Source organism: Kitasatospora sp. NPDC057223 (genome assembly GCF_042669755.1).
In the GTDB taxonomy this organism is placed as follows: Bacteria; Actinomycetota; Actinomycetes; order Streptomycetales; family Streptomycetaceae; genus Kitasatospora.
Map to the genome: position 1 here is coordinate 1 of NZ_JBHUWW010000007.1, position 56,149 is coordinate 56,149.

The window sequence follows — 56,149 nt, forward strand, 5'->3', positions numbered from 1 at the left end:
ACCGCCTTCGACAACACCATCCCCGCCTTCACCGGCACCGGAGCCGAAGCCGAAGAAGCCGACACCCGCGAAACCGTCGTCGTCGAGGTCGGCGGGCGTCGACTGGAAGTCACCCTGCCGGCCTCGCTCGGCGTCTCCACCGCCCCCACCGGCACCACCGCCGCAGGCAGCAGACCGAAGCGGCAGGGCGGCCGCAAGGCAGGCCCGGCAGCCTCCGGTGACAGTCTGGCCTCGCCGATGCAGGGCACCATCGTCAAGGTCGCCGTCGAGGAGGGCCAGGTCGTCGCCGAGGGCGAACTCATCGTCGTCCTCGAAGCGATGAAGATGGAACAGCCCCTCAACGCCCACAAGGCCGGCACCGTCGTCGGCCTCAAGGCCGAGGTCGGCGGCAGCGTCAGCTCCGGCGCCGCACTCTGCGAGATCAAGGACTGAGCAGGACGGGCGTCCTGCTCGTCGCGTGAAGTCTCCTTCGCCTGCCTACGGGTGACCGGCTCGGGAAGACTTCACAGCGACCGTACCGATCAACCTGTTGGGGGCTTGTCCAGTGACATCCAAGAGCTATGACGACGCGGTGAGCGAGGCGCTCGACCGGCTGCGGAACGTGGGCTACGAGCACGGCAGGTCCTTCGTGAACCACGCTCCGATGGCGGCGGAGGCGCTGGCCTGCATGGGCCACGCCGATGCCGTACCGGCCTGGGTCGAGGAGAACCTGCGGACCAGGAGCTACCACGACGTACCGCAGACCCGTTGGGTCCTGTCGGCAGAGAACGAGGACGACTGGACGTCGGCGCTGGGTGACTTCAGCCGGGTGGCCGACTGGTCGGCCATGTTCGAGCGGGAGTTGGCCCTGGCGCCGTGGACCGAGGTGCTGGCACGCTGGTGGCCCCGGCTGCTGCCGGGCATGTCGGGCGCCCTGACGCACGGGGTGATCCGCACCGCGCACGCCGTCCGGGCGCTGGCGCCGGCCGCCGAGGACCCGCTGAAGCAGGCCGAGCTCGCGCACGGCCTCGGCTACTGGGCCGCCCGCTACTCGGCCCCCCGTCCCGGCGGCCCGGCTGCCGGCGGGCGTGCCGGTGACGAGCCGGCCGGGGGAGCGGGATCGTTGGTCGCGCTGGACGAACTCGTCGCCGAGAGTGCCGGGTTCTTCGCCCGGACGCGGCCGGACTTCCCGATCCCGCTGATCCACGCGGTCACCGCCCCGGCGGCCGTCCGGCTGGCCTGCGAGCACCTGCCGCAGGAGCTGCACCGGCAGTCGTACCTGACCGCGGCGGAGACCAGCGCCACCATCCAGTCGTGGTTCGGGAACAAGCAGGGTGCCCCGGCAACCCCCGGTGAGGCACTGGCCGGGCCGCGGACGGAGGCCGAACTCATCGCCACCGCCATCGAGCTCGGCGACGAGCACGCGATCAAGCTGGTCGAGGTCGCGGTACGGCACAACGCGATCGCGCCGGACGCCCGGTACGCCGCCGCGGCCGACGTGGCGCTCGGCCGGCTCACCCGCTTCCTCTCCTGACCACCAGGTGCGCGAGGCCGCCGACCCCTCGGGGCGGCGAGCCCCCCGCGCACCGTGTCGAACGCGCCGCCCGCCCGGCCACCGCTCTGCCCCCGTGGGGCGGTGGGCCGGGCGGGTGTGCCCGAGCGGCGTGCCCGGACCCCCTGCCGGGCGCGCCGGGGGGCCCCCGGATCCGCGATCCGGGGGCCCCGTCACCGTCCCGATCCGCCGGACTCGTCCGGCCCTGAAACTGACTGTCCGTCAAATCCCTTGTACTACAAGGGTGTTGAGATGAGGCGCTGCTCGGCGCTCGCGCGCACGGCTTCGCAGCCAGCTCCAATCCAGTGAAGGAACTTCCACGATGAGCAAGGAGAGGTACATGGACGCTGCAGTGATAGTCGTGGGCGCCGGGCCGGCCGGAATGATGCTCGCAGGCGAACTACGGCTTGCGGGCGTCGACGTGATCGTCCTGGAGCGCCTCGCGGCGCGGACCGGTGAGTCGCGCGGCCTGGGGTTCACCGCCCGCACCATGGAGATCTTCGACCAGCGCGGGCTGCTGTCCCGCTTCGGGGACGTCGAGACCAGCAACGTGGGCCACTTCGGCGGCCTGCCGGTCGACTTCGGCCTGCTCGACGGCGCCCACCAGGCTGCCAAGACCATCCCGCAGTCGCACACCGAGACCGTCCTGGAGGACTGGGCCACCGCGCTGGGCGCGGACATCCGCCGCAGCCACGAGGCGCTCTCGATCACCGACCGGGGCGACGGCGTCGAGGTCGAGGTACGCGGGCCGGACGGCGTCCACACGCTGAGCGCCGCCTACCTGGTCGGCTGTGACGGCGGCCGGAGCATGGTCCGCAAGGCCCTGGGCTTCGACTTCCCCGGCACCGCCTCCACGCTGGAGATGTTCCTCGCCGACGTGAAGGGGCTCGACCTGGAGCCGCGCATGATCGGCGAGACCCTGCCCGGCGGCATGGTGATGATCGGCCCGCTGCCCGGCGGCGTCACCCGCCTGATCGTCTGCGAGCGCGGCACCCCGCCGCAGCGCCGCGAGACACCCCCGACGTACCAGGAGGTGGCCGACGCCTGGAAGCGGCTGACCGGCAACGACATCTCGCACGGCGAGCCGGTCTGGGTCAGCTCCTTCGGCAACGCCACCCGCCTGGTCACCGAGTACCGCAAGGGCCGGGTCTTCCTGGCCGGCGACTCGGCGCACATCCACCTGCCGGCCGGCGGGCAGGGCATGAACACCAGCATCCAGGACGCGGTCAACCTCGCCTGGAAGCTGGCCTCGGTCGTCCGCGGCAAGGCCCCCGAGGCCCTGCTGGACACCTACCACAGCGAGCGGCACCCGGTCGGCAAGCGTCTGCTGATGAACACCCAGGCCCAGGGCCTGCTGTTCCTCAGCGGCGCCGAGGTCCAGCCGCTGCGCGACGTCCTCACCGAGCTGATCGGGTACGAGGAGGTCGGCCGCCACTTCGCGGGCATGGTCAGCGGTCTGGAGATCCGCTACGACGTCGGCGGCGGCAGCCACCCGCTGCTGGGGCGGCGGATGCCGTTCCTGGAGCTGGTCGGCGACGACCTGAAGACCAGCAGCACCCAGGCCCTGCGCGCCGGCCGCGGCGTGCTGCTGGACCTGGAGGACAACAGCGCACTGCGCCGCCGGGCCGCCGACTGGCGCGACCGGGTGGACATCATCACCGCCGCCCCGCACGGCCTCCCCGAGGGCAGTGCGCTGCGCGGCACCTCGGCCGTCCTGGTGCGCCCCGACGGCTACGTCGCCTGGGCCGCCCCGGGCAGCCACAGCGACCTGCCGATGGCCCTGGAGCGCTGGTTCGGCCCCGCCTTCTAGGCCCTGTTCGACAGGGCCCGGGCCGGCCGAGCCCGCCACACCCGTGACACACCCGGACCAAAGCTCCGAAGGAGAGAGAAGACCATGCACAGCACCTTGATCGTTGCCCGGCTGAACCCCGACGCACGCCACGACGTGGCACGGCTGTTCGCGGAGTTCGACCAGACCGACATGCCGCACCGGATGGGTACCCGCCGGCGCCAGCTGTTCACGTACCAGGGCCTCTACTTCCACCTGCAGGACTTCGACACCGACAACGGCGGCGAGCTCATCGAGGCGGCCAAGACGGACCCGCGCTTCATGAAGATAAGCGACGACCTGAAGCCCTTCATCGAGGCCTACGACCCGGCGACCTGGCGCTCCCCGGCCGACGCCGTCGCCCCGCGTTTCTACACCTGGGAGGCGTCCGCATGAGCGGCCGGCGAGTGGTCATCACCGGGGTCGGGGTCACCGCCCCCGGCGGCATCGGTGCCAAGAACTTCTGGGGTCTGCTGAGCGAGGGGCGCACCGCCACGCGGGGCATCACCTTCTTCGACCCGTCCTCGTTCCGGTCCCGGATCGCGGCGGAGATCGACTTCGACCCCGAGGCCAACGGCCTCAGCCCGCAGGAGATCCGCCGGATGGACCGGGCGGCGCAGCTCGCGGTCGTCACCACCCGTGAGGCGGTGGCGGACAGCGGCCTGGAGCTGGGCGGCCTCGACCCGTACCGGATCGGCGTCACGATCGGCAGCGCCGTCGGCGCGACCATGGGCCTCGACGAGGAGTACCGGGTCGTCAGCGACGGCGGCCGGCACAACCTGGTCAACCACGAGTACGCCGTGCCGCACCTGTACGACTACCTGGTGCCCAGCTCCTTCGCGGCCGAGGTCGCCTGGCAGGTCGGCGCCGAGGGGCCGTCCACCGTGGTGTCCACCGGCTGCACCTCGGGCATCGACTCGGTCGGGCACGCGGCGGCGCTGATCCGCGAGGGGTCCGCCGACATCATGATCACGGGTGCGACGGACGCGCCGATCTCGCCGATCACGCTCGCCTGCTTCGACGCGATCAAGGCGACCACCCCCCGCAACGACGACGCCGAGCACGCCTCGCGGCCGTTCGACAACACCCGCAACGGGTTCGTCCTCGGTGAGGGCTCCGCGGTGTTCGTGCTGGAGGAGCTGGAGAGCGCGGTGCGGCGCGGCGCGCACATCTACGCGGAGATCGCGGGCTACGCCTCGCGCTGCAACGCGTTCCACATGACCGGCCTGCGCCCGGACGGGCAGGAGATGTCCGAGGCCATCCGGGTCGCCCTGGACGAGGGCCGGATGAACCCGCAGGACATCGACTACATCAACGCGCACGGTTCCGGCACCAAGCAGAACGACCGGCACGAGACCGCCGCGTTCAAGAAGAGCCTCGGCGACCACGCCTACCGGATCCCGGTCAGCTCCATCAAGTCGATGGTCGGCCACTCGCTCGGCGCGATCGGCTCGATCGAGATCGCCGCGTCCGTGCTGGCCATGAAGAACAACGTGGTGCCGCCCACCGCGAACCTGCACACCCCGGACCCGGAGTGCGACCTCGACTACACGCCGCTGACCGCGCGCGAGTGGAAGACGGACGCCGTCCTGACCGTCGGCAGCGGTTTCGGCGGGTTCCAGAGCGCGATGGTGCTGGCCCGTCCCGAGAGGAGCGTCGCATGACCAGGTCGGTGGTAGTCACGGGGCTGGGCGTCGCCTCCCCCAACGGGCTCGGTACGGAGGACTTCTGGGAGGCGACCCGCAGCGGCAAGAGCGGCATCGGCCGGATCACCCGGTTCGACCCCTCCCAGTACCCGAGCAGACTGGCCGGAGAGGTCCCCGGCTTCGTCGCCAAGGACCACCTGCCGAGCCGGCTGATCGTCCAGACCGACCACATGACCCGGCTCGCCCTGGTGGCGACCGACTGGGCGCTGGCCGACGCGGGCGTGCAGCCGGAGGAGCTGCCCGAGTACGACGCGGGTGTGGTCACCGCCAGCTCGTCCGGCGGCTTCGAGTTCGGCCAGGGCGAGCTGCAGAAGCTGTGGAGCCAGGGCAGCCAGCACGTCAGCGCGTACCAGTCGTTCGCCTGGTTCTACGCCGTGAACAGCGGCCAGATCTCCATCCGCAACGGGCTCAAGGGCCCCAGCGGCGTGGTCGTCAGCGACCAGGCCGGCGGCCTGGACGCGCTGGCGCAGGCCCGCCGGCAGATCCGCAACGGCACCCGCCTGATCGTCTCCGGCGGCGTCGACGCCTCGATCTGCCCCTGGGGCTGGGTCGCGCAGCTGGCGAGCGGCCGGCTCAGCACCGGCGACGAGCCGGACCGCGCGTACCTGCCGTTCGACGCCGACGCGGCCGGCCACGTGCCCGGCGAGGGCGGCGTGATCCTCGTCCTGGAGGACGCCGAGTCCGCCCGCGAGCGCGGCGCGCGGAGCTACGGCGAGATCGCCGGCTACGGGGCGACCTTCGACCCGAAGCCGGGCAGCGACCGCGCACCCGGTCTGCGCAAGGCCATCGAGGTGGCTCTCGCGGACGCCGGGATCGAGCCCGGTGACGTCGACGTGGTCTTCGCGGACGCGGCGGCGATCCCGGAGCTGGACCGGATCGAGGCCGAGGCGATCACCGCGGTCTTCGGCCCGCGCGGCGTCCCGGTCACCGCGCCGAAGACGATGACGGGCCGGCTGAACTCCGGCGCCGCCCCGCTCGACGTCGCGGCCGCCCTGCTGTCCATCGGCGACGGCCTGATCCCGCCCACCACCAACGTCGAACTGGCCCCCGGCTACGACATCGACCTGGTCACCGGGCAGGCCCGCCCCGCCGCCGTCCGCACCGCCCTGGTCCTGGCCCGCGGCCACGCCGGATTCAACTCCGCCGTCGTCGTCCGCGCCACCGACTAGGCGCCCCCGAACCGGCGCCCGCCGGCGGCACCTCCTCCGCTCCCCCTCGGGGAGGACCGCCGCCGGCGGGCGCCTGCCCTGCCCTCACAGGGCCGCACGTACGCAGCACAGCACCGCAGCTCCACACCCATCGCCGGCACCCGGCACCTCTGGAAGGGAACCACCATGACTGCACAGCTCTTCACGCTCGACGACCTCAAGCGGATCCTGCTCGAAGGCGCCGGCGCCGACGAGGGCGTCGACCTCGACGGCGAGATCCTCGACTCGGAGTTCGAGACGCTCGGCTACGAGTCGCTCGCCCTGCTGGAGACCTACGGCCGCATCGAGCGCGAGTACGGCATCACGCTGGAGGACTCCGAGCTGGCCGGCGCCGACACCCCGCGCGCCCTGATCGCCGTCGTCAACGGCCAGTTGGTGCCCGTCGCGGCCTGACGCCGGACCGCCGCCGCCCCGGCACCAGCGGTACCGCAGTCCCGGCCGCGGCCCCACGCCGGACCGGCACCGTCGGCACCGCACCCGCCCCAGCACAACACCGCAGCACCGCAGTACCACCCGCCGGAGTCGCCGCCGGGGCCGGACCCTCCGGCCCCGGCGCCCCCACCTTCGCCGGCACCGCAGTCGCAGTCGCCAGGTATCCGGCCGTTCGGCGACCCAGTCATTCGGCCACCCAGCCATCGGGCTCTCATGGGAGAAGACATGTCAGTGCAGGACAAGCGGGTCGCCCTCGTCTCCGGGGCCACCAGCGGAATCGGCCTCGCCGTCGCGCGGCTGCTGGCCGGCCAGGGCCACCGGGTGTTCATCGGCGCCCGCGACGCCGAGAACGTCGCCGCCACCGTCAAGGCGCTCCGCGAGGAGGGCCTGGAGGTCGACGGCACCACCCTCGACGTGCGCTCCAACGAGGACGTCGCCGCGTTCGTGCAGGCCGCCGTCGACCGGTTCGGCACCGTCGACGTCCTGGTCAACAACGCCGGCCGCAGCGGTGGCGGCGTCACCGCCGACATCGACGACGAGCTGTGGAACGACGTCATCGAGACCAACCTCAACAGCGTGTTCCGGCTGACCCGCGAGGTGCTCAACACCGGCGGCATGCGGCACAAGGAGCGCGGCCGGATCATCAACATCGCCTCCACCGCGGGCAAGCAGGGCGTCGTGCTCGGCGCGCCCTACTCGGCCTCCAAGCACGGCGTCGTCGGCTTCACCAAGGCGCTCGGCAACGAGCTGGCCCCGACCGGCATCACCGTCAACGCGGTCTGCCCCGGTTACGTCGAGACGCCGATGGCGCAGCGCGTGCGGCAGGGCTACGCGGCCGCGTACGAGACCTCCGAGGCGGCGATCCAGACGAAGTTCGAGTCGAAGATCCCGCTCGGCCGCTACTCCACCCCCGAGGAGGTGGCCGGCCTGGTCGGCTACCTGGCCTCCGACACCGCGGCCTCGATCACCTCGCAGGCCCTCAACGTCTGCGGCGGCCTCGGCAACTTCTGAGCCGGCCCGACCGACCCGACCCGATTACCCAAGGAGTGACGAGCATGTCTGAGCACGGTCTGCGCGAGGTGGAGCACGAGGTCACGGTCTCGGCCCCGGCCGCCGACGTCTACCGGCTGATAGCCGACGTGGCGAACTGGCCGCGGATCTTCCCGCCCACCATCTATGTCGACCACGTCGAGCGCGGTGAGCGCGAGGAGCGCATCCGCATCTGGGCCACCGCCAACGGCGAGGCCAAGAACTGGACCTCGCGCCGCACGCTGGACCCGCAGGCGCTGCGCATCGAGTTCCGCCAGGAGGTCTCCACCGCGCCGGTGGCGACCATGGGCGGCACCTGGATCATCGAGCCGCTCTCGGAGACCGAGTCGCGGATCCGCCTGCTGCACGACTACACGGCGGTGGACGACGACCCGAAGAGCATCGCGTGGATCGACGAGGCCGTCGACCGCAACTCCCGCTCGGAGCTCGCCGCGCTGAAGACGAACGTCGAACTGGCCACCGCGTCCGAGGAGCTGACCTTCTCGTTCGAGGACACCGTGCAGATCAACGGCTCCGCGAAGGACGTCTTCGACTTCATCAACGAGGCGCACCTGTGGTCCGAGCGGCTGCCGCACGTGGCGACCGTCCGCCTCGACGAGGACTCCCCGGGCCTGCAGACGCTGGAGATGGACACCCGCGCCAAGGACGGCTCCGTCCACACCACCAGGTCGTACCGGGTGTGCTTCCCGCACGACAAGATCGCCTACAAGCAGACCACGCTGCCGGCCCTGATGAACCTGCACACCGGCTACTGGACGTTCCGGGAGACCGAGACCGGCGTCGCCGCGTCCTCGCAGCACACCGTCGTGCTGCGGGCCGAGAACATCACGAAGATCCTCGGGCCGGAGGCCGGCGTCGCGGAGGCCACCGAGTACGTCCGGACGGCGCTGAGCACCAACAGCCGGGCGACCCTGGGCCACGCCAAGGACTACGCCGAAGCCAAGCGCTGATCCGATGGACGACACCCTGGACACCCTGGACAAGCTGGACACCCAGGTCATCGTGGTCGGTGCCGGGCCGGTCGGCCTCATGCTCGCGGGTGAACTGCGGCTCGGCGGCGCCGAGGTGATCGTCCTGGAGCAACGGGCCGCCCCCACCACCGAATCCCGGGCCTCGACCCTGCACGCCCGCACCATGGAGATCCTCGACCAGCGCGGCCTGCTCGCCGAGCTGGGGACTCCGCCGAACGACGTGACCGGCCACTTCGGCGGCGTGCCGCTCGACCTCGCCCTGGACAGCCCCTACCCGGGCCAGTGGAAGGTCCCGCAGGTCCGCACCGAGGAGCTGCTCGGCGCCTGGGCGCACGGCCTCGGCGCGGACGTCCGCCGCCGGCACACCGTCCGCGCCCTCACCGACGGCCCGCAGCACGTCGAGGTCGAGGCCCTCGGGCCGGACGGCCCGGTGCTGCTGCGGGCCCGGTACGTGGTCGGCTGCGACGGCGAGCACAGCACCGTACGGCGCCTGGGCGGCTTCGGCTTCCCGGGCGCCGACGCGCGGCGCGAGCTGATCCGGGCCGACGTGGACGGCATCGACGTACCCAACCGGCGCTTCCAGCGCCTGGAGAACGGCCTCGCCATCGCCGCGCGCCGGGGCGACGGAGTCACCCGTGTGATGGTGCACGAGTTCGGCCGCGAGGCCCGGCCGCGCACCGGTGAGCCGCAGTTCGCGGAGATCGCCGAGGTCTGGCAGCGCGTCACCGGCGAGGACGTCCACGGCGGCACGCCGCTCTGGGTCAACGCCTTCGGCGACGCGTCCCGGCAGGCCGAGCGGTACCGCCGCGGCCGGCTGCTGCTGGCCGGGGACGCCGCCCACCAGCAGATGCCGATCGGCGGGCAGGCCCTCAACCTCGGCCTGCAGGACGCCGTCAACCTCGGCTGGAAACTCGCCGCGCACCTGCGCGGCGGCGCGCCCGAGGGCCTGCTCGACAGCTACCACGACGAGCGGCACGCCGTCGGCCTGCGGGTCCTGTCCAACATCAGGGCGCAGGCCCTGCTGCTGCTCGGCGGCCCCGAGGTGGAGGCCGCGCGCCCTCTCATGGGGGAGCTGATCGCACACGACCGGGTGCGCCGGCACCTGGCCGGCATGATCAGCGGCCTCGACGTCCGCTACGAGGTCGGCGCCGCCGGCCACCCGCTCGCCGGCGCCCGGCTGCCGCACGCCGTCCTCGACACCCCGGACGGGCCGGGCAGCACCCTCGCGATGCTGCGGGCCGGCCGGGGCGTCCTGCTGCTGCTCACCGGCGGCCCGGCGGCGGCGTCGCAGGAGGCGCGGCAGCAGGCCGTGCGCTCGGCGGCGGCGCCCTGGGAGCACCTGGTCGACACCGTCACCGCGCCCGCGCCGGCGACCGGCCCGCTCGCGGACACGGCCGCCGTACTCGTACGCCCCGACGGCCACATCGTCTGGGCCGAGCCTTCCCCCAGCCCTTCGGCCGACCCCTCGGCCGACCTTTCGGCCGCGCTGCGCCGCTGGTTCGGCGCCGCGACGGCACAGGACAAGAACAGGAGCAGGACCATGGGCAACTTTGCCGGCAAGACGGCGCTGGTCACCGGCGCGAGCCGCGGAATGGGCCGGGCCACGGCCGTGCGCCTCGCCCGCGAGGGCGTACTCGTCGCGGTGCACTACTCGACCAACAAGGACGCGGCCGACGAGGTCGTCGCCACCATCGAGAAGGACGGCGGCCGGGCCTTCACCGTGCAGGCCGAACTGGGCGTCCCCGGAGACGTCCACCAGCTGTTCCTCGGCCTGGAGGAGGGGCTCAAGGAGCGCACCGGCTCGACCACGCTCAACATCCTGGTCAACAACGCCGGGGTGATGGGCGGCGTCTCGCCCGAGGAGACCACGCCGGAGCAGTTCGACCGGCTGGTCGCGGTCAACGCCAAGGCGCCGTTCTTCATCATCCAGCGCGCGCTGCAGAACATCCCGAGCGGCGGCCGCATCATCAACATCTCCTCCGGGCTCACCAAGTTCGCCAACCCGCAGGAGATCGCCTACGCGATGACCAAGGGCGCGGTCGAGATGCTCGCCCTGCACTACGCCAAGCACCTGGGCCCGCGCAACATCACCATCAACAGCGTGGCGCCCGGCATCACCCGCAACGGCAACCCGGTCTTCGACATCCCCGAGGTGGTGGAGCAGATGGCGCAGCTGTCGACCTTCAACCGGGTCGGCGAGCCGGAGGACGTCGCCGACGTGGTCGCCTTCCTCGCCTCCGACGAGGCCCGCTGGATCACCGGATCGTTCGTCGACGCCAGCGGCGGCACCCTGCTCGGCTGACGGACGCACCGCGTGCCGCTCCACGCACGGACGGGGCCGGCCGCGCACGGTGCGGCCGGACCGTCCACCCACCGGGAGCCCGGCCACCGCCGGGCTCCCGGGCGACCACTGCTGGAGCAGGACCATGAAGCTCTCGTCCCTCGCACCACCGGCCCCCGCCCCCACCGCCACCGGGCGGTGGAGCCTCGCCCTGTGGGGCCTGCTGACCGTGCTGGCCGGCAACATGCTCATCGACGCGCTCGAGGTGTCCGTCGCGGTCGTGGCACTGCCCTCGATCGGCGCCGACCTCGGCCTCGCCCCGACCACCCTGCAGTGGGCGATGAGCGGCTTCGCCGTCGGCTTCGGCGGCCTGATGCTGTTCGGCGCCCGGGTGGTGGCCCTGCTGGGCCGCCGCCGGGTCTACCTCGTCGCGCTGCTGGTCTTCGCCGCCGCCTCGGTGCTGAGCGGGCTGACCAGCGACCCAGGGGTGCTGATCGCCACCCGTTTCGTGAAGGGCTTCTGCGCCGCCCTCACCGCCCCGACCGGGCTGGCCATCATCAGCACCACCTTTCCCGAGGGGCCGGCCCGCAACCGGGCCCTGTCGGTGTACACCCTCTTCGGCGCCAGCGGCTTCACCGCCGGCCTGCTGCTCTCCGGCCTGCTGACGCAGGTGAGCTGGCGGCTGACCTTCCTCTTCCCGGCGCCGGTCGTGCTGGTGCTGTTCGCCCTCGGACTGCGGCTGATCCCCGAGGCCCCCGCGGCCGGGCCCGCGCCCGCCGGGCCGGCGCCGCGCCGCTTCGGCGTCGCCGGCGCCGTCACCTTCAGCGGCGCCCTGCTCGCCCTGGTGTACGGCATCGTGTCCGTGCCCGGGCACGGCTGGGCCGATCCGCGCTCGGCCGGCGCCTTCGCGCTCGGCGCGCTGCTGCTGGCCGCCTTCGCGGTCACCGAACGCACCTCGGCGCAGCCGCTGCTCGGCTTCCGCGCCCTCGCGAACGGCGCGATGGTGCGCTCGGCGCTCGGCGCGGCGGCCCTCAACGGCTCGTACCTCGGCCTGCTGCTCACCGCCACCTACGAGTTGCAGACGCTGGCCGGCTGGACGCCGCTGCAGACCGCGCTCGCCTTCGTCCCCGCGAGCGCGCCGCTGGCGGTGGCCGCCCTGTCGGCCGGGCGGATCGTGACCCGCTTCGGCGCGGCCCGGCTGATCGCCCTCGGCGCGGTCTTCCCCTGCCTCGGCTACGCGCTGTTCCTGCGGCTGTCCTGGCCGTTCGGCTACGCGGCCGCCGTCCTGCCGACGATGCTGCTGGTCGGGGCCGGTTTCGTGCTCTCCTTCGCGGCCCTCAACCTGCAGGCCACCTCGGGACTCCCGGCGGAGCGGCGCGGCGCGGGCAGCGGGCTCTACCAGACCGCCGTCCAGGTCGGCGCCGCGCTGATGCTGGCCCTGGTCGCGGCCCTGATCGAGGCCGCCCGCCCGGCGGCCGGCGCCCCGGTGGCCGAGGCCGTCGCGGCGCTGCGCCCGGCCCTGTGGCTGGTGACCGCCGTCGGCCTGCTGGGCCTGCTCACCGGGCTGTCCGGTGTCCTCAAGCGTCGCCGCTGACCCGCCGCCGGTTCGGCGGCCGCACCACGGCGACTGCACAACTCCCCCTTCCCTGCTGCCTCCTGGAAAGCCATGACCATGGACCAGATCCAACACGATTGGGAACTGAGCGACTTCGAGAACCTCGACGACTTCGACGACTTCGACGAGCTCGACGACTTCGAGCGCGACGACCGGCCGGTGATCGAGGTGACCCCGCCGAGCCTGGCCGAACTCGCCACCGCCGGCCTGGCGGAGCGGACCAGGATCATCGAGAAGTACGTCCGGGAGGAGCTGGCCCGGGTGCTGGGGGTCGATCCGTACAGCATCGACACCACCGGCCGTCCGATGAACAGCCTGGGCGTCGGCTCGATCCACGGCCTGGAGATCCAGCGCCGGATGGAGGCCGTCCTGCGGATCGACGTGAACCTCCAGCGGCTGCTGCGGGCCAACAGCGCGTTCGAACTGATCGAGTGCCTGGCGGGCCAGCTCGGCCCCGAGGACAGCCCGCACAAGCGCTCGGCCGGGCACACCCACGCCGTTCCTGCCGTGGTGGGCGCGGCGTGACCGGCTCCGGGGCGGTCGGCGGTGCCTTCGCGCCGCGCGCCCCCACAGCCCTGGCCGGCGCCCCGTTCGCGCCCCTGCTGGACGGGGACCGCCTGGACGTCTGGCTGATCCGCCGCCCGAAGCTCGACGTGGCGCAGGCCGCCCTCGACCTCTCGGAGCTCGACGACGCGGAGCGCCGGCGGGCGGCCTCCTTCATCCGCCCGTCGGACGGGATCACCTACGCGGCGGCGCACATCGGCCTGCGGCGGCTGCTCGGCGGCTACCTCGGCGTCCCGCCGGAGGAGGTGCCCTTCGTCCGCGAGCCGTGCCCCGGCTGCGGTGACCCGCACGGACGCCCGGCCGTCGCGTACCCCTCGCCGCCGCTGCACTTCTCGCTCGCGCACAGCCAGGGGATGGCGGCCGTGGGCGTGGCCGCGACCCCGCTCGGCATCGACGTGGAGCGGCTGCCGCACGAGGAGACCGTCGAGGTCTGCACCCCGGCCCTGCATCCGGACGAGCGCGCCGAACTGGCCGCCGTCGACCCGGCCGGGCTGCGGTTGCTGTTCGGCCAGTTGTGGACCCGCAAGGAGGCCTATCTCAAGGGCATCGGAACCGGGCTGAGCCGCCTTCCGGCGCAGGACTACCTCGGCGCCGAACCGGCCGGCCGGCCACCGGGCTGGACGATCCTCGACCTCCCGGCCGGCCCGCGCCACCAGGCCGCCGTGGCGGTGCACCGGGAGGACCCGGTGGCGCCGGTCCTGCGCTGGCTGCCCTTCGAGGCGCTCTGCGCCGGCGGCACGGTGGACGTGTCCCGCCGCGCGCCGGCCCGTCCGGTCGCCGCCTAGTGCCCCAGGAGCCGCCCGCCGCGGACCAGGTGTCCGCGCCACCAGCACGGCCCGCCGGACCGACGGACCGACCGCCCCACGTACCCCTCGGGAGTGACCCAGCTATGTCGACACCTGAAAAGACCAAGTCCGGCCGCCCAGACCAGCAGCGGGTGCACTGGACGTCCAAGGAACGCCTGGAGGAGCTGGGCCTGATCAAGGACGCCGCCCTCCAGGGGCCGGATCCGTCCGCCACCGAGCGCCAGCACTCCAGAGGCAAGCTCACCGCCCGCGAGCGGATCGAACTCCTGCTGGACGAGGACTCGTTCACCGAGGTCGAGCAGCTCCGCCGGCACCGTGCCACCGGCTTCGGCCTGGAGCACAAGCGCCCCTACACCGACGGTGTGATCACCGGCTGGGGCACGGTCGACGGCCGCACCGTCTTCGTCTACGCGCACGACTTCCGGATCTTCGGCGGTGCGCTGGGGGAGGCCCACGCCACCAAGATCCACAAGATCATGGACATGGCCCTGTCCGCGGGCGCCCCGCTGGTCTCGCTCAACGACGGCGCCGGCGCGCGGATCCAGGAGGGCGTCTCGGCGCTGGCCGGATACGGCGGCATCTTCCAGCGCAACACCAAGGCCTCGGGTGTCATCCCGCAGATCAGCGTGATGCTCGGCCCCTGCGCGGGCGGTGCGGCCTACTCGCCGGCGCTGACCGACTTCGTGTTCATGGTGCGCGAGACCTCGCAGATGTTCATCACCGGCCCGGACGTCGTCCGCGCGGTGACCGGCGAGGAGATCACCCAGAACGGACTCGGCGGCGCGGACGTCCACTCCGGCACCTCGGGCGTCTCGCACTTCGCGTACGACGACGAGCAGAGCTGCCTGGAGGACGTCCGGTTCCTGCTGTCGCTGCTGCCGTCCAACAACCGGGAACTCGCCCCCACCTCCCGCAGCGGCGACCCGGCCGACCGCCGTACCGACGCGCTGCTCGACCTCGTCCCGGACGACCCGAGCCGGGTCTACGACATCCGCGGCGTGATCGAGGAGATCGTCGACGACGGCGACTACTTCGAGATCCACCCGGCCTGGGCGACGAACATCGTCTGCGCGCTCGCCCGGCTCGACGGCGAGGTGATCGGCATCGTCGCGAACCAGCCGGCCTCCTACGCGGGCGTTCTCGACATCGAGGCGAGCGAGAAGGCTGCCCGGTTCGTGCAGTTCTGCGACGCGTTCAACATCCCGCTGGTCACCCTCGTCGACGTCCCCGGCTTCCTGCCCGGCGTCGACCAGGAGCACAACGGCATCATCCGGCGCGGCGCCAAGCTGCTCTACGCGTACTGCAACGCGACCGTGCCGCGGATCTCGCTGGTGCTGCGCAAGGCCTACGGCGGCGCGTACATCGTGATGGACTCCCGCTCCATCGGGACGGACCTCGCGCTGGCCTGGCCGGGCAACGAGATCGCCGTGATGGGCGCCGAGGGCGCGGCCAACGTCATCTTCCGCCGGGAGATCAACGCCGCCGCCGAGCCCGAGGCCGTCCGGCAGCAGAAGATCAAGGAGTACCAGGCCGAGCTGATGCACCCCTACTACGCCGCCGAGCGCGGCCTGGTGGACGACGTCATCGACCCGGGCGCCACCCGGCAGATCCTGGCCAGGTCGCTGGCCATGCTGCGGACCAAGCACGCCGACATGCCGTGCCGCAAGCACGGCAACCCGCCGCAGTGACGGCGGCAGGCGCGGATCCGGCCGCCATCCGGATCGAGCGGGGCAACCCCGACGCCGAGGAGCTGGCCGCGATCACCGTGATCCTGCTGGCGCGGGCCGCGGCGGCCGCCGCGGCTCCCGCCCCGGCCCACCGGCGGGCGACCGCCGGCTGGCGCCGGCTGGAGCGCGCCCTGCGCCCGCGCGACCCGCGCGGCTGGCGCGCCCCGCAGGCCGTCACCACCACGAGGACCGCAGAGCCGGCGCGAACCTGAGGACCGCCCGCCCACCGGACGGTCACCGCCCCCCACAGGCAGGACCACACGATGACCCTGACAGACGAAGAGCTCCTCGCGATGCGCGACGGGCTGCGGGTACTGACCGACCGGGCCGAGATCAGTGATCTCATCGACCGCTACGTCATCGCCCTCGACACCCAGGACGACTACGGCTACGACGACTACTGGCCGGTGCCGATCTTCAGCGAGGACGCCGTGCTGGAGTTCCCGATCGGCAACTTCGCCGGCCTGGACGGACTGGCCCGGTTCCACTTCGAGGCCAAGGCCAAGTTCGACCGGACGCTCCACCTGAGCAGCAACTACGCGATCAGCCTGAACGGTGACCGCGCGATCATCCGGGTGCACCTGGTCGCCGCGCACGTGCACCGGGCCGACGGCCCGGACCCGGGCGGCCGCTTCGACATCGGCGGGTACTGCGAGGGCGAGGCGGCGCGCACCGAGGAGGGCTGGCGGCTGCGCCGCTGGAAGTTCAACCTGATGTGGTCCGAGGGGACGGGGCCGGCCCGCCGGCCGGCCCGGGACCGCACGCTCGCGCTGAGCTGACGCGGGCGGCCCGTCACACGGCGACGGCCCGCCGGGGAACCGGCGGACCGTCGCGGTGGCGGGGGCAGGAGCCCGGATCAGGCCCGGAACGTCTCGGACGCCTGGGCGTCGGGGCCGGGTGCGGCCAGTGCGAACAACTCGTCCAGGTCGTACTCCGCACGCTGCGGTCCGCCATATCTGTTGATCTTCCCGCGGCTGGCCCACTTCCTGATCGTCGCCTCGGAGACCCCCATCGCCAGCGCGGCCAGTTCGGTCGGCACCGTCCGCCGCTTCGTCCCGGGGTTCACCGCTCCACCGCCCCGGGGTAGCGGTCCGCCGAGGCCGTGCCCGCCGCGTCCGGAGCGCAGTGCTGCAACCGGCCGGCGATCAGCAGCCACTGCTGCGGGGGCAGGAAGTGCCCGGCCTCGCAGGCGACATGGCCGGGCGGCGACTCGTGGTCGTCGGCCCGGCGCAGGACCGCGTGCAGGGTGCTCGCGCACCCGGGCTGCGGACAGGTGCCGACCGGCCGCCGCTGCGCCGGGCCGGGCCCGAACATCCGGGTGGCGGAGTCCAGCAGGCGGGCCACCTCCTCGTCGAACTCGGCCGCCGCCGGGTGCGCCGCCAGCCACTCCAGGTGGCGGACCAGGAAGCGCACCAGCGCGGGTACGTCCCGTTCGACGCCCGGCCCGCCCCGGCCCGGGGCCCGCTGCTCCTCGACGACCAGGCCGGCCCAGCACGCGAGCACCTCGGTCAGCTCGGTCCGGACCGCCATGACCTTCTCGTCGAGCACGATGCCGGTCGCCGCCCGGCTGCCGCTGACCCGCTCCCGGAGGTTCACCGGCGCGCCGGCCGCCATCGTCTGCTCGCTCTCCCGGTAGGCGTCGCGCAGCCCGCGCAGGTCGGTCCGCAGCCGGTCCAGGGCGGCGGCGCACAGGCGCAGCCCGTCGACGGCTCCGTGTCCGCGCGGCCGGCCGGTGCTCCGTCCGTGTCCGCAGCGCGGGGCGGCGCAGTCCCGCCGGGCGGGGGCCGGGCGCCGGCTCTCCTGCCGGGGGCCGACCTGTTCGCCGGGGTGGGTGGCGCGCCGCCGGATCGAGGCGACCGCCGCGACGGACAGGCCGGTGGTCGAGGCGACGGCGCGGTCCGCCCACCGGGGGTGGGAGCGCACTATGCGTTCGGCGGCGGTGATCCGGTCCGCCGGGGTCAGCGGGAGGCCGTGTCTCGCGTTGACCTCGACGGCGAGTACGAAGGCGTCCTGCACCGTGCCCCGGAAGAAGCGGACGGGTACCTGTTTGCGTCCGCGCAGGACGCTCGCCCTGATCCGGTGCGTCCCGTCGATCACCCGCATCGTCGCGCGGTGGACGATGACCGGCGGGAACACCGCGTCCGAGGCGGCGAGTGAGCGGACGTGCTCGGGGTTCTCCCTGGCCCGGGGCGAGTCGGCCGGCAGCAGCAGGCTGACCGGGACGACCTCGACGGGGGAGAGGAGCCGGCTGAGCTGCTCCCAGACGGAGTCCGCGGCCGGCGCGAGAACGGAGCCGCCGGGTGGGGAGGCGGGTGCGGGTGCGGTATCGACGCTTCCTGTCACTGGTCTGCTCCTTCGGGCGCTCGGCGGGTCTGCGTTCCGTGCGTGTGCAACCGTGGCGTGGGCACGGGCTGACACAAGATCACGTCATCCTCCATGCTGACTGGTGCTGTCTCGGCGGCGCGCGACGAGGAGGGCCCCCGTCCGGTTCGGTGGTTCCGGCAGGGCCGTTGGGCGGTGCCGCAGAACTGTGGTGCCGGGTGGGGCGGTCGGTCACGGCGCTCTCCGTTGAAGGTCTCCGTCCGTGGTGTCAGAATACCTTCCCGAAGGTATTTTGTGAACCCGAAACCGGTGCGCGGAGGGTCCCGCCGAAGGCGGTGCAGCGGTAATGTCGCAGGATCTGCCTCTTTGGAAGCATGCGAAGCGGTTCAAAAAAATCCTGCATGAAGGTATCTTTAGGCTGGGGCGAAGCCCCTGCCCGACCCACTCAACGGTGCCCCCAAGGACGCCAACCCCTAGAAAAGGGACGAACCATGACGCGAAAGCAGGCGCGGTCCATCCAGACGTACGAACGGGTTCTGGACGCCGCTGCCGCCGAGTTCGCACAGCACGGGTACCCGAGCACCAACCTGCAGAACGTGGTCGCGCGGACCGGGCTCACCAAAGGTGCGCTGTACGGCCACTTCTCCTCGAAGGAACAGCTGGCCGCCGTGCTGATCAGCCAGTTCGACGAGGCGGTGCAGGCACTGGTGAGCGCCGTCGAGACCTCGGGGGCCCCGGCCCTCGGGCAGCTGCGCACCCTCACCTGCTCGCTCGCCGAGGAGCTCCAGTCGGACATCCGGATCAGTGCCGCACTGCGTCTCGTGGTGGACGAGGCGCAGGCCACCGTCCAGCCGCCGGCTGCCCTGGCAGAGCTCCGCCAGCACGTGCTGAGCCTGGTGCACCAGGCTCAGAAGGAGAAGGACATAGAACCGGAACTGCCCGCCGAGCCGGTGGCCGACCTGGTGATCGCCGTGCTCTTCGGCGCCCACTACATGGCGCCGGCCGCCGACGGGAAGGACCTGCCCAGCCGGGTCCGCGACATGTGGACCATCCTGGAACCGACCCTGCGGGGCCGCTGAGTACCGGCGCTCGGGGGCGCGCTCGGTACCCCGGCCGCGGGGCATGCGGACGAGGCCGGTGACCTGAGGTCACCGGCCTCACGCACGTGCGCCGCCGGGCCCGTCAGCCCGCCGGGACGGTCGCCGACCGGGGCGGCACCGGCGCGCTCAGCACGGGCCAGCCGCGCAGCCCGGCCTCGTCCGCCAGGCCGGAGTGCCCGCCGACCACCACCGGGTGGCCGACCTCCAGCAGCATCGGCAGGTCGCTGAGGTCGTCGCCGTAGGCGAAGCAGTCGGCCGGCCCCACCGACCGGGCCGCCATCACGGCCGCGGCCGCCTCGGCCTTGGCCGGGCCGATCAGCGGCCGCTCCACCTCCCCGCTGAGCACCCCGCCGCCGCCCAGCTTCAGACTGGTGCACACGACCATCCCGGCGCCCAGGTCCCGGAGCAGCGGATCCAGCAGTGCGTGGCAGGACCCGGAGACCAGGACGACGGTGTCGCCGGCCGCCCGGTGCCCCTCCAGCGCGTCGACGCCCGCCCGGACGAAGGCGCCGGGGCGGCCCCGGAAGCCCGCGTACCAGTCCAGGCCGGCCCGGCGGAGCAGCTCCGGCCGGACCCCGGCGAACAACCGGAAGTAGGCACGGTTGAGTTCGGCCCGCGGCAGGCCGCTGCGGAGCAGGCGCTCCACGCTCCCCGGATCGCGCCGCGTCGCCCGGCCGGCGGCGGGGCCCGAGATCCAGTACTGCCAGAAGTCCACCATCGTCTTGCAGCCGACCAGGGTCTCGTCGACGTCGAAGAAGGCGATCCGCCCGGACGGCGCCGTCATGCCCGGCCTCCGCCCGCCCCGGCGGCGGCGGCGAACACCGCCGGGGCGTAGACCGCGGCCGCCGCCTCCAGGTCGAGTGCCATGTGCCCCGCCGCCGCGCTGACGTCCCGCCATCGGCGCTGTAAGGGGTGCTCCTCGGACTGGCAGCGGGCGCCGGCCGTCTGGAACAGCCGGGCGACCGCGCTCGTGCAGAGCCCGGCGGCCACCGCCAGGTCGCGCTGGTTCTCCCCGGCGGCGGGCAGCGGCGCGGCGCCGCCCTGCCCGCTCCGGTACACGGCGGTGTCGGCGCGGTCGGCCGCGTGGCACAGCAGCAGCGCCGCCGCGTGGATCTGGGCCGAGGCCTCGGCCAGCACCTGCTGCACGGCGGCCGACTCGCGGGCCGGGCGGCCGTCCGGGCGGCACTTGGCCGCCATCACCCTCGTCCAGTCCCGCAGCGCGCCCCGGGCCGCTCCCAGCACCGGCGCCGCGAACTGCAGCGGAGCCGTCAGCTGGAAGGGCACCGCGTGGCAGTGCGCGTCGCCGGGTCTGACCCGGCCCAGCTCGGCGATCGTGAACGTCCGGTGCTCCGGCACGAAGACGCCGCCGAGGGCCACCGTGTTGCTGCCGGTGCCGCGCAGCCCGGAGTTGCGCCAGGTGTCCAGCACGTCCACGGCCGCCACGGGCACCGCGAACAGCCGCTGGTCCGGCCCCCGGTCCCCGGCGCCCGGCCCGGCCAGCAGCACCCAGTCGGCCTGCTCCACGCCACTGACGAAGGACCAGGTGCCTTCCAGGCGCCAGCCGTTGTCGCCGTCGCTGCTGTCGGGCACCGCTTCGGCGGCCGGCGGGGCGAGCGCGGCGGCGATCCGGACGTCCGGGGAGCCGCCCCACAGCTCCTGCTGCCCCCGCTCGGGGAGGTAGGCCGCCAGCCGGCCGTGTGCCGCGTAGAGCGAGGCGCACCACGCCGTCGAGGCGCAGGCCTCGGCGAGGGTCGCCACCGCGTCGGCGAGCGGGTGGAAGAGCCCGGCCGTCCCGCCCCACCGCCGCGGCACGAAGTGCCGGGCGAATCCGGCCGCCGAGATCCTGGCCGCGAGGGCGGGCGTCAGCCCGCGCCGGTGGTCGAGCAGCGCCGTGCTGCGCTCGGCGAGGTGCAGCAGGCCGTCCAGTACCGGAGCCGGGCGTTCAGAGAGTTGATGTCTCGTCAGCATGTCGCGTTCTCCGGCTGCTTGGCGGCTGCCTGCGGCCGGCCGCGGTGGGCCGGCGGCATCGCGAGCAGCCGTGCGGAGGCGAGGACCCGGCCGTCCTGGACCGCCGTGGCGAGCACGCTGTGCTCGGCGCCCGCCGGCTCCAGGGCGGTCTCGATCGACACCGGGAGGTCGAGTTCGCCGAAGGAGCTGAACCTGATGGCGACGAGGGACGGCGACCAGCCGTCCGGACTGGTCGAACACCCCCCGCCGGCCGTCGTGGTCAGCCGGGCCGCCTGCCGGAACGCCTCCAGCAGCACCATGCCGGGGATGTGGTCCGAGTCGTGGTCGAACAGCACGGGGTGGCTGCGGTCCATCCGCAGCTGCCAGCGCTGCGGCGCGGCCGGCCGGCCGGCCGCGAGCAGGACGTCCTGGGCGGTGCGGTAGCCGACGGCCGCCGCCGGCAGCGGCGGGGTCCGGTCGTGGAACACGGCCTCCGGGCGGCGCCCGCGCCGGTAGCGCAGGGCGCCGTAGCGGCGCGGGTGCATCGCCTCCCAGCTCACCGCGACCCGCCCGCAGCGCACGCCGGCCACGTGGATCTCGGCCTCCAGGTGCATCTTGAACCGGCCTGGTGCGGCCCGTTCGTGGACGCACACCGTGTCGAGGACGATCGGCAGCGGCCCCGGGCCGGCCGGCAGGCCGCCCGGGGCGACCGCGAGCTCCAGGTCGAACATGACGAACGGGAAGTCGTCGGGTATGCCGTGGAAGCGGTGCGACAGCAGGATCGCCGTCTGCCGCACCGTCTCGGCCAGCAGCAGCGGGTCGCTCGACGACGCGTCGGCCCGGTTCCGCAGCAGGTGGTTGCGTGACCAGAGGGCGGCCACGGCGAACCGGTCGGTGTCGAGTCTCCTGGCGTCCGTGAGCAGTACTTCTGTCGCCGACACCTTGTGGACCGCTTCGCGTGCGACGCGGCGGCCGAAGGACAGGCCCCCCCAGGGGTCCGCCGGGGCCGAGGACGTGCCGGTCGGATGGTGCGAACCAGTTGCAGGCAGGACTGTGAACACGAACGGACTCCTTTGCGGTGACATTCGCGGAGCAAGGCGGAAGGCGCGCGGGCCGGGCGGCCGTGCGGCCGTCCGGACGCCGGTGTGTGCTGAGTGTGGTGTGCCAGCCCGAGCCCTGTGGCGGGCTCAGGGGATTGGCAGAAGTGCTACGGCAGGCAGGCTGCTCGGCCGTGCCTTGCGGTGCGATGGCGCTGCTTTCGGTGCGTCGGCATGCCCCCCTGACATGCCGAGCCCTTGTCGTCACGAGTAGGTTGCACTGGTGAGCGAGGTCCCGTTTCGAAAATATACCCACCCGAAGGTATATTGCAATCAGTACGGCAGGCCTTGACCCCACCGCGGCACCCCGTGGCGCCCGTTCACCCCGACCGGCGCACTCGGTACGACCGAGAGGCAGAGCACACGTGTCCAAGCAAGCACCTGTAGTCGGCTGGGAGCCCACCAACCCCAGGACGAGCCAAGGTCCCGAGCTGCACCAGGACCGGGCACTGCGTACCCGGGCGCTCGTGCTGAACTGCGCAGCCGAGATCTTCGCCGACAAGGGATACCGGGGAACGTCCATCCAGGACGTGGCCGCCAAGGCCGGGATGACCAAGGGCGCCGTGTACTTCCACTTCCCCAGCAAGGACATCCTCACCGTCGCGGTCGTCGAGGAGCACTACACCCGCTGGCCGGTGATGCTGGAGAGCGTCCGGGCCCGCAAGCTCTCCCCGCTGGACACCGTCGTCGCCCTGCTGGACCTCGTGGCCGAGGCCTTCCACACCGACGTGGTCGTCCGCGGCGGCGCCCGCCTCCAGATCGAGCACGCCCTCATCGGCCTGCCGCTGCCCACGCCGTACGTGGGCTGGATCAACCTGCTGACCCAGCTGCTGGAGGAGGCCGACGAGGCCGGCCAGCTCCGCGCCGGAGTCACCCCGGCCGCCGCCGCCCGGGCCATCGTCGGCGCGTTCTTCGGCATGCAGCACGTCTCCGAGACCGTCAGCCAGCGCGCCGACCTCCCGGCCCGCTGGAGCGAGATGCGCGAGCTGCTCTTCTACTCCATCCGCGCCTGAGGGCGGCCCGCTCCCGGGCGCTCCCGCGCCCGCGGATCCCGGCTGCCGCCGGCGGTGATCCGCAGGGCGAGGCGGTCGGACAGGGGGTAGGCCGTCTCGGCCGGGATCAGCGCGTCGGCCGCCGCCGCCCGGCCCGCCCGCACCAGGTCGCGGGCCTCGTGGGCGAGCGCCGTGGCGTCCGTGACGGTGAGGATCCACTCGTCGGCGTACCGGTCCACGGCCTCGCCCGACAGGCCGAGTTGCAGCGCCCGGTGGGGGAGGGCGCCGAGCGCGGTGGAGCGCTCGGGATCCCACTGGACGCGTACCGGGCTCGTCCTGAGCTCGGCCTTCCAGGCCGCGGCGGACGCGTGCCGGTCCCGGTCGTAGTGGCTCGGGCAGGACCGGTCGAGCGCCCACTCGAAGCCCGCCCGGCTGATCCGGACGGCCAGCACCCGCTCCTGCCCCGCCTTGGTGCCCCAGCCGGAGCGGTACATCGTCCAGCGGAACGACGGCTTGATCCAGGTCATCCGCTCCCGCTTGAACGGCGCCACGAAGGTGCCCGCCGCGAGCGCCGCCTCCGCGACGGCGGCGGGGTACGCCTGGTAGACGACGAGACTGTGCTCGTCGTGCACGGCGCGGATCTGCCGCGGCGGATGGTGGGTCGTCATCGCCGTCTCCTCGGTCGTCGGCACACCGCCCGGACGGACGGCTCACCGTACTTCTACCGGTCCACCGTTTCCGGACGAATTCCGGCACCGACGCGATCGGGAAACCGGGTGCGGTGCGGCCGGCGCACCCGGCCCGGCGTGCCGCCCGCTACGGCGCGGCGGGGGAGCCCGGTGCCCGCCGCCGCTGCTGCTGCGACCGCGTGAACCTGTCCTGGGCGTCCAGCACGCTGTCGGCGTAGCGCGCCGCCCAGAGGCCCATCTCCCGCATCGGGGCGAGCAGCGCGCGGCCGGCCTCCGTGAGCGCGTAGTCGACCCGCGGCGGGGCCTGCGCGTACGCCTGCCGCTCGACCAGGCCGTTGTACTCCAGGCGCCGCAGCGCCTCGTTGAGCACCTTCGGGCCGATGCCGCCGATCCGGGCCAGCAGGGCGCGCGGCCGCATCGGGCCGCACTCGCCGAGCGTGAACACCACGACGCTGTCCCAGCGGTTCGCCAGCACCTCGAACGCGACGCGCGCGCGGCAGTCGGCGGTGAACGGCGCATCGGGCCGGCCGGCCGGTTCGTCCATGCCCCCATCCTGCCCCAGGTATCGGACACCAGGTGGTGTGTATCGGCCGGCCTAGCGTCGTGACCCGGCGGCCCGACCGGGCCGCCCCCGACCGGCAGGCAGGAGTACCACGATGCGCATCGGCATCCTCGGCACCGGCGCGATGGCCACGGCACTGGGCGGCGCCTGGGCCGCCGCCGGCCACGACGTCCTGATCGGCGGCCGCGACCGGGCCGCCGCCGCCCGCACGGCGGCCCGCACCGGCGCCGGCGGGCACGGGGACCTCGCCCGGGCGGCGGCCCACGGCGAGGTCATCCTGGCCGCCGTCCCGGCCGCCGTGGCACCGGAGTTGGCGAAGGAGTACGCCGGCCTGCTGGCCGGCCGGACGGTCGTCGACTGCACCAACCCGGTCATCCCCACCGACGACGGCCTGGTGCTCTCCACCGGCGGCGCCGGCTCGGTCGCCGGCCTGATCGCGCAGGCCGCGCCGGGCGCCCACGTGGTGAAGGGCTTCAACCTCTGCCACGAGAGCATCTGGACGCTCTCCCCGCCGGTCTTCGAGGGCGTGCCGCTGGCCGTCCCGCTCTGCGCCGACGACCCGCAGGCCCTGGCCCGGGTGGCCCGCCTGGTCACCTCGATCGGCTGCACCGCCATCCCGTGCGGGGGCCTGGTCCGCGCGGCCTACCTGGAGGCGACGGCCGCCTTCGCCATCGGCGCCTGGTGGTCGGGCGCCCAGCCCCGGGCCGCCTTCCCGTCCCCGGCCGAGGCACCGCGGGCGGCCTGAGCCGGCCGGCCGGCGGAGCGTCAGCCGAGCGGTGCCGGGGCGCCGAGGGCCTCCAACTCGGGCAGCAGGACGGCGGGATCACCCGCGCCGACGCCGGTGAAGCGCTCGGTGGCGAGAAAGCGCGCGGCGGCCGCGCGGACGGCGTCGGGGGTGACCGTGCGCAGCCGGTGCAGGTGACCGGGCAGCCAGTCGTGGTCGAGACCGGCCGTGGCGAGGGTGAGGAGTTGGTGGGCGAGCCCGCGCTGGCCGGACAGCAGCGGCGACGTGATCCCCACGGCGTAGGAGCGGGCGGCCGCGACCTCGTCGTCCGTGGGCGGGGCCGCCCCGGCGATCCGGGCCAGCTCGCCCCGGGCCGCCCGGATCGCGGCGCCGGCCCCGGCGGTGCGGGTGTCGGTCTCGAACCCGATGACGGTCACCGCATCCACGGCGGCGTGCTCCTCGATCGCCGACCCGGCGGCGTAGACGTAGCCGAGGTTCTCCCGCAGCTCCGTCACCAGTCGTGAGGAGAGGCCTCGTAGCCGGGGTCGGTGCGGGGGAGCGCGGTCGCGGCGAGGCTGATCCGGGCCTGCGCGGCGCCGGGGGGCGGCAGGAGTTCCAGGGCGCCGCCCCCGACGGTGCCGGGCGCGGTGGGCAGCGTCACCGCCCGCTCGGAGCGCCACCGGTCGAGTGCCCCGCACGCCAGGTCCGCGGTGGCCTGCGGCTCCGCGCAGCCGACCAGGACGAGCGTCGCCCCGCGCGGCACCAGCCGCTCCCGGGCCGGCCGCCGTACCGCGTCCGCGTCGGCGAGTGCCACCGGGCCGGCCTCGGGCGCCCGCCTGCTGGCGGCCCACGGCCGGCGGGCCCGGGCCGAGGTCTGGCTGGACGAGGCCGGCGAACTGGCCGACGAGACGGGCGCCGTCCGCGTGCGGGAGCAGGTCGAAGCGGTCGCCCGCCGCCTGGCCCCGGCGGGCGCAGGCACGACGGCCCCGAAACCGGCCAGGGCCGACCTCACCTCCCTGACCGCACGGGAGCGCCAGATCACGGACATCCTCACGACCGGAGCCCGGACCAAGGAGATCGCCGGTGCCCTGTTCCTGAGCCCCCGCACGGTCGAGTCGCACATCGCCCGGATCTACCGCAAGTTGGGCGTGACCTCCCGGCTCGCCCGGGTGGCCGCCCTGGCGCCCCCGCCGTCGGCGCCCCGCGCTGACACCTCGGCAGTCGCCTCCGGCCGGCCGTAGCCGTCGGTCCGGAGAAACAAGAAAGCCCCAGGCCGTTGACCTGGGGCTTTATCGCTGAGCGGGCGACGAGAATCGAACTCGCGCTATAAGCTTGGGAATCTTTGGGTGTTCGGGTCGCCTTGTGGCTCTGACCTGCAGTGATACTGCCGCAATTGGCCCTTCGGGCGCTCGACGCTGACCGCTGTCGCCTCTCCTTCACTGCCCGTTCTGGCATGGATCTGGCACGCGCCGGAATCGTCCTTGCAGGACCGGTGTGCGAGCACTTGGCCATGCCTCGGCAGCACCCTAACCAGCACGATCCGTTGTCCTCAATGTCCACACCTCGCCTGCTCTCGCTCAAATCCCACCCGTAGTCGCTCATCTCCGCGAGCAGAACCTGTCCCGGCAAACAGCACCTTGCTCTCGGCGGCCTCGGCCCCCGTGAGCGAGGCCGTCTGCAGGTAGTCGCAAGGGTGTCTATCCCAGCCTTACGAGCCGAGATCGGAACCATCACGCTGTCCGCCCAGCCATTCGCTGAATCGGTGGTCTAGTCCACGATCAGAGGTGGCAGTGACTCGCGGCAGTGGCGCTGGAGTGCCGCCCTGGTGGCTTCCGTATCGGGATGGCCGATGCTGAGTGTCGTGATCTGACCCATGAGCACCTGCTCGAACTCTCCGCTTGCCGCGATCGCTTGCCCGTTCTCCGCATACGCGTGGGCCAGCAGGTAGCGGCTGAACAGGGTATCCGGGTGTCTTAGGCCGACGATGTCGGTCTGGGTCTCGACGATCCTCTCGAGGTCAGCAACTGGTCTGGTGCCGTGGCCGGAGCGCAACTGGAACTGGGCCACGAGGGAATCGATCCGGAGCGCCAGCCGCCGGTCCGGTACGGCTTCGGCAAGAGTTCGAAGTTCGGGCAGTCGATCGGAGCGCCCGGCGGTCACGGCCCAGTTCACTCCGCTGACGATGGTGTCGGAGTGGCGGAATCCCTGAACCGCGCTGCGGATCCGGAACGCAGTGCGGCTGTGCCTGCGGGCCAGCTCAACCCTCCCCACCCGAAAACCGGCCTGGGCCAGCAAATCAAGTGTGCGCACCCGCACCTCCCACGGCACGTTCCCGACCCGGCGCCAGGCGGAGAGGAGCTGCAGCAGACGTGTGTGGGCCTCGTCGGGCCGCCCCTGATCCAAGGTGAAGTGTGCGGCGGCAAGCAGGGCGAAGCGACCTTGGAGCGAGGTGAAGTACCTCGGGTCGACGGAAAGCAGCGGCCGCGAACTTGCCGCCCAGCTCGGCCAGTCCTCCCATTGGGAGATGCCCTGGCTGATTGGTACGGTACCCAGCAGCATTGACTCGGCCAGCAGCGCGGCCCGCTCCCGCTCGGCCGGACTGAGCAGGCTGCGAACCAACTGGGCGGTGAGCCAGTCAAGGTGGACCTCGTCGGCGCTGAGCCGCACTAGTTTCTGCCGTCCAAGAGTCCGGAACGCCATAGTGAGGCGATGGAGCGGTACCTGCCGGTCGTCCGGCAATGAAGTGACGGCGGAGCGCCAGGATGACCGGCAGGGACGGCTGCCGAGACCAGTGAGCGGGAACGGCCCGCCGTCCAACAGGGCAAGGGCGCCCAATACGTCACGCAGGAAGGGCTGATGGGCCCCCGGAAGGGCATTCATCGCTTGCCGGACCTCGCTGGCGAGGGTGGACTGACGCCCATCGGGCCGCTCTGATTCGAAGATCACCTGAGCGTGCGACCGCACCCGGTCGAGGAAGCTCTCGACCGTGACGCCAGGGCGGATCCAGAGAACGGCATGTGCAAGCGCCAGCGGCAGATCACCGAGCTGTTCAGCCACCCGGGCGGCGTCTTCGTCAGTGAGACCGGTCGGGTGACGCGTCAGGAAGGCGACCGACTCGGCGCGGGTGAACGCCCCGACCTCTACGACCGTGGCCAGCCGACGCCACCGATCGGGGTTTCGCGAGACGATGACCAGTTGGATGCCGGAGGCTGCCAGGGTGTCAGGAAGGTCGTCCGGGCTCAGGTCGACATCGGGGAGCAACACGATCGGCCTCGGCAGCCTCGGCAGCTCGAGCGCTACGAACTCCGCTAATTTTGAACTTAGTTCGCCGATCGGTCCGGGCGTCCAGGGGCAACTCGTTCGACCCAGATCGGATGACGACGCGCGTACGTCCCACTGAACCAGGTGCGTCTTGCCGACGCCGATGCCTCCGGTCACCACGACGATGCCGTCACGACGAAGTACGTCCGTGATCTGCGCCAAGAGCCATGGGCGGTCGATCCAGACCCGGCGGGTACCAAAACTGGTCGACGCATCGCGGACGGTGACGCCTTGAACAGCCAACTCTACGCAGCCTTTCATGAATTCGGCTGTCGCCGTGGAGCCCGCGCCGACGGACGGTGCTGGCCTTCTGGCGAACGAGCGGGACAGGTCGGGGGTTACGTCAGCGCACGTCCGAGTACCAGTGCGTCTCGGTGCTCAGATGATCGAGGCTGACCCATTCCTGGGCCAGGCGCTCGCCACGCAGCAGCAGTCCAACGGCCTGAGGGCGGTGCCGGGGGTGCAGCCAAGCGGCGAGGCGGTGGGCCTCCGCAATGGAGATACGGGCCTCCTTCGGCTTCACCAGGCCTGGATGGCCGTGTCGCAGCAGCGCGTCGTAGAGCCCAACCGCGGGCCGCACCGACGGGAGGCCGGGGAGTCGCCGTTGGAGAGCGCTGATCGGAATCCGCAGGCCGGCGGCATCGAGGTCACCGAAGTAGACGACATGTGAGATCTCGTCCCGGGGCCCAATGCTGCCGATGGAGGCGGGGAAGGTGTTTCCGATGCCCCAGGCGATATACCCGAGACCATGGTCGATGTGCTGGAGCATGTGGGAGATCGACCAGTAGGTGGTGGAGTTCTCGATCACCAGGAGCCCGCGTCCCCGGCCGAGGCGGTGGTATCCGCTGTCCTCCTCCAACGGGACCGTATCGAACGCTCCGGTGAGGAGCGGCGGATCGACATGAAAGGCATTGATCCGGATCAACAGCTCCGGGTAGTCAGAAAAGAGCGGCTTTGCCTTCAGCCTGTCGAAGATCTTCTCCGCTGGATGCTCCGGCTGTTGAAAGTAGGGATGCCTACCGAAGATCTTCAGCGCCCGTTCCCGAACCGGCAGGCGTAGTCCGGGCTGGCCGCGATGAAGCCAACTGTTGAGCGCTTCGTAAGCAGCACGGATCTTGTCGGTGGTGCGGGGCTGGGCCCAGTAGTCCTCGGCCCAGGACAGGCTGCTGTGCCAGGCCGGCATCGGCTGGATTCGTCGAACCGTCGAACGGAAGGGGAGCAGGACGACCTTCAGCGGCAGCGGGGTCCTCTCGCGGTCCGTTGCCGCAGAGAACGTGATCTGCTTCGCATGCGCGAGTTCTGACAGGTGATCCGAGAGGATCCGCCTCGGCAGATCCCCCTCTCGGCCCGGCGGCACAGTCAGATGTTTAAAGGCGGACAGGACGTCCGCGATTGGCATACGCCTCTGGGTGGTGCCCTGCCAGCCGTTTCCGAGGGCGTGCGCCCGTAGCCGGTCGAGCAGGTCCGCCGCTCGACTGCTCAAGCCCTCGGGTGAATCAGTCGAGGTCATCGTCGTCATCGCTGGACTTGTCCTTGGTGAAGTAACGAGTCGCAGTGATCATCGGACGGTCGTACCGATCTAGTGACTCGTCCAAGTAGCGCCCGAAGACCTCTGCCACAGCCAGGTACTTCCGCTTGGCACGGAGGTCCGCGTCGTTGCGCAGCCGGACCACCAGCGGGAACGTGTCCAGTGCGGTGGTGTCGAAGAGCCCTGTCGTGTAGATGAGCTGGACGCCGAGTGCCCGAGCGACGGACTGCTGGAGCCGCAGCAGATAGGTGGCGGAGGCCCGCCCGATCGGATTGTCGAGGAAGAGCGTGCCGGAGTGGTGGTTTCCCACCCGGCCGCGGTCGTTGGCGCGCAGCGCCGCCATCGTGCAGTAGAGGATGATCGCGGTGGTGAGGGTCTGCCCGCCGGAGAACACCGCGCGCAGATCGGAGACCGGGACCCGTTCGTTGCGCAGCACGGAGTCCGGCTTGAGGATCGTGACCTTGAAGCCTACGGGTGCTACGGCGCTCGCCACTCCCTTGAGGATCAGAGAGGTCCCATCGCGCCTGAGCTCACGGCCGGCGGTAACGGCCTTCGCCGTCTCATCGGCCACCTCGTCGACGAGCAGGCCCATCCGGCCGCGCAGCTCGGCCTCGTCCACCTGCCTGAAGCGAATCCTGAGGAACCGCTCCCCGGACCATCCGGATAGGCCCTTCGGCAGCTGAGAGAAGCGTTCGGCCCGGCGCAGCACCTGAAGTGCCTCGCCAACCTGCTGCGCGAACTGGTGGACGATCTGGGTGCGGTGGCGTTCGATGGTCGCCAGATCGTCGGTGAGTGAGCGCAGTCGGCTGCGCATGGCCTGAGCCCACTCGGCCGCGAACGCAGGCAGCACGGCTCGCTCAGTGTTGACCATGATCTGGTGGCTCGCCGTCTCGAGCGCAAGGAAGCGCTGTTGGCCGGCATGCTTGGCAAGCCGGTCGGCGTACTTGCGCTCGGCCTCCTCCGCGGTGGCGGCCAGCTTCTTGGCCTCACCGTGGGCGGTACGGGTCGCCTGGTGCTGGGTATGTGCGACGGCGAGATCCTGCTCGAACGGGTCCGCGTCGATCAGCTCGGCCGGTTCGGCGTGGGCGAACTCGTGCCAGTCCTCACCGAACTTCTCGAAGGACTGCTGCCTCTCCTTGGTTTCCGTGAGGGCGCGGTCGAGCCGGGCAGTGTGCCCCTCCAGGTCCAGCAGGGTGTGGAGCGCCTCCTCGCGAGTCTGCTTCGCCTCCTCGACCAGCCGCAAGCCGTGAGTGATGTGGCGCGGCTGTTCGAACGGGGTCAGGTCGAGCTCCTCGGCCGGCTTCGGGAATCGCTCGTACTCCTCACGCCGATTGGTCAGCAGTGCGCTCAGCTCGGCCGCGCGGTTCAGCAGTTCCGGCGCGGCCTGCTCGGCCAACCGCCAAGCCAGCTCGCGTGACGCATGGTCGACTCCCTCCGGGCCGGCGAGCAGCTTCCGGGCGCGCGCCACCACCTCCTGCGGGTGGCCGGCAAGCTCAGTCGCCAACTGGGTGGCCTCGGCCTCGGCTTGGCGCAGGTCGGAGAGCAGGTGATCTCCGACCGAGGCCCGCAAGTAGGTCTCCGCGGCGCTCACATAGCTCCGCCGCAGCACTTCGAGCGGTTTCGTGGGCTGGTCCACCGTGGTGGCGGCCTCCGCCTTGGCGGGCAAGCGGGCGGCCTCCTCGGCGAGCCGACTGGCCGAAGCACGCAGTCCGTCCGCCTGCCGGAGCAGGCCGGCCGCTCGCTCGCGGCCATTGCGGGCCTGCTCAGCGGCGGCACGGGCGACAGTGCGCTCCTGCTCGGCGGCCTCCCGGTGCAGAAGGGCGGTGGTCAGCCAGCCGGACACCCTTGCTTCCTGGTCGGCCAACGTCCGCAACCGGTGGACCCTTTCGTCTAGACCGCGCTGGGCAGCTCGCACCGGAGTAATGGCCGCCCGTACGGCGACCCGTACGGCGGCGAGTTCTTCCCGCGCGACCCGTAGTTCGGCCACCTCGTGTTCGCCCTCGGCCACCGACTCCTGTGCAGCCGCGAGCTGTACCTCCAACTGGGCGAGTCGACCGGGTGGGAAGCCGCGACGCCATTCCTGGAGCCGTGCCGACAGCCCGGCGGCGGCGTCCCGGCGCGCGAACTGTTGGGTCAGCTGTTCCTGCCGCCGGTCATGGCGCTGCTGCAGTACGCGGCGCTCCGCGTCGGCTGCCCGCTCGTCGTAGAGGCCCGGGTGCGGTGGGACGACGAAGTCGACCCCGCCGATCGAGGTGTGCTCCGCGTCCATGGCGGCGGTGGTACCGATCGGCAGAAAGCCGATCGGATGCAACGCCCGCTCGTCGAGCAGCTCACGCGCCTGGTTCAACTGTGCCGCGTTGTTGAGCAGAACGCCGCTGATCAACTGGGGCAGCCGCTGGGCAAGGGCACGGCGTCGGTCAACATCGGGAACGGCTGCCAGATACTCCCACCCGGTCCACGCGGTGATGCCGTCCTCCGTGAGCGTCTCCTTGACCAGGACCGCCTCGGGTGCGGGTGGCAGCAACTCAGTGGTCTCCAGCGCGACCCGGGTCCGCTCGTCTTGCGCCTCGGCCACCCGAAGCCCAGTGATCGTCAGCACCGCTCTGTCGTGAACCTCCGAGAGCGCGCCGGTCAGCGCGCCAGCAGACGTTTCAAGGTCGCCGGCCGGGTGGCCCAACAGCTCAGTGAAGGCAGGATCCGCGCGGAGGGCGTCGGTACGGGCCACGGCAGCTTCGCGGTCCCTGGCCGCGGAATCCAGCATCCGGTGCAGGTTCGCAAGCCGCTGCTCAGCGGCTTGGACGGCTTGTGCGGCGCGCTGCTGGTCGCCCTCCAACTGCTCTGCCTCGGCCTCCAACACTCCGAGGCGGGACGCGTTCTCGGTGGCCTTCGTCACCGCCAGGTTGAGCCCTTCGGCTGCGGCGGTGTCGTCGGGTAGCTGACCGTCGCGGACGGCGGCGGCCACCGCTTCCCGCACCTCTCGGATCCGGTCCTCCGCAGCCTCAGCTTCCTTCTCCTGTCCAGCCGCCCGGGCGACGGCCTCGTTGTGCCCGCCTTGGGCCGTCTCGGCCTGCTCGCCAGCCTCCATCGCCGCGCCCTCGGAGGTCTGCGCCCGCTGGAGCACGGCCCGCATCGTGGCATCCAGTGCTGCCGCGAGCTGGGCCACTGCCTGGTCCCGGGCGACAAGAGCGGGCTGCGCAGCCTCCTCGGCGGCTTCCACCACGGACCGAACGCTCTGCAGCTGCTGTTCGACGGTGAGCTGATGAAGCGTCAGAGAAGTGAGCTGCCAGGCCGCCGCGACTTGGCCGGCGCGTTTCGCGGCTGCCTCGGCCCATTCGTGGCCGCTGACGGTCTCCTCCAGTCGAAGGCCGGCCACCTGCCGCTCCAACTCGCTGGTCACCGCGCGGAGGCGGAGGTGCTCGCTCTTCTGGTCCCGGAAGTCGGCGGCGAGTTGCCTGGCCTCGCTCTGCAGCCGGGTGACGGCCTCGGCCTCGGCCTCGGCCCTGGCCCGAAGCCGCCGCAGCAGAACGGCCATCTCCCGCGCAGTGGCGGCCATCTGCTGTCGAGCCTGGTCGGCGCTGGTTCGGGCGTCGGCCAGCGGTGCGAGGACCTCCAAGGAACCATCGACGAAGTCGCGTTCCAGGAGTAGCTGATTGCGCCGGCTGAGCCGTCCCGCATAGGTGTCCAGCAGATCGGCCAGCTCCCGAGCCGGCCCGTTGGGCAACACCGCGCCCAACAGGAAGTTGACGAAGGCATTGTCACTGGTGAACGAGAAGGCCTCTGCGGCCTCGCCCTCGTCGGCGTTCATGCTCCGTTGGTACCGGAACAGCTCGGGGTCCAGGCTCAGTTCAGTGAGCCGGTCAGTCCACTCCCTGTGGCGCTCGAAGGAGGAGTACTCCATGGTGGGGTCATCGTCGGCAGCCTGCTTCAGTTCGTCCAGGTAGGCGTTGAGCCGTAGGTAGTGGTTGTTGTCGGCGATCGGCAGGTTCTCCAGACCCAGGTTCACTGTTGGGCGGAAGTGGTACCAGCGCTCGACAAGGTTCCGCGAGTCGGCGGTCTGCCGCTGGTCCTTCCACTCGGAGACCTTGCCGGTGATCAGTCGCCGACCACTGCGGGCATGGGTCCACTCCAGGACGACATGGGCGGTGTCCTGTTCCAGGACGAAACGCTCCAGCACGCCGCCGCCGGCCGAGCCGACGACCTGTCGGCGTCCCGGTAGCACCACAGAGAAGATTAGCTTGATCAGGACCGACTTGCCGCCGCCGTTCTCCAGGTAGACCACGGTGGCCGGCGAAGGACGCCGCGTCGGCGTCCCGGACCCGAAGAGCGGCATCTGGGCCCCCGCGACCGGCCTGCCGACACCACTGAAGTCGAGTACTACGTCCTGGTAGCGGGCGCCGGACGGGCCGACCGACATCAGCAGCACCCGAGAGAGCTCATACATGGCGGTCGGCTTCCGAAGGCTCGGTCGTACGCGCTCCAGGCAGGGTCACCCGCAGCGTCCCGTCCGGGTCGGTGAGCGGCGGCACCACACCCAGACTCAGCAACTCGGCGAAGGCAGCGGTCGAGGCCAACTCGCGGATCTGGGCCGAGTACCGCGGGGTGCTGCGGTAGACGGTCTCCCCGCCGGGGGCCTCGACGGGCACCAGCAGGCCCTGCTCCGTGAGGAACCGCAGCGCCCGGGAGATCATCGCGCTGGTCGAGTTGAGGGCCGCGCGGTCGTCCTTGGTCGAGGCGGTTGTCGGGCGGCGGGAGTAGGCGCGCCAGGCGCGCTCCAACTCCGGGGTGTCGGACGGGGCGTCCACGGCCTGTTCGCTCTTGTCCGCCTTCAGCTTGAGCTTCCGGCAGATTTCCCGGACCGTCTGGTCCACCACGGTCGCCGTGACTCGGCCGACGTAGCCGTCGTCAGCCAGGTCGGCCGGGCGCGGAAAGACCAGGGCCGCCACCGCGAGGTGGATGATCCCGTGCAGCACCTTCTCGCCGTCGCCGCGTCGACGCGAGGCACGGGCGTAGTCCTCCATCCGGGTTTCGAACACGGAGCCCTCGGTCGCGGCGAGCACCACACCTGCCGCAGCCGAGACCTTGACCACCCGTAGGCCAAGGCCCAGGGCGATGCGCGCGGTGAGCAGTTGGAACCCGTCATCCTCGCGGTAACGGCGGACCAGATTCTCGTACTCGCTGTCCTGGGAGGGATGCTGCCGCGGTCGCATGCCGAAAACGATCAGCTGAGCGGCAGCCTCGGCGTCGGAGACGGTCAAGGCGTCGGTCATCCGGAGGTCTCCTCGGTGGAGTAGTCGGTGCGGTCGGGCTCGCCACCGTCCGGTGGCGTACTGATCGAAGCGGTCTGCAGTAGTAGGTCATCCCCACCAAAGCGGGGGAGATCGACCCGGTCTCCCGTGCGGACGGCGAGGAGCGCTTCGGCGTCGCCCTGGTCAATGTGCTCGCCCAGCTCCGGACTGAACGCATGGACCGCACGGTGCAGCAGGAGTGCGGCCGTACTCGGAGCAATCGCCTGAGCCTGCGTCAGTAGGGCGCTCAGCGTGCGCGGCACGTCCCGCAGCTCGAGGAGTAGATCGGTCGCGGCCCAGTCTTCGAGAGAGAAGGGGGGTTGCTCCTCCGCCTCGTCCAGAGTTAACTCGGGGATCTCCCCACCGAGCCGCTGCCGCTCCGGGGCCGGTCGGAGCAAGCGGGCGATGAAAGAGGGCAAGCCCAGCACGGCAGGAGCGTCGGGTCCACCGGCGTCACGGAAGAACCCGGTGCCGACCCGCAGTGCGTCCCGGATGGAGAGGCCAAGCAACGGTACGAGCAGTTGGCCGTGCAGGTCGAGCGCGGCCCGGCGGGGCGGTTCGACGAACTGCTGCCGATCCTGCTCGGCGCGGAACAACTCACCTGCGGTGAGTAGTCTCTTCTGCAACTGCATGTGGCGCCGGATGCAGTCGCGGACGATCTCCACGAGTTCGGCAGCCCGCTGCTTCTGCAGCGGATCCTCCGATTTGTCGCGAGCCTCGCTGATGTTGGTCAGGATGCGGTGCTCGAACTCGTACCGCTCCTCGATGTGGGAAAGTGCGTCAGCCAGGAGCTTGGGGACCTCGTGCTCCCAGTCCACGGCCCGGACGTTCCGGGTGGTGACGTCCAGCAGTTGGCGCAACATCTCGCCGTACTGCACGGTCCGGTACCGGGCCTGCTCGGCCGCCAGTTTGGCCTCGGCCATGCGTCCGCGCTTGATCAGGCTGTCGAGCTTGACCTCAGCTGCGATCTGGGCCGACTCGACATCGGTGTCCAGCGCGCCGACCAGCACGTTGATCGCCTCGTCGGTGGCACGCAGGTAGATCTTCCCGTCCAGACCTGCTCGTTCGACCAGGAGATTGAACTCGAAAGAGTAGCGCCGGTAGACGCCGTTTCCGTCTACTGACCCGTATGTCTGGCAAAAACTCCGGTCCACCGTGCCAACGTTGATCAGTCTCTGCAGAACGTGGCGGGCGATGTCATGGTGTTCGGCGGCCAAGCGCGCAGGAGCCTGCAGCGCTACGAACCGCTGGACCTGGTCGAGAATCCGGTCCTGGCCGGCGCCGGAGTCGAAGTCCATGGACACGGTGACCTGGTCGATGGTGTGCAGCGCGATCTCGGCCAGCTGATAGACATCGGCATCCACCCAGCGCAGGCTGCCCTTATTGTCGTCCAGAGCCTGCAGCGGAGCCGTGCAGGCCAGCGCCTTCGCCCGGCGCGCAAGGCCTTCGTCGGGCAGATTCGCCGGAGAGGAGTTCTGGCTGTCAGGCACGAAACGACACGCTAGTCACCTTGGCGGGCCAATAGTGCTGAACGAGCGAATTGAGTCGGTTCGCGCTCGACACGCGCGACTGGTGCCGCACCTGCAACCCGTGGCAAACCGCTATGTACCGTCCGGACTGCTGCGCTTGAGGTACCGCAGTGCTGAAGCAGCCGCATGTATGAGCTGTGCAAGCCCCTCTGGGGACGCGGGGCCCGCTACTCCCCGCCCGTCCAGTAGCGCTGGAGCCGCGCGACCGCTTCGTTCTTGTCCATATTGGCGACCAGCTCCTCAGCAAGACCGACGCGGTTGATCAGCAGATGGACAAGATCTGCCGGGAGAGCCTGGGGTGAGGGCTCGGGCGAGCCTCGGTCGGGCAGTTCCCCATCCAGCACACAGGCCCAGAACTCTCCTTCTGCCAAATCCAGTTGGTCACGGAGAATGTGGCCCCAGATGCCGGCGCCGTAAGCGGTCCGGTCCACTGGGTGTGAAATCCGAGTGCGCAGGATCCGACCGTCGAACAGGCCGAGCTCGTAGGTGACGTGGTGCGTACCCGTGCGCCCTCGCGCATCCCTGACACGCTCCCAGGCTTCGACCCGGCAGAACTGGTCGTGGCGCTCGCGGGTCGGCTGGGGCCAGGTCACCGAGCCGCTCCGACCAGCCAGTCGCGCAGCTGATCATCATCGCTGAGACTGATCAACTGCACCAACCCCCAGTTGTCCCGATGATTCGGCGCGCCTTGCAGCCGCTCCTGCCAGTCCTCGGCGTACTCCCGCAGCGCGTCGAGCATCTCGCCGATCGCCTCGTCGAAGGTCGCCCCGTCCGCAGCGACCGGCAGCCCGGGAATGAAAGCGGACCAGCCGCCGCCCTCCGCAACCACCTGGGCTCGCGACACGCACACCGTGGAGAGGAAGTGCCGCAGCCGCTCGACGTCCACCACCGCCGCTCTGCCCGCGTCCCGCCGCACCGTGGCAACCCGCCCCTGCTCCGCCGCGTCCAAGAGGTCCTTCAGATGCGAGCGCGCTTCCGTGTAGCTCTCGTAGTGCACTGCCGACATGACATGCCTCCTCGGATCTCCTTCAGAGTCCCCCAGAGACCTACGTACGTCAAGTACGTCACGTACTTGATTCGACCTGCGCCGCGCATGCTGCGCTATCCGCAATCGGCTCAACCGTGCTCGGCGGTCCGTGCAATCCCGGCGCGTGGACATGGAGAGGAAGAGACGACAACATTTGGGCTGGGCAGCCGCCACACCGAACGAGGCTCTGCCACGCCTCGACCGCGATGATGGCCGGGCACACGTGCGTGCAATTCGCAAAGCTCCGGCCAACGGCGGAACCCTCCCCCATGCCGAGATCTCCAGGATTGGCAACTGCGAACCAGGTCGGATGCTACGAGAGTTCATGGGGTCAACCAACCGGATCGTCGACCGCATGCGCCGCCAGCAAGGTTCCTGCGTCTCCAGTCCCCACACTCGAGTCGAGCCAAAAGGCTCGTAGCTCAGTCCAGTTGATCGAAGACCGATGGCGACCATGCGACGGCTGATAACCCTGCACCGCCAGCAGCCGCGACTACCAGTGCGCCAATGGGCGAGTCTCGGAATTGGTCTAGACAGTAAGAAAGCCCCAGGTCAGCGACCTGGGGCTTTACTGCTGAGCGGGCGACGAGAATCGAACTCGCGCTATAAGCTTGGGAAGCTCATGTTCTACCATTAAACTACGCCCGCCTGACGAGCCGTCATGGGACTGCTCGATCAGCGTTCACTCTACCCCATCCCCGCAGTGGCCTGCACCGATCCCGGTGGGTGCGTCGGAGCTGTGCGGGGGTTGCGTCGGAGGGGTGTCGGAGCCCCGGCGGCGGGGGCGCGGGGGCGTACTGTGTGGGCCGCGCGGAGTGCCTCCGGCGGGGTTGCCGGGGGCGGCGAGCCGCTGTGCGGAATGTCTGGATGATCCCCTAATGTGACGCTGTCCCGCGATGCGAGAGCCGTGGGGCGCCATGAGGTCATGAGGTACGGGGAAGAATGGGAAGGGGATCGATGGAGCAGCGCGCCGTCGTTCGTTGTGTCGAGGGGCACCTGTTCAGCACCAGCACGTTCCCGATGCAGAATCTCGGCCCGGCCCGGCTCGGGCCCGGCCGACTGATCCGGTGTCCGCAGTGTGGACGGATGCGCAGTTCGGTGCTGGCCGACGTGCGGGCGCTGTCGGCGCCGCAACTTGCTCAGGCGCTGCGGCTGGAGGCCGCGGAGTTCCTGGCCTGAGAGCGGGTGGCGGGCAGGTGCGGGCCGCGGCCGATTGGGCCGCGGCCCGCTCTGCACGTAACCTCGGAGCGTGCTGCTCTCTGACAAGGACATTCGTGCCGAGATCGACAAGGGCCGGGTCGTCATCGACCCGTTCGACCCTTCGATGGTCCAGCCTTCAAGCATCGACGTCCGGTTGGACCGTTTCTTCCGGGTCTTCGAGAACCACCGCTACCCGCACATCGATCCCTCGGAGGAGCAGCCGGACCTGACCCGGCTGGTCGAGCCCGAGGGTGACGAGGCGTTCATCCTGCACCCGGGCGAGTTCGTGCTGGCCTCGACGTACGAGGTCATCTCGCTGCCGGACGACGTCGCCTCGCGGCTGGAGGGGAAGTCGAGCCTCGGCCGGCTCGGGCTGCTGACGCACTCCACGGCGGGCTTCATCGACCCCGGTTTCAGCGGGCACGTCACGCTGGAGCTGTCGAACGTCGCGACGCTGCCGATCAAGCTCTACCCGGGGATGAAGATCGGGCAGTTGTGCCTGTTCCGGCTCTCCTCGCCGTCCGAGCACCCGTACGGCTCCGCGCGGTACGGCTCGCGCTACCAGGGCCAGCGCGGCCCGACGGCTTCGCGCTCGCACCTGAACTTCCACCGCAGCCAGGTCTGACCGACCGGACGAACGACTGATCGACCGCCCGGAGGACCGGGCCGGCCGACCGGCAGCACGCAGCGACGGGCGGCCACCCCACCGGGGGTGGCCGCCCGTCCGCGTCGTGTGGGTCAGGCCCGCTTCGGGCGGGTGACCGCGGTCAGCTCGATGCCGTCCTCGGAGAGCCGCAGTTCGGTGCGCAGTTCGGCGAGTTCGCCGAGGTGGTGCAGGTGGGTGCCGCCGCAGGCGATGACGGCCGGGCCCTCGGGCAGCTCGCAGTGCCACTGGCGGCGGGCGGTCAGTTCGGGGCCGGGGGTCTCGATGCGGACGGGCGCGTCGGCGGCGACCCAGCCGGCGAGCAGGTCGTTGACGGTCGCGGTGAGCGCGGGCAGGGCTTCGGCGAGGGCGGGGAGGTCCTCGGTGGCCTCGGCGGTGAAGCCCTTCTTCCTGAGCGACTTGCCGAGCCGGTAGGTGTCGGTGCTCGCCTCGGTGTCCATCACGGACGAGGCCATCGCGAGGCTGTCGAAGTCGGGGCTGCCGAAGGCGTCGGCGCGGCCCGGGTCCTTGCGCCAGCGCGGGGCGAGGGCGGCGTTCAGGGCGAGTGCGAGCAGGTGGCAGCCGCTGTGGGAGGCGCTGAGGGCGGCGCGGCGTCCGGCGTCGACGGCGAGCACGGCCGGGCGTCCGGTGATGTCGCCCGGGTCGCCGGCCAGGACGTGCAGGACGAGCCAGGACCACTCCTCGTCGCCGCGCCGCACCGGGATGCCGGCGCCGACCAGGATGCCGGAGCCGTCCGGTCCGACGGCGCCGGTGAGGCAGTCCACCACGGGCAGTTCGACGCCGTCGACGGTGAGCGTCCCGGTGTCGGCGGGCTGGTCGGGCCAGGTGTGGTCGAGCGGGTGGAACGGGGTGGCCGCGGTGACGACGGCGTACCGGCCGTCGGCCAGCGGATGGACAGCGAGGACCGGCGACTCGCCGGTGACCGCCCCGGCGGGGAAGCTGACGTGCGTGGTGGGGAGGGTCGGGAGGGTCATGCGGTGGCTCCGTGCACTGGATACGTACGAGGGTGGGTGCGGCTGGTGCGGGGCGGGTCAGCCGAGGGTCGGCAGTTTGATCAGGACGAGCAGGGCCAGCAGCTGCAGTGCGGCCGCCCCGGCCGCCTTGCCCCACGGCAGGTCGTGCACGCGCCGCACCATGGTGGTCAGCAGGACGGCGCAGAGCAGCCAGGTGATCCAGCCGACGGCCTGGACGACCAGGTTGTCGGCAGGCAGGAACAGCGCCAGCAGCAGCCGCGGCACGTCGGTCGTCCAGCCGATCAGGACGGCCAGCCCGATGGTCGACTTCCAGGGGCCGTCGCCGCCGAACTGCCTCGCCAGGGCGTAGGTGACGGCGCCCAGCATGCCGCCCGCGAGGGTGAAGACGACGGCGGAGGCGGCGAGCGCGGTCAGCGCGACGGTGAAGGTCGAGCCGAGGACGTCGTCCCGGGTCAGGCCGAGGCCGAGGACGGCGAGCACGCCGTACAGCAGGGACACGGTGAGGGCGGGCAGCCAGACCTGGTGGTCGCGGGTGCGGTCGAAGGTGGCGGCGGGCGAGCGGTAGATGCCGGTCAGCAGCTCGCGCCAGCGCGGGCGCGGCCCGGCCACGTGCGGCGCGGACTGGCCGCCGGCCCGGTAGACGGCGACGTTGTCCTGGCCGCCGTACCCCTGCTCGCCGTAGCCGTCGTAGCCGTCGTAGCGGCCGTGCCCGTCGTAGCCGTCGTCCTGCCGGTACTGCGGCGGCTGTCCCGGGGCGTTCGGGTCGGTGCCGTACGCGGCGCTCTCGCCGACCGTGAAGGCCCGGGTGTGTCCTGGCTGGTCGCCCGCGTAGGGGTCGCCCGCGTAGGGGTCGGCGTCATGCGGGCCGGGCGGGTACGGGCCGGGACCGCCCGGGCCCCGGCCCTGCGGTGCGGTGAAGTACTCGGGGCCGTCCGCCTGCCCGTAACCCTGCTGCGGGGTGCCACCGGGGACCGCGCCTCCGGGAGGAGTCGTCCATCTCCGGGGGTCGGGGCCCTGACCGTTGTCGTATCGATTGCCAGCCACGTTCTGAAGGTACCCGGCGGACCGCCCGGGCGGCGGTCGATCATGTGGCCGGGGCCGGATTGCAGCGAGCCTGTGACGGGCGGAAGGCCCCGCCCCTGCTCCGCTCCCCGGCCCCGCCCGGGTCGGTCAGTGCTCCGCGCCGACCCTCGGTGCGTGGACGGCGGCGGCGGCCGAGGCGCCGGCCGGGCAGCCGCCGGGGCCCGCGGTGGTGCGGACGGCGCCGACGGGCAGCAGGGTGCCGCAGGCGATCCGGATGCCGCTGGGCAGCTCGTTGTCGGCCTCGACGGTGGCGCCGTCGCCGATGACCGCGCCGTCCAGCGAGGTACGGGCGCCGATGACGGCGTACGCGCCGACGATCGAGTCCTTCACGAAGGTGTCCGGGCCGATGGCGGCGCCGGGCAGCACCACGCTGCCCTCGACGATCGCGCCAGCCTCGACGACCGCGCCCTCGGAGACCACGGTGCCCGCGCTCAGCACCGCGCCGGGGTGGACGGTCGAGCCGGGCAGCAGCAGTGCGTCGCCGGTCGGTCCGGGGACGGCGGGGGAGTCGACCTTGCCGAGCACCAGGTCGGCGGAGCCGCGCACGAAGGCGGCCGGAGTGCCGAGGTCGAGCCAGTACGAGGTGTCGACGACGCCGCGCAGCAGGGCGCCGGTGGCGAGCAGCTCGGGGAAGGTCTCGCGCTCGACCGACACCTCGCGGCCGGCGGGGATGCGGTCGATCACCGAGCGGGTGAAGACGTAGCAGCCGGCGTTGATCTGGTCGGTGACGATCTGCTCGGGGGTCTCGGGCTTCTCCAGGAACTCCAGCACCCGGCCGTCCGGCGCCGTCGGGACGAGGCCGAAGGCGCGCGGGTCCTCGACGCGGGTGAGGTGCAGGGTGACGTCGGCGCCGGCGGCGACGTGGCCGTCCCGCAGGGCTGCGATGTCGACGCCGGAGAGGATGTCACCGTTGAAGACCAGGACGGGTTCGTCGGGGCCGCAGGTCAGGCCGGAGGCGGCGTTGCGGATGGCTCCGCCGGTGCCGAGCGGTTCGCGCTCGGTCAGGTAGACCAGTTCGATGCCGTACGGGGTGCCGTCCTGGAAGTGGTCCTCGAACACCTCGGCCAGGTAGGACGTGGCGAGCACGACCCGGGTGACCCCGGCGGCCGCGGCGCGGGCCAGCTGGTGTGCGATGAACGGGACGCCCGCCACGGGGAGCATGGGCTTGGGGGTGTGGGTCGTCAACGGGCGCAGTCGCGTGCCCTTGCCACCGACCAGCATGATCGCCTCGGTCATGGTCTGCGCTGTTCCCCTTGTGCTCGGTGTGGCGATGCCGCCGGGCGGCCGTCGCCTCCGCTGGAGGTGTGCCCTGCCGGGGCTGTCCCTGGACGGGCCCGACCCGCACGACGCGGGTCAGGCGCCTACTGTATTTCCTTCTCGTGCGGCCGGTGTCAGGCGGCTGCCCTGTTGGCCGGACGGTCCTGCGCGCGGGCGGCTCCGCCCGTACGCCGTACGAGGCGTGTACGACCCTGGTGGGCGGGCCTGTGCGAACGGGCCCGGCCCGCGCCGTCGTGGCGCGGGCCGGGCCCGGACTGTGGCAGAACCGTCGAACCGGGGCCGGGGCCCGCCGGTCAGGCGTCGACGGTCGCGGGCTCCGGTTCGGCGCCCGGGACGGCCTTGACGGACTCCAGCAGCAGCTGGGCGACGTCGACGACCTTCAGGTGCTCCTTGGCCGCGCCCTCGCCCGCGGCGGAGCCGCCGTTCGACGCCTTCTTGCCGTTGACCGAGTCGGAGAGCATCACCAGGCAGAACGGGCAGGCGGTGGAGACGATGTCGGGGTTGAGCGACAGCGCCTCGTCCACCCGCTCGGTGTTGATCCGCTTGCCGATCCGCTCCTCCATCCACATCCGCGCGCCGCCGGCGCCGCAGCAGAAGCCGCGCTCCTTGTGGCGGTGCATCTCCTGCTGGCGCAGGCCCGGGACCTTGTCCATGATCTCGCGCGGCGGGCTGTAGACCTTGTTGTGCCGGCCCAGGTAGCAGGGGTCGTGGTAGGTGATCAGGCCCTCGACCGGGTTGACCGGCAGCAGCCGGCCCTCGTCGATCAGGTGCTGCAGCAGCTGGGTGTGGTGGATGACCTCGAAGTGGCCGCCGAGCTGCGGGTACTCGTTGGCGATGGTGTTGAAGCAGTGCGGGCAGGTGGCCACGATCCGCTTGACCGGGGCGTCCTCCAGCGCGGCGTTCAGGGTCTCGACGTTCTGCGCGCCGAGCATCTGGAAGAGGAACTCGTTGCCCAGCCGGCGCGGGGAGTCGCCGGAGCAGGTCTCCTCCTTGCCGAGGATCGCGAACTTGACGCCCGCCGTGTGCAGCAGCTCCGCGAAGGCCTTCGTGGTCTTCTTGGCGCGGTCCTCCAGGGCGCCGGCGCAGCCGACCCAGTAGAGGTACTCGACCTCGGCGGGGTCGATGTCCTCACCGATCACCGGCACCTCGATGCCGGTCTCCTTCTTCAGCTCCTTGACCCAGTCGAGGCGGGCCTTGGTGGCCATGCCCCACGGGTTGCCCTTGTTCTCCAGGTTCTTGAGCATCGTCCCGGCCTCGGTCGGGAAGGAGCTCTCGATCATCACCTGGTAGCGGCGCATGTCGACGATGTGGTCGATGTGCTCGATGTCCACCGGGCACTGCTCGACGCAGGCGCCGCAGCTGGTGCAGGACCAGAGCACGTCCGGGTCGATGACGCCGTTCTCCTCGGCGGTGCCGATCAGCGGGCGCTCGGCCTCGGCCAGGGCGGCGGCGGGGACATCCTTGAGCTGCTCGGCGGTGGCGATCTCGTTGCCCTCGGCGTCCTTGCCGCCGCCGGCCAGCAGGTACGGCGCCTTCGCGAAGGCGTGCTCGCGCAGGCTCATGATCAGCAGCTTGGGGGAGAGCGGCTTGCCGGTGTTCCAGGCGGGGCACTGCGACTGGCAGCGGCCGCACTCGGTGCAGGTGGAGAAGTCGAGGATGCCCTTCCAGGAGAAGTGCTCGACCTGGGAGACGCCGAAGACGGCGTCGTCGGCCGGGTCCTCGAAGTCGATCGGCGCACCGCCGCTGGTCATCGGGCGCAGCGCGCCGAGGGCGACCGCGCCGTCCTCCTCGCGCTTGAAGTAGATGTTGAAGAAGGCGAGGAAGCGGTGCCAGGCCACGCCCATCGACGGGTTGACGCCGATGGTGATCGCCCACGCGAAGGAGATGCAGATCTTCAGCATCGCGAACAGGTAGATCAGGTTCTCCAGCGTGCCGTGCGACAGGCCGCGGAACGCCACCACCAGCGGGTACGAGACCAGGTAGGCGGCCTCGTACGACTCGACGCCGGCCAGCGCGCCCTCCAGGCCGCGCAGCACCATGATGCAGATGCCGATGCCGAGGATCGTGTACTCGACGTAGAAGGCCTGCCAGGCGATCGAGCCGGCGAAGCGCGACTTGCGCCCGGCCCGGCCCGGCAGGCTGAGCAGGCGGATCACGATCAGGGTGGCGATGCCCAGCGTGGTGAGGGTGCCGACCAGCTCGGTGAAGAGCTCGAACGGCAGCCAGTGGCCGACGACGGGCAGTACCCACTCGGCGTCGAAGAGCTGCCCGAAGGCGGTGACCAGGGTGGTGACCAGGGTGAAGAAGCCGACCGCCACGAACCAGTGGGCGATGCCGACGATGCCCCAGCGGTTCATCCTGGTGTGACCGAGGAACTCGACGGCGACCGTCTTCGTCCTCTGTACCGGGTTCCCGGTACGGGTGGCGTCCGGCGAGCCGGTCCGCACCACCCGGTAGATGTACGCGGCCGCACGGGCGGCGAGCGCGGTGCCGATCACAGTGGTGACCAGCGAGATGACGATCGCTGCTAGCTGCATCGGCTCTCCGTCTCCTGCGGCTGGGGTGTACGGGTGTAGAGGTGTCCGGGCCGATTGTACTCATCGGTAACTTGCCGGGGGACCCCGGCGGAGATTACCGCGCGTTAACGGTCGTTCAGAAGATGTATCAGGTATGGCGGCAGTCACTAAGGACCCGCTCACCCGGATGGCCCACCCTTGGCACTCCGGCCCCGCCGGTCCCGGTCCGATGGCCATGCGCGCAGTAAAGTTGAGCCGACCGAACTCAAGCCTGTTGACGCTCCCGATCTCGTCAGGCATGCTTGAGCCTGTAAAGCTCAACTCTTACGTGGAGGTATTTACGATGGCACGCGCGGTCGGTATCGACCTCGGCACGACGAACTCGGTCGTCAGCGTTCTGGAGGGTGGCGAGCCCACCGTCATCACGAACGCCGAGGGCGCTCGGACCACGCCGTCCGTCGTCGCCTTCGCCAAGAACGGCGAGGTGCTGGTCGGCGAGGTGGCCAAGCGCCAGGCGGTCACCAACGTCGACCGGACCATTCGCTCGGTCAAGCGCCACATGGGCACCGGGTGGAAGGTCAACCTGGACGGCAAGGACTTCAACCCGCAGCAGATCAGCGCCTTCATCCTGCAGAAGCTGAAGCGGGACGCCGAGTCCTACCTGGGCGAGACGGTGACGGACGCCGTCATCACCGTCCCGGCCTACTTCTCGGACTCCGAGCGCCAGGCCACCAAGGAGGCCGGTGAGATCGCGGGCCTCAACGTCCTGCGCATCGTCAACGAGCCCACCGCGGCCGCCCTGGCGTACGGCCTCGACAAGGACGACCAGACCATCCTGGTCTTCGACCTCGGCGGCGGCACCTTCGACGTCTCCCTGCTGGAGATCGGCGACGGGGTCGTCGAGGTGAAGGCCACCAACGGTGACAACCACCTCGGTGGTGACGACTGGGACCAGAAGGTCGTCGACCACCTGGTCAAGGTCTTCCAGGCCGGCCACGGCGTCGACCTCTCCAAGGACAAGATGGCGCTCCAGCGCCTGCGCGAGGCCGCCGAGAAGGCGAAGATCGAGCTGTCCTCGTCCTCCGAGACGTCGATCAACCTGCCCTACATCACGGCCTCCGCCGAGGGCCCGCTGCACCTGGACGAGAAGCTCACCCGCGCCCAGTTCCAGCAGCTCACCGCCGACCTGCTCGGCCGCTGCAAGGTCCCGTTCAACAACGTGATCAAGGACGCCGGCATCTCGCTCTCCGAGATCGACCACGTCGTCCTCGTCGGCGGCTCGACCCGTATGCCGGCCGTCGCCGAGCTCGTCCGCGAGCTGACCGGCGGCAAGGACGCCAACAAGGGCGTGAACCCGGACGAGGTCGTCGCCATCGGCGCCGCTCTCCAGGCCGGTGTCCTGAAGGGCGAGGTCAAGGACGTCCTGCTGCTCGACGTCACCCCGCTGTCCCTGGGTATCGAGACCAAGGGCGGCATCATGACCAAGCTGATCGAGCGCAACACCACGATCCCGACCAAGCGCTCCGAGATCTTCACGACGGCCGAGGACAACCAGCCGTCCGTGCAGATCCAGGTCTACCAGGGCGAGCGCGAGATCGCCTCGTACAACAAGAAGCTCGGCATGTTCGAGCTGACCGGCCTGCCCCCGGCCCCCCGCGGCCTGCCGCAGATCGAGGTCACCTTCGACATCGACGCCAACGGCATCATGCACGTCGGCGCGAAGGACCTCGGCACCGGCAAGGAGCAGCGGATGACCGTCACCGGTGGCTCCGCGCTGCCGAAGGACGACATCGAGCGCATGATGCGCGAGGCCGAGCAGTACGCCGAGGAGGACCACAAGCGCCGCGAGTCGGTCGAGACCCGCAACCAGGCCGAGCAGCTCGTCTACTCGACCGAGAAGTTCATCGCGGACAACACCGACAAGCTCCCGGCCGACGTCAAGACCGAGGTCGAGACGGCGATCGGCGAGCTCAAGGAAGCCCTCAAGGGTGAGGACATCGCGGCGATCCGCGAGGCCACCGAGAAGGTCTCCACCACCGCCCAGAAGCTCGGCACGGCGCTCTACGCCAACGCCGACGCCGCGGGCGGCGCCGCCGCCGACGGCGCACCGGCCGGCGGCGCGGAGGACGACGTGGTCGACGCCGAGATCGTCGACGACGAGAAGCCCAAGGGTGGTGCGGCGTGACGGAGAAGCCGCAGGGTGCTGAGCCCGGCGACGACTCCGCCGCCGAGGAGGCCGTCATCGCGGCAGCCGAGGAGGCTGCCGCGTCCGGTGGCGCTGACGAACTCGCCGCGGCCAAGCGTGAGCTGGCCGAGCGGACGGGTGACCTCCAGCGCCTCCAGGCCGAGTACCAGAACTACCGCAAGCGGGTCGAGCGGGACCGCATGACGGTCCGTGAGATCGCGGTCTCCAACATCCTGGAGAGCCTGATCCCGGTGCTCGACGACATCGGCCGGGCCCGCGAGCACGGCGAGGTCACGGGCGGGTTCAAGTCCGTCTCCGACAACCTGGAGACGGTCGTCGCCAAGCTCGGCCTGCAGCAGTTCGGCAAGGAGGGCGAGCCCTTCGACCCGACGATGCACGAGGCGCTGATGCACAGCTACTCCTCGGACGTCACCGAGGACACCTGCGTGCAGATCCTCCAGCCGGGCTACCGGATCGGCGAGCGGATCATCCGCCCGGCGATGGTCGCGGTCGCGGAGCCCCAGCCGGGCGCCCAGACCACGGCCGCCCCGGACGACGCCGACAAGGCGGCGGACGGCGACGCCGACAAGGCTGACGGTGGCGCGGAAAGCTGACAACCTGTGCGCTGCGGAGTCGTACGTCGTCCAGTACGACGAACGGCTCCGCAGCGCCGTATCCGCCGACGGCCCCCGGGCCGCCGGCACCCGTAGCGGACCTATAGACCCTGGGAGGTGGCGGCAGCCATGAGCGGCAAGGACTACGTGGAAAAGGACTACTACAAGGTCCTCGGTGTACCCAAGGACGCCACCTCCGCCGAGATCAAGAAGACGTACCGCAAGCTGGCCCGCGAGTTCCACCCCGACGCCAACAAGGGTGACGCCAAGGCCGAGGACCGCTTCAAGGACATCTCCGAGGCCTACGACGTCCTGTCGGACGAGAAGCGCCGCAAGGAGTACGACGAGGCGCGCACCCTCTTCGCCAACGGCGGCTACCGGTCCGGCGGCCCCGGCGGCAACGGCAGCTACAGCTTCGACTTCGGCGACCTCTTCAACGGCAGCCAGGGCGCCCCGGGCGGCGGCGGTGGCGGCGGCGGAATCGGGGACGTCTTCGGCGGCCTCTTCGGCCGCGGCGGCCGGCAGGCCCAGCCGCGCCGCGGCGCCGACGTCGAGACCGAGGTCACCCTCAGCTTCGAGGAGGCGGTCGACGGCGCGACCGTGCCGCTGCGGATGACCAGCCAGGCCGCCTGCCGCACCTGCAGCGGCACCGGCGCCCGGGCCGGCACCACCCCGCGGGTCTGTCCGACCTGTGTCGGCGCCGGCACCGTCAGCCGCGGCCAGGGCGCCTTCGCCCTCTCCGAGCCCTGCCGGGACTGCCGCGGGCGCGGCATGATCGTGGACGACCCCTGCCTCGACTGCCACGGCAGCGGGCGCGCCAGCTCCGCCCGCACCATGCAGGTCCGCATCCCCGCGGGCGTGCAGGACGCCCAGCGCATCCGGCTCAAGGGCAAGGGCGCCCAGGGCGAACGCGGCGGCCAGCCCGGCGACCTCTTCGTCCTCGTGCACGTCGACCCGCACCCGGTCTTCGGCCGCAAGGGCGACAACCTCACGGTGACCGTGCCGGTGTCCTTCCCCGAAGCCGCCCTCGGCGGCACCATCGAGGTGCCGACGCTCAACGGACCGCCGGTGAAGCTCAGACTGCCCGCCGGCAGCGCCAACGGCCTCACCCTGCGGGCCCGCGGCAAGGGCGCCACCCGCAAGGACGGCACCCGCGGAGACCTGCTGGTCACCGTGGAGGTCGTGGTACCTCAGCACGTCACCGGCGACGCACTGACAGCTCTGGAGCAGTACCGCGAGGCCACCGCCTCGGACGATCCGCGGGCCGCCCTCTTCCGGGCGGCGGAGGGAGCGTGACCAGCTCATGAACCGTGACTCGATCGGCGTCGGCCTCGGCGACGGCCTCCCCGGAGGCCCCCGCCCCGGCCGGGCCGCCCGCAACCCGGCCCCCGGCCCCGCCTACGTACTGACCGAGGACACCCCGGTCTACGTGATCTCGGTCGCCGCCGAACTCTCCGGCCTGCACCCGCAGACCCTGCGCCAGTACGACCGCCTCGGCCTGGTCTGCCCCGACCGCACGGCCGGCCGCGGCCGCCGCTACTCCGCCCGCGACATCCAGCAGCTCCGCGAGGTCCAGCGGCTGTCCCAGGACGAGGGCATCAACCTGGCCGGCATCAAGCGCATCATCGAGCTGGAGAACCAGGTCGCCGCCCTCCAGTCCCGGATCGGCGAACTCGCCGACTCCCTGGAAGGCGCCGCCAGCGCCCTCCAGCAGCGCGAGGCCGCCGTCCACGCCTCCTACCGCCGCGACCTCGTCCCGTACCAGCAGGTGGCCCAGTCCAGCGCCCTGGTGGTCTGGCGCCCGAAGCGGTAGCCGCGCCACCTGTACGTACAGCCGCCGGTTCCCTCCGCCCGGGGGGTGCCGGCGACTTGCGTGAGGTGAGAGAGTGCTGCACCGGGGCAGGGACCGGTCGACCAGGCCGTGCCGTCGGGTCAGGCTCGCAGACCGCGGTCGCTGCCTAGGATTCGGGTGCAACACGTTCCAGTCACTTGACTGCGTGTCCGGTCGACGACGAGGAGCCGACAATGAGTGGGCGAGAGCAGCCCGGTTCCATGCCGCGCGGATCACAAGTCCTTTCTGCGGACGCCCGCGCGCTTTATCTGAAGGCTGTCCAGGAGAATGGGCGGCTGCGCCGGGGCGGCTGCGCACCGACTGCCAGTGTTGCTATCGACGAGTTGTTGGGCCTGGGTCTGCTCATCCATGACGGTGATGAACCGGGACTTCTGCTTGCGGTCGATCCCACGCAGCTCGCGGCGAGTCTCAGTTCGACATGGCAGCGGCAGGCGCTCGAACTGCTCTCGCGAGCAGTTTCCCTGCCGTCGGATCTCAACGAACTGGCAGAGGCCTTCCATACTCCCGATCAGACCGGCGGCCCTATTGAGTACGTCCGCGGGAAGGCGCTCATAAATCAGCGGCTCCAACAGTCCGTGGCCGTCGGGATGGCGGAGGGCCTTGCCATGCAGCCAGGCGGTCCTCGGCCTCCCGAGCTGCTCGCATCAGGTCTGGAGCGGGACCTGGAGATCCTGAGGGGGGGAGGTGCGATGCGGACCATCTACAACGCCAGCACTCGCTACCACCAGCCCACCAGGGATTATGTTTCGAAACTCGCCGGCGAAGGATGGCAATTCAGGACCCTGGACGAGCCGTATGCCCGTCTGATCATAGTGGATCGCCGTCTTGCGGTAATTCCGGTGGCCGAAGACAATATGGCGGCATTCATCCACGATCCGGCGGTGATCAGTTTTATCGTCGAGGAGGTGTTCGAGCGCAGCTGGAGTCGGGCGCTCGAATTCGACGGTGACCGTACTGTTCCGCAGCAGGTGGTTTCCCGGCTTCGGCAGACCATTATCGAACTGCTGCTCTCCGGGACGAACCACCGCGTCATCGCGCGGCGACTGGGCATCAGCGAGCGGACTCTGGCGCGTCACATCGCGGAGATGAGGGACGACTACAAGGTCGACTCCCTCTTCCAGCTCGGATATGTGCTCGGCAGTGTGCCCCGGCGGGAACGAGAGTGGGGAGCGGGGTCCTGACACGGTGGTGTCCCCGGCATCACACGACGGCTGCTGCTGTCGTACCGACTCGGTCCCCAACGTCCGGGTCCACCCCTGTGTGCGGTCCTACGGTCAGCCCCAGTGCAGGTCGGCAGCGGTGTACTGGGTAGCGGTCAGGTCCGGAGTGGCAACACTGGCCTGGTCGGGCTGGACATTCGGGCTTTCCGTGGAAACGTAGCCGCCGACCAATGCGGCTGCGCCGATGACGATCGGAAGTACAAGCCTGCGGACGAGTCGGTTCATGCGGGACACGAGTCCACCCCATTTTTCTGGACGCTTCGCGAACTGAGTCAAATAGCACTAGCGTCCACATGATGCCGTACGCCCCGGGGCGGTGTCATCCACGCGGGCATGTTGAGCGGCGTCATCTCTCTGCCAGTCATCCAGATGACAGGGCTGCAACCTGGACGCGGCCGCAGGCGTTGATAGACGATCAGTTCGCTCCCGATGGTCCGGCAAGGCGGCAAAGTTGCCGCTGCACTGTCAAATACCTATCAGGTCAGCGCCGCCAGATCCACTTGAAGCAGCAACTATCCGCACCCGCCGGCCGGCACCGCTTCTCATCCGGTCGGCCGATCCCTCGGAGTCGACATGAGTGAGCCCTACCAGCGAAATCACGCCGCGCAGGCCCCCGAGGGCCGGCGGGCGCGCGTGTTCCTCGCCGCGCCGCTGATGCGTCTGACCGGACCGGCCGACAGTGTGGTGACCCTGGCCAGCCGTACTCGCCTCACCACCCTGCGCTCCACGCTGCTCCGCAGTGGCGCCGCGGTGTACAGCGCGCACCACAGCGACGCCTGGACGGTGGCCGGCCGGGCGCCGGAGCCGCGGGTTCCCTCCGACTTCCGCGCCCTGCAGACCGCCGACCTGGTGTTCGCGTACGTGGGTGCTCCGCTGAGCGCGGGCGTCAGCCTGGAACTCGGCTGGGCCTCCGCGCTGCGCAAGCCCGTCGTGCTGCTGGTGGACGAGGCGATCACCCACAACCCGCTGATCGCCACGATCGAGCAGGTCGCCCCCGTGCTGCCGCTCGTCTTCGACGACACCTGGTCGCAGGAGGCGCTGCGGCACACCGTGGAGACCGCGCTCGACTGGGCCGGCATGGCGCTGTCGCTCCGCGAGGGCTTCTGGACGGCCCCCGGCGAGCAGTTCAGCATCCCGCGCCAGCAGCCCCCGGCCGTAGGGCCGTTCGACTTCTGGACGACCGGCGCCGCAACCGGCTGATCCCGCCACCACGGCTGTCACCTTCACCGTCATTCGCCGGTCCCGTCACGGGCTTCCCGCATCTGCCACCCGAGCCGGAACAGCGTCTCGGCGTCGTGCTCCTCCCGCAACCGGGAGATGTGACCGGCCACCGTCCGTTCGCCCAGGCCCAACCGGCCGGCGATCGAGCGCTGGGTCAGCCCCTGCGACAGCAGCTGCGCGATCGCGGCCTGTACGGAGTGCGTACCGTTCCGGGGGTCCGGACCGTCCCACGGGACACGTTCCGCCCGCTCCCAGTCCCGCTCGAAGCGCGCCACCAGGAACCCGACCACTGCTGGGTCCTCGATGAACGCGGCCGCGCTGCCGTTGGCGCCGGCCGGGATCACCACCACCCGCCGGTCGTAGACGTGCATCCGCCTGAACGGCTCGCTCAGGAAGCGGACGCCGGCTCCCTGCGCGGTGGCCTCAGCACCGTACCCCTCGGCCGTCGCATCGGCGCGGGTGCCGGGGGAGTAGATGATCCGTACGGCGCCGCCCGTACCGCAGAAGCGGCGTATCCGGGGCAGGAAGTCGGGGATGCACTGTGCCGGCCGGGTGGTGCCGGGCTGTGTCACCAGGATCTCCCACGTACAGTCCGCCTCCACCTGGTCGAGCCGGTGCTGGATCGCGTCCGTCCCGTGCACCTGCTGCACCTTGCTGGAGCGGTCGATCCGGCGTGGCGCGGCGTCGTAGGCGCGCGACAACTCGGCGAATTCCCGGGGCAGTTCCTCGGCCTGGACGAACAACCGGGTGGCCTCGGACCGGAGTCCGGCGCTGACCCGGCTGCCGACGGCACGTGGATCCACCACGACGTGGGCGGCGCACTCCGGACGGTCCACCAGCAGCCCGAGTGCGACCAGGCGGGCCAGGGCCGCGCCGTCGACCCCGGCGGTCTCGGACGACGCGAGCCGGCCGCCCCGGTCGAGGATCTCGGCGTACAGGGCGCGTGCGGACGCGTCCGGAAGGTCCGGGCGGCTACCGGTCATGGCGCTTCCCCCGCCCGCCGCCGGCCGCGGCTCCCCGCATCTGCCAGCCCAACTGGAACAGCGTCTCGACGTCGTGCAGTTCGCGCAGGCGGGCGATGTGGCCCGCGACGGTGCGTTCGCTGAGCCCCAGGCGGCTCGCGATCGCCCGCTGGGTCAGGCCGGAGGCCAGCATCGCGCCGACCTGGTCCTGGACCGGCCGACGGTCCGTGGAGTTCCGGGCCCCGTCGGCCCACTGGACCCGCTGGGCCTCCTGCCAGTCCCGCTCGAACGACTCCACCAGGAAGTCGACCACGGTCGGATCCTCGACGAACGCCGCGCTGCTGCTGTCCGCGTCCGCGGGGATCACCGCGACCCGGCGGTCGTAGACCAGCATCCGGGTGAACGGCTCGGCCAGCACCCGGTAGCGGCAGCCCAGTTCGGTCGCCGCGGCGGCGTAGGCCGACGTGACGGCGTCTGTTCGCACCCCGGGCCGGTAGATGCCCCTGATGACGCCGCCGCGCTCCACCAGGAGCCGGATCCTCTCCAGCGCGTCCGGCATGCTCTCGGACGGCCCGGCACCGCCGGGCTGGGCCGCGAGGATCTCCTCGGTGCAGTCGGCATCCAGTTGGGCGATCCGGTGCCGGATCTTCGCGACGTCCTGGACGTGCTCCACCACGCCCGTCCGGTCGGGCTTCCGGGGCGCGGAGTCGTAGGCGTGGGTGAGGTCGCCGAGGAGTGCGGGTACTTCGTCCGCCTCGCCCAGCAGCCGCACACCGGTGGCCCGCAGGTCGGCGCCGATCCGGCTCCCGACGGTCCGCGGGTTGACGGTGGCGTACGCCGCGTCCTCCACCCGGGCGACGACCAGGCCGAGTTGCAGCAGACGCTCCAGCGAGGGCGCGTCGTCCGGCGCCATGTCGCGGGCCCGGATCTGGCCGCCTTCACCGAGGATCGCGAGGTACAGCTCGCGGGCGGCGGAGCCGATCAGGCCGGCGGGCGGCTCAGTCACCGCGCCCCCCGCGCATCTGCCAGCCGAGTTGGAACAGGGTGTCGGCGTCGTACTGTTCGCGCAGGCGGGAGATGTGGCCGGCGACGGTGCGTTCGCTGAGGCCGAGGCGGTTGGCGATCGACTTCTGGGTGAGGCCCTGGGAGAGCAGGCGGCCGATCTGGGCGGGGAGTTGTGATTCGGCGGTGCCGTTGACGACGGCTGCCCAGTCGACGCCCTCGGCCTGCTGCCACTGCTGTTCGAAGAACCCGACGAGGAACTCGACCATTGCGGGGTCCTCGATGAAGGTGGCGCTGGTGTTGTCGGCCGAGGCGGGAATGACGGCCACCGTGCGGTCGAAGATCAGCAGGCGCTTGAACGGTTGGTCGAGGAGGCGGATGCCGCCTCCCAGCGCGGCCGCCCGGGCACAGTACTCGGCGGTGGGGCCGTGCAGGCGGGCGGCGGGCTCGTAGATGGTGCGCATGGCGCCGCCGTGCCCGAGGTAGTCGCGGGCCTGGTTGAGTGAGTCCCCGAGATGCTCGGGGGGGCGGGCGCCACCCGGTTGGCAGGCGAGTACTTCCTGCCGGTAGTCCTGGGCGAGCCTGCTTACCAGGTGCCGGATCTCGCTCATGCCGTGGACGTGCTGCACCGCACCGGACCTGTCGATGTTCCGGGGTGCGGCCTCGTAGGCCTGGGTCAGGTCGCCCAGCAGGTCGGGCAGTTGCTCGGCCCTGAGCAGGAGCCTGGTCCCCGTCGTGCGCAGGTCGCTGCTGATCCGCTCGCTGACGGCCCGGGGATTCACCGCGCTGTAGGCGGCATCCGCGATGTTCAGGACGAGCAGGCCGAGTGCCACCAGCTGGGAGACCGTGTCCCGGTCGGCGTCCCTGACATCGGAGGCGAGGAGGCGGCCGCCCGCGCGCAGGATCGTGAGATAGAGGTCGCGGGCCGCGGTGTCCGGTACCGAGGCGTCCAGCATCTCGGGCAGCGATCCGGAGAGGGGGCGGTCAGTCATTGCGGCCTCCGCGCATCTGCCAGCCGAGCTGGAAGAGGGTCTGGGCGCCGTGGCGTTCGCGCAGGCGGTGGATGTGCGCGGCGACGGTGCGTTCGCTGAGGCCCAGGCGGGTGGCGACGGCGCGTTGGGTGAGGCCGGTGGCGAGCAGGCGGCCGACGCGGTCGGCGGCGTGGGAGGTGTTCTCCCTGGCGGTGGCGGTGTGCCGTTCGAAGGTGTCGGCGCGGGCCCAGTCGCGTTCGAAGACGGCCACGAGGAAGGCGACGGCGGCCGGGTCGGAGATGAAGGCGGCGCGGGTGTGGTCGTCGGCCGCGGTGACGACGGCGACCGAGCGGTCGAAGACGATCATCCGCTGGAAGGGCTCGTCGAGCACCCGGACGTGGGCGCCGTGTCCGGTGACGGCGGCGGCGTAGGTCAGCGTGGCCGGTTCCTGGAGGGCGGTCGGCTGGTAGAGGGTGCGCAGGGCCCGGCCCCGTTGCAGCAGTGCGAGGTCCTGGCGGACGACCGTGTCGAGGAGGGCGGCCGGGCGGTGGCCGGGCTGGGCGGT

Annotated in this window: 52 protein-coding genes, 1 tRNA gene and 1 pseudogene (1 of these 54 cut by a window edge); 28 read left to right on the forward strand and 26 right to left on the reverse strand. The window is 71.4% G+C overall.

The window, feature by feature from the left end:
• The 16 genes from ACFUK0_RS04605 to ACFUK0_RS04680 form a co-directional block, all read left to right on the forward strand.
• On the forward strand, positions 1-432 hold a 432-nt coding region (locus ACFUK0_RS04605; protein WP_380246567.1), incomplete at its 5' end, for an acetyl-CoA carboxylase biotin carboxyl carrier protein subunit.
• A 139-nt stretch (positions 433-571) separates the two neighbouring features.
• The gene (locus tag ACFUK0_RS04610) at positions 572-1,513 is read left to right on the forward strand and encodes a hypothetical protein (RefSeq protein ID WP_380246568.1); all 942 of its coding nucleotides are present in this window, start codon (positions 572-574) and stop codon (positions 1,511-1,513) included.
• 358 nt (positions 1,514-1,871) lie between these two features.
• Positions 1,872-3,341: an FAD-dependent monooxygenase gene (locus ACFUK0_RS04615; protein ID WP_380246569.1), complete on the forward strand. Its 1,470-nt coding sequence runs from the start codon at positions 1,872-1,874 to the stop codon at positions 3,339-3,341.
• An 84-nt stretch (positions 3,342-3,425) separates the two neighbouring features.
• Positions 3,426-3,755 carry a TcmI family type II polyketide cyclase gene (locus ACFUK0_RS04620; protein ID WP_380246570.1) on the forward strand — a complete coding sequence of 110 codons (330 nt, stop codon included), beginning with the start codon at positions 3,426-3,428 and terminating at the stop codon, positions 3,753-3,755.
• Positions 3,752-5,023, forward strand: coding sequence for a beta-ketoacyl-[acyl-carrier-protein] synthase family protein (locus tag ACFUK0_RS04625; RefSeq protein WP_380246571.1), 1,272 nt, complete (start codon positions 3,752-3,754; stop codon positions 5,021-5,023). The genes ACFUK0_RS04620 and ACFUK0_RS04625 overlap by 4 nt, the downstream gene beginning before the upstream one ends.
• Positions 5,020-6,234, forward strand: a complete 1,215-nt coding sequence (locus tag ACFUK0_RS04630) for a ketosynthase chain-length factor (protein ID WP_380246572.1) — start codon at positions 5,020-5,022, stop codon at positions 6,232-6,234. The genes ACFUK0_RS04625 and ACFUK0_RS04630 overlap by 4 nt, the downstream gene beginning before the upstream one ends.
• 165 nt (positions 6,235-6,399) lie before the next feature.
• Positions 6,400-6,666, forward strand: coding sequence for an acyl carrier protein (locus tag ACFUK0_RS04635; RefSeq protein WP_380246573.1), 267 nt, complete (start codon positions 6,400-6,402; stop codon positions 6,664-6,666).
• Between the two features lie 264 nt (positions 6,667-6,930).
• Positions 6,931-7,716, forward strand: a complete 786-nt coding sequence (fabG, locus tag ACFUK0_RS04640; RefSeq protein ID WP_380246574.1) for a 3-oxoacyl-ACP reductase FabG — start codon at positions 6,931-6,933, stop codon at positions 7,714-7,716.
• A 44-nt stretch (positions 7,717-7,760) separates the two neighbouring features.
• Positions 7,761-8,705, forward strand: coding sequence for an aromatase/cyclase (locus ACFUK0_RS04645; protein ID WP_380246575.1), 945 nt, complete (start codon positions 7,761-7,763; stop codon positions 8,703-8,705).
• Positions 8,706-8,709: 4 nt separating this feature from the next.
• Positions 8,710-11,028: an SDR family oxidoreductase gene (locus tag ACFUK0_RS04650; protein ID WP_380246576.1), complete on the forward strand. Its 2,319-nt coding sequence runs from the start codon at positions 8,710-8,712 to the stop codon at positions 11,026-11,028.
• A gap of 124 nt (positions 11,029-11,152) precedes the next feature.
• The gene (locus tag ACFUK0_RS04655) at positions 11,153-12,601 is read left to right on the forward strand and encodes an MFS transporter (RefSeq protein WP_380246577.1); all 1,449 of its coding nucleotides are present in this window, start codon (positions 11,153-11,155) and stop codon (positions 12,599-12,601) included.
• 78 nt (positions 12,602-12,679) lie between these two features.
• Positions 12,680-13,147, forward strand: a complete 468-nt coding sequence (locus ACFUK0_RS04660) for an acyl carrier protein (RefSeq protein ID WP_380246578.1) — start codon at positions 12,680-12,682, stop codon at positions 13,145-13,147.
• Positions 13,144-13,971, forward strand: a complete 828-nt coding sequence (locus tag ACFUK0_RS04665) for a 4'-phosphopantetheinyl transferase family protein (RefSeq protein WP_380246579.1) — start codon at positions 13,144-13,146, stop codon at positions 13,969-13,971. Before ACFUK0_RS04660 ends, ACFUK0_RS04665 begins: the two co-directional genes overlap by 4 nt.
• 104 nt (positions 13,972-14,075) lie before the next feature.
• On the forward strand, positions 14,076-15,680 hold the full coding sequence (locus ACFUK0_RS04670) for an acyl-CoA carboxylase subunit beta (RefSeq protein ID WP_380246580.1): 1,605 nt from the start codon (positions 14,076-14,078) through the stop codon (positions 15,678-15,680).
• Positions 15,677-15,931, forward strand: coding sequence for an acyl-CoA carboxylase epsilon subunit (locus tag ACFUK0_RS04675; RefSeq protein WP_380246581.1), 255 nt, complete (start codon positions 15,677-15,679; stop codon positions 15,929-15,931). Before ACFUK0_RS04670 ends, ACFUK0_RS04675 begins: the two co-directional genes overlap by 4 nt.
• 51 nt (positions 15,932-15,982) lie before the next feature.
• Complete coding sequence (locus ACFUK0_RS04680; RefSeq protein ID WP_380246582.1) at positions 15,983-16,498, forward strand: nuclear transport factor 2 family protein; 516 nt, start codon at positions 15,983-15,985, stop codon at positions 16,496-16,498.
• Between the two features lie 77 nt (positions 16,499-16,575).
• On the opposite strand, the gene ACFUK0_RS04685 is transcribed toward ACFUK0_RS04680, so the two are convergent.
• Both ACFUK0_RS04685 and ACFUK0_RS04690 read right to left on the reverse strand, forming a co-directional pair.
• Positions 16,576-16,785, reverse strand: a complete 210-nt coding sequence (locus ACFUK0_RS04685; RefSeq protein ID WP_380246583.1) for a hypothetical protein — start codon at positions 16,783-16,785, stop codon at positions 16,576-16,578.
• Positions 16,782-18,062 carry a ParB N-terminal domain-containing protein gene (locus tag ACFUK0_RS04690; RefSeq protein ID WP_380246584.1) on the reverse strand — a complete coding sequence of 427 codons (1,281 nt, stop codon included), beginning with the start codon at positions 18,060-18,062 and terminating at the stop codon, positions 16,782-16,784. Before ACFUK0_RS04690 ends, ACFUK0_RS04685 begins: the two co-directional genes overlap by 4 nt.
• 470 nt (positions 18,063-18,532) lie before the next feature.
• Here ACFUK0_RS04690 and ACFUK0_RS04695 point away from each other — a divergent pair, with 470 nt between their 5' ends.
• Positions 18,533-19,120, forward strand: coding sequence for a ScbR family autoregulator-binding transcription factor (locus ACFUK0_RS04695; RefSeq protein WP_380246585.1), 588 nt, complete (start codon positions 18,533-18,535; stop codon positions 19,118-19,120).
• Positions 19,121-19,223: 103 nt separating this feature from the next.
• Here ACFUK0_RS04695 and ACFUK0_RS04700 read toward each other — a convergent pair whose 3' ends face one another.
• Genes ACFUK0_RS04700 through ACFUK0_RS04710 form a run of 3 tightly spaced genes read right to left on the reverse strand, consistent with a single transcriptional unit; the run spans position 19,224 to position 22,149 of the window.
• A complete protein-coding gene (locus ACFUK0_RS04700) occupies positions 19,224-19,925 on the reverse strand; it encodes an HAD family hydrolase (RefSeq protein WP_380246586.1) in 702 nt (233 codons plus the stop codon).
• Complete coding sequence (locus ACFUK0_RS04705) at positions 19,922-21,109, reverse strand: oxidoreductase (RefSeq protein ID WP_380246587.1); 1,188 nt, start codon at positions 21,107-21,109, stop codon at positions 19,922-19,924. Before ACFUK0_RS04705 ends, ACFUK0_RS04700 begins: the two co-directional genes overlap by 4 nt.
• Positions 21,103-22,149 carry a ScbA/BarX family gamma-butyrolactone biosynthesis protein gene (locus ACFUK0_RS04710; RefSeq protein WP_380246588.1) on the reverse strand — a complete coding sequence of 349 codons (1,047 nt, stop codon included), beginning with the start codon at positions 22,147-22,149 and terminating at the stop codon, positions 21,103-21,105. Before ACFUK0_RS04710 ends, ACFUK0_RS04705 begins: the two co-directional genes overlap by 7 nt.
• Before the next feature lie 401 nt (positions 22,150-22,550).
• Here ACFUK0_RS04710 and ACFUK0_RS04715 point away from each other — a divergent pair, with 401 nt between their 5' ends.
• Positions 22,551-23,198, forward strand: coding sequence for a ScbR family autoregulator-binding transcription factor (locus ACFUK0_RS04715; RefSeq protein ID WP_380246589.1), 648 nt, complete (start codon positions 22,551-22,553; stop codon positions 23,196-23,198).
• Here the strand turns inward: ACFUK0_RS04715 and ACFUK0_RS04720 are convergent.
• Entirely contained in the window at positions 23,180-23,845 is a 666-nt protein-coding gene (locus ACFUK0_RS04720) for a DUF4291 domain-containing protein (RefSeq protein ID WP_380246590.1), read from the reverse strand. The two genes, ACFUK0_RS04715 and ACFUK0_RS04720, sit on opposite strands and share 19 nt — an antisense overlap.
• Before the next feature lie 148 nt (positions 23,846-23,993).
• Complete coding sequence (locus ACFUK0_RS04725) at positions 23,994-24,410, reverse strand: winged helix-turn-helix transcriptional regulator (RefSeq protein WP_380246591.1); 417 nt, start codon at positions 24,408-24,410, stop codon at positions 23,994-23,996.
• A 112-nt stretch (positions 24,411-24,522) separates the two neighbouring features.
• Between ACFUK0_RS04725 and ACFUK0_RS04730 the strand changes: the two genes are divergently transcribed.
• Entirely contained in the window at positions 24,523-25,173 is a 651-nt protein-coding gene (locus tag ACFUK0_RS04730) for an NADPH-dependent F420 reductase (protein WP_380246592.1), read from the forward strand.
• A 20-nt stretch (positions 25,174-25,193) separates the two neighbouring features.
• Here the strand turns inward: ACFUK0_RS04730 and ACFUK0_RS04735 are convergent, their stop codons facing one another.
• Both ACFUK0_RS04735 and ACFUK0_RS04740 read right to left on the reverse strand, forming a co-directional pair.
• Positions 25,194-25,667 (reverse strand): hypothetical protein, encoded by a 474-nt coding sequence (locus ACFUK0_RS04735; RefSeq protein ID WP_380246593.1) that lies wholly within the window; start codon positions 25,665-25,667, stop codon positions 25,194-25,196.
• Positions 25,664-25,813: a hypothetical protein gene (locus ACFUK0_RS04740; protein ID WP_380246594.1), complete on the reverse strand. Its 150-nt coding sequence runs from the start codon at positions 25,811-25,813 to the stop codon at positions 25,664-25,666. Before ACFUK0_RS04740 ends, ACFUK0_RS04735 begins: the two co-directional genes overlap by 4 nt.
• On the opposite strand from ACFUK0_RS04740, the gene ACFUK0_RS04745 reads away from it, so the two are divergent.
• Positions 25,800-26,393, forward strand: coding sequence for a response regulator transcription factor (locus ACFUK0_RS04745; protein ID WP_380246595.1), 594 nt, complete (start codon positions 25,800-25,802; stop codon positions 26,391-26,393). The two genes, ACFUK0_RS04740 and ACFUK0_RS04745, sit on opposite strands and share 14 nt — an antisense overlap.
• A gap of 526 nt (positions 26,394-26,919) precedes the next feature.
• On the opposite strand, the gene ACFUK0_RS04750 is transcribed toward ACFUK0_RS04745, so the two are convergent.
• The 8 genes from ACFUK0_RS04750 to ACFUK0_RS04785 form a co-directional block, all read right to left on the reverse strand.
• Positions 26,920-28,734: a hypothetical protein gene (locus ACFUK0_RS04750; RefSeq protein ID WP_380246596.1), complete on the reverse strand. Its 1,815-nt coding sequence runs from the start codon at positions 28,732-28,734 to the stop codon at positions 26,920-26,922.
• A gap of 82 nt (positions 28,735-28,816) precedes the next feature.
• Complete coding sequence (locus ACFUK0_RS04755; protein ID WP_380246598.1) at positions 28,817-29,992, reverse strand: Wadjet anti-phage system protein JetD domain-containing protein; 1,176 nt, start codon at positions 29,990-29,992, stop codon at positions 28,817-28,819.
• Positions 29,970-34,442, reverse strand: a complete 4,473-nt coding sequence (locus ACFUK0_RS04760; RefSeq protein WP_380246599.1) for a hypothetical protein — start codon at positions 34,440-34,442, stop codon at positions 29,970-29,972. The genes ACFUK0_RS04755 and ACFUK0_RS04760 overlap by 23 nt, the downstream gene beginning before the upstream one ends.
• The gene (locus ACFUK0_RS04765; protein ID WP_380246600.1) at positions 34,435-35,268 is read right to left on the reverse strand and encodes a hypothetical protein; all 834 of its coding nucleotides are present in this window, start codon (positions 35,266-35,268) and stop codon (positions 34,435-34,437) included. Before ACFUK0_RS04765 ends, ACFUK0_RS04760 begins: the two co-directional genes overlap by 8 nt.
• Positions 35,265-36,776 carry a hypothetical protein gene (locus ACFUK0_RS04770; RefSeq protein ID WP_380246601.1) on the reverse strand — a complete coding sequence of 504 codons (1,512 nt, stop codon included), beginning with the start codon at positions 36,774-36,776 and terminating at the stop codon, positions 35,265-35,267. Before ACFUK0_RS04770 ends, ACFUK0_RS04765 begins: the two co-directional genes overlap by 4 nt.
• Before the next feature lie 206 nt (positions 36,777-36,982).
• A complete protein-coding gene (locus ACFUK0_RS04775) occupies positions 36,983-37,408 on the reverse strand; it encodes a cytotoxic translational repressor of toxin-antitoxin stability system (RefSeq protein ID WP_380246602.1) in 426 nt (141 codons plus the stop codon).
• A complete protein-coding gene (locus ACFUK0_RS04780; protein WP_380246603.1) occupies positions 37,405-37,821 on the reverse strand; it encodes a prevent-host-death protein in 417 nt (138 codons plus the stop codon). Before ACFUK0_RS04780 ends, ACFUK0_RS04775 begins: the two co-directional genes overlap by 4 nt.
• A 598-nt stretch (positions 37,822-38,419) precedes the next feature.
• Positions 38,420-38,490 (reverse strand) — tRNA-Gly (locus ACFUK0_RS04785).
• Positions 38,491-38,799: 309 nt separating this feature from the next.
• Here ACFUK0_RS04785 and ACFUK0_RS04790 point away from each other — a divergent pair.
• Positions 38,800-39,021, forward strand: a complete 222-nt coding sequence (locus ACFUK0_RS04790; RefSeq protein WP_380246604.1) for a hypothetical protein — start codon at positions 38,800-38,802, stop codon at positions 39,019-39,021.
• Positions 39,022-39,091: 70 nt separating this feature from the next.
• Entirely contained in the window at positions 39,092-39,667 is a 576-nt protein-coding gene (dcd, locus tag ACFUK0_RS04795; RefSeq protein ID WP_380246605.1) for a dCTP deaminase, read from the forward strand.
• A gap of 113 nt (positions 39,668-39,780) precedes the next feature.
• Here the strand turns inward: dcd and ACFUK0_RS04800 are convergent, their stop codons facing one another.
• The 4 genes and pseudogenes from ACFUK0_RS04800 to ACFUK0_RS04815 form a co-directional block, all read right to left on the reverse strand.
• Positions 39,781-40,680, reverse strand: coding sequence for a metal-dependent hydrolase (locus ACFUK0_RS04800; protein WP_380246606.1), 900 nt, complete (start codon positions 40,678-40,680; stop codon positions 39,781-39,783).
• Positions 40,681-40,737: 57 nt separating this feature from the next.
• Positions 40,738-41,724, reverse strand: coding sequence for a Yip1 family protein (locus tag ACFUK0_RS04805; RefSeq protein WP_380246607.1), 987 nt, complete (start codon positions 41,722-41,724; stop codon positions 40,738-40,740).
• 210 nt (positions 41,725-41,934) lie between these two features.
• Positions 41,935-42,999, reverse strand: a pseudogene (locus ACFUK0_RS04810) (sugar phosphate nucleotidyltransferase); the annotation flags it as partial.
• A gap of 335 nt (positions 43,000-43,334) precedes the next feature.
• Entirely contained in the window at positions 43,335-45,578 is a 2,244-nt protein-coding gene (locus tag ACFUK0_RS04815; protein ID WP_380246608.1) for a (Fe-S)-binding protein, read from the reverse strand.
• Positions 45,579-45,900: 322 nt separating this feature from the next.
• Here ACFUK0_RS04815 and dnaK point away from each other — a divergent pair, with 322 nt between their 5' ends.
• From dnaK to ACFUK0_RS04840, 5 genes are all read left to right on the forward strand, one after another.
• Positions 45,901-47,742, forward strand: coding sequence for a molecular chaperone DnaK (dnaK, locus tag ACFUK0_RS04820; protein WP_380246609.1), 1,842 nt, complete (start codon positions 45,901-45,903; stop codon positions 47,740-47,742).
• Positions 47,739-48,356 carry a nucleotide exchange factor GrpE gene (gene grpE, locus ACFUK0_RS04825; RefSeq protein WP_380246610.1) on the forward strand — a complete coding sequence of 206 codons (618 nt, stop codon included), beginning with the start codon at positions 47,739-47,741 and terminating at the stop codon, positions 48,354-48,356. The genes dnaK and grpE overlap by 4 nt, the downstream gene beginning before the upstream one ends.
• Positions 48,357-48,485: 129 nt before the next feature.
• Entirely contained in the window at positions 48,486-49,652 is a 1,167-nt protein-coding gene (gene dnaJ, locus ACFUK0_RS04830; protein ID WP_380246611.1) for a molecular chaperone DnaJ, read from the forward strand.
• Positions 49,653-49,659: 7 nt separating this feature from the next.
• The gene (locus ACFUK0_RS04835) at positions 49,660-50,169 is read left to right on the forward strand and encodes a heat shock protein transcriptional repressor HspR (RefSeq protein WP_380246612.1); all 510 of its coding nucleotides are present in this window, start codon (positions 49,660-49,662) and stop codon (positions 50,167-50,169) included.
• Between the two features lie 212 nt (positions 50,170-50,381).
• Positions 50,382-51,389, forward strand: a complete 1,008-nt coding sequence (locus ACFUK0_RS04840; RefSeq protein WP_380246613.1) for a hypothetical protein — start codon at positions 50,382-50,384, stop codon at positions 51,387-51,389.
• A gap of 93 nt (positions 51,390-51,482) precedes the next feature.
• Here ACFUK0_RS04840 and ACFUK0_RS04845 read toward each other — a convergent pair whose 3' ends face one another.
• Positions 51,483-51,653, reverse strand: coding sequence for a hypothetical protein (locus tag ACFUK0_RS04845; RefSeq protein ID WP_380246614.1), 171 nt, complete (start codon positions 51,651-51,653; stop codon positions 51,483-51,485).
• A 348-nt stretch (positions 51,654-52,001) separates the two neighbouring features.
• On the opposite strand from ACFUK0_RS04845, the gene ACFUK0_RS04850 reads away from it, so the two are divergent.
• A complete protein-coding gene (locus ACFUK0_RS04850; protein ID WP_380246615.1) occupies positions 52,002-52,628 on the forward strand; it encodes a hypothetical protein in 627 nt (208 codons plus the stop codon).
• 29 nt (positions 52,629-52,657) lie between these two features.
• On the opposite strand, the gene ACFUK0_RS04855 is transcribed toward ACFUK0_RS04850, so the two are convergent.
• The 4 genes in view from ACFUK0_RS04855 to ACFUK0_RS04870 are tightly spaced (each overlapping or abutting the next) and all read right to left on the reverse strand, a layout consistent with a single transcriptional unit that may run on beyond the window.
• Positions 52,658-53,632: a LuxR family transcriptional regulator gene (locus ACFUK0_RS04855; RefSeq protein WP_380246616.1), complete on the reverse strand. Its 975-nt coding sequence runs from the start codon at positions 53,630-53,632 to the stop codon at positions 52,658-52,660.
• On the reverse strand, positions 53,622-54,617 hold the full coding sequence (locus tag ACFUK0_RS04860; RefSeq protein WP_380246617.1) for a LuxR C-terminal-related transcriptional regulator: 996 nt from the start codon (positions 54,615-54,617) through the stop codon (positions 53,622-53,624). Before ACFUK0_RS04860 ends, ACFUK0_RS04855 begins: the two co-directional genes overlap by 11 nt.
• The gene (locus ACFUK0_RS04865) at positions 54,610-55,605 is read right to left on the reverse strand and encodes a LuxR C-terminal-related transcriptional regulator (RefSeq protein WP_380246618.1); all 996 of its coding nucleotides are present in this window, start codon (positions 55,603-55,605) and stop codon (positions 54,610-54,612) included. Before ACFUK0_RS04865 ends, ACFUK0_RS04860 begins: the two co-directional genes overlap by 8 nt.
• Positions 55,598-56,149 carry the 3' portion of a helix-turn-helix domain-containing protein gene (locus tag ACFUK0_RS04870; protein ID WP_380246619.1) on the reverse strand. 426 nt of this gene lie beyond the right edge of the window, so only the last 552 of its 978 coding nucleotides appear in the window; its start codon lies beyond the right edge, outside the window — the gene reads right to left on this strand; its stop codon occupies positions 55,598-55,600. The genes ACFUK0_RS04865 and ACFUK0_RS04870 overlap by 8 nt, the downstream gene beginning before the upstream one ends.

What these genes read in the sequence shown, in the direction of transcription:
- ACFUK0_RS04855 (WP_380246616.1), bottom strand. Translation starts at nt 53,632, where the DNA reads ATGACCGGTAGCCGCCCGGACCTTCCGGACGCGTCCGCACGCGCCCTG.
- dnaJ (WP_380246611.1), top strand. Translation starts at nt 48,486, where the DNA reads ATGAGCGGCAAGGACTACGTGGAAAAGGACTACTACAAGGTCCTCGGT.
- ACFUK0_RS04815 (WP_380246608.1), bottom strand. Translation starts at nt 45,578, where the DNA reads ATGCAGCTAGCAGCGATCGTCATCTCGCTGGTCACCACTGTGATCGGC.
- ACFUK0_RS04635 (WP_380246573.1), top strand. Translation starts at nt 6,400, where the DNA reads ATGACTGCACAGCTCTTCACGCTCGACGACCTCAAGCGGATCCTGCTC.
- ACFUK0_RS04835 (WP_380246612.1), top strand. Translation starts at nt 49,660, where the DNA reads ATGAACCGTGACTCGATCGGCGTCGGCCTCGGCGACGGCCTCCCCGGA.
- ACFUK0_RS04800 (WP_380246606.1), bottom strand. Translation starts at nt 40,680, where the DNA reads ATGACCCTCCCGACCCTCCCCACCACGCACGTCAGCTTCCCCGCCGGG.
- dnaK (WP_380246609.1), top strand. Translation starts at nt 45,901, where the DNA reads ATGGCACGCGCGGTCGGTATCGACCTCGGCACGACGAACTCGGTCGTC.
- ACFUK0_RS04845 (WP_380246614.1), bottom strand. Translation starts at nt 51,653, where the DNA reads ATGAACCGACTCGTCCGCAGGCTTGTACTTCCGATCGTCATCGGCGCA.
- ACFUK0_RS04625 (WP_380246571.1), top strand. Translation starts at nt 3,752, where the DNA reads ATGAGCGGCCGGCGAGTGGTCATCACCGGGGTCGGGGTCACCGCCCCC.
- ACFUK0_RS04750 (WP_380246596.1), bottom strand. Translation starts at nt 28,734, where the DNA reads ATGAAAGGCTGCGTAGAGTTGGCTGTTCAAGGCGTCACCGTCCGCGAT.
- ACFUK0_RS04790 (WP_380246604.1), top strand. Translation starts at nt 38,800, where the DNA reads ATGGAGCAGCGCGCCGTCGTTCGTTGTGTCGAGGGGCACCTGTTCAGC.
- ACFUK0_RS04645 (WP_380246575.1), top strand. Translation starts at nt 7,761, where the DNA reads ATGTCTGAGCACGGTCTGCGCGAGGTGGAGCACGAGGTCACGGTCTCG.
- fabG (WP_380246574.1), top strand. Translation starts at nt 6,931, where the DNA reads ATGTCAGTGCAGGACAAGCGGGTCGCCCTCGTCTCCGGGGCCACCAGC.
- ACFUK0_RS04705 (WP_380246587.1), bottom strand. Translation starts at nt 21,109, where the DNA reads ATGCTGACGAGACATCAACTCTCTGAACGCCCGGCTCCGGTACTGGAC.
- ACFUK0_RS04725 (WP_380246591.1), bottom strand. Translation starts at nt 24,410, where the DNA reads ATGGACGAACCGGCCGGCCGGCCCGATGCGCCGTTCACCGCCGACTGC.
- ACFUK0_RS04760 (WP_380246599.1), bottom strand. Translation starts at nt 34,442, where the DNA reads ATGTATGAGCTCTCTCGGGTGCTGCTGATGTCGGTCGGCCCGTCCGGC.
- ACFUK0_RS04630 (WP_380246572.1), top strand. Translation starts at nt 5,020, where the DNA reads ATGACCAGGTCGGTGGTAGTCACGGGGCTGGGCGTCGCCTCCCCCAAC.
- ACFUK0_RS04655 (WP_380246577.1), top strand. Translation starts at nt 11,153, where the DNA reads ATGAAGCTCTCGTCCCTCGCACCACCGGCCCCCGCCCCCACCGCCACC.
- ACFUK0_RS04680 (WP_380246582.1), top strand. Translation starts at nt 15,983, where the DNA reads ATGACCCTGACAGACGAAGAGCTCCTCGCGATGCGCGACGGGCTGCGG.
- ACFUK0_RS04765 (WP_380246600.1), bottom strand. Translation starts at nt 35,268, where the DNA reads ATGACCGACGCCTTGACCGTCTCCGACGCCGAGGCTGCCGCTCAGCTG.
- ACFUK0_RS04730 (WP_380246592.1), top strand. Translation starts at nt 24,523, where the DNA reads ATGCGCATCGGCATCCTCGGCACCGGCGCGATGGCCACGGCACTGGGC.
- ACFUK0_RS04700 (WP_380246586.1), bottom strand. Translation starts at nt 19,925, where the DNA reads ATGACGGCGCCGTCCGGGCGGATCGCCTTCTTCGACGTCGACGAGACC.
- ACFUK0_RS04695 (WP_380246585.1), top strand. Translation starts at nt 18,533, where the DNA reads ATGACGCGAAAGCAGGCGCGGTCCATCCAGACGTACGAACGGGTTCTG.
- ACFUK0_RS04850 (WP_380246615.1), top strand. Translation starts at nt 52,002, where the DNA reads ATGAGTGAGCCCTACCAGCGAAATCACGCCGCGCAGGCCCCCGAGGGC.
- ACFUK0_RS04615 (WP_380246569.1), top strand. Translation starts at nt 1,872, where the DNA reads ATGGACGCTGCAGTGATAGTCGTGGGCGCCGGGCCGGCCGGAATGATG.
- ACFUK0_RS04720 (WP_380246590.1), bottom strand. Translation starts at nt 23,845, where the DNA reads ATGACGACCCACCATCCGCCGCGGCAGATCCGCGCCGTGCACGACGAG.
- ACFUK0_RS04660 (WP_380246578.1), top strand. Translation starts at nt 12,680, where the DNA reads ATGGACCAGATCCAACACGATTGGGAACTGAGCGACTTCGAGAACCTC.
- ACFUK0_RS04840 (WP_380246613.1), top strand. Translation starts at nt 50,382, where the DNA reads ATGAGTGGGCGAGAGCAGCCCGGTTCCATGCCGCGCGGATCACAAGTC.
- ACFUK0_RS04650 (WP_380246576.1), top strand. Translation starts at nt 8,710, where the DNA reads ATGGACGACACCCTGGACACCCTGGACAAGCTGGACACCCAGGTCATC.
- ACFUK0_RS04755 (WP_380246598.1), bottom strand. Translation starts at nt 29,992, where the DNA reads ATGACGACGATGACCTCGACTGATTCACCCGAGGGCTTGAGCAGTCGA.
- ACFUK0_RS04865 (WP_380246618.1), bottom strand. Translation starts at nt 55,605, where the DNA reads ATGACTGACCGCCCCCTCTCCGGATCGCTGCCCGAGATGCTGGACGCC.
- ACFUK0_RS04620 (WP_380246570.1), top strand. Translation starts at nt 3,426, where the DNA reads ATGCACAGCACCTTGATCGTTGCCCGGCTGAACCCCGACGCACGCCAC.
- ACFUK0_RS04780 (WP_380246603.1), bottom strand. Translation starts at nt 37,821, where the DNA reads ATGTCGGCAGTGCACTACGAGAGCTACACGGAAGCGCGCTCGCATCTG.
- ACFUK0_RS04670 (WP_380246580.1), top strand. Translation starts at nt 14,076, where the DNA reads ATGTCGACACCTGAAAAGACCAAGTCCGGCCGCCCAGACCAGCAGCGG.